A 56,564-nucleotide genomic window follows, 5' to 3' on the forward strand; every position below is an offset into this window, starting at 1 on the left:
GGACACTTGTCCCGAATTGACAGCCTGAAGGCCTTTCAGGCCCGCGCAACCGCCCCCGTCGCCGCCCGCAACGCCCCGACGAGATGGAGCGAGCCGGTCACCAGCAGCCAGCCGCCGCGCCGCGCGGCGAGGTCCGCGGCCCGGGTGAGGGCGGCGCCCGGGTCGGCCACCGCCTCGGCCTCCATCCCTTCCGCCGCGGCGAGCGCCCGGAGGGTGGCGGCCGGATGCCCGCGCCGCTCCGGCATCTCGGTCGCGACCACGCTCGCCCCGTGCCGGGCCAGCACCGCGAGGAAGCCGGCCGCGTCCTTGTCGCCGGCGAGAGCCACCAGGGCGAGGCAGGGACCGGCGAGATCGGGCGCCCGTCCGAGGTCGCGCAGCACCGCCGCGAGGTTGAACGGCACGTGCGCCCCGTCGAGCACCACCGGCACGACGCCGGCCGCGGTCGAGATGCGCCGGCGCTCGAGCCGCCCCGGCAGGCAGGCGCCCGCGCGGGCCTCGGCGTCGAGAAGGCCCGCCCGCAGGGGCGCTCCGTCGCGGCCGCGCGACCCGGTTCCGCCGAGATGGTCGAGGACGAGGCCGGCGAGCGCGGCGTTCTCCTCCTCGATCGAGGCGCCGGCGGGGACCACCGGCCGCAGCACCGGACAACCGAGGGCGGCGGCGCGGGCGGCCGCGACCGCCCCGGCCTCGTCGTCGGCGGGCAGCGTGGTGACGAGCACCGCGCCGGGCTTGAGGATGCCGACCTTCTCGGCGGCGATGGCCGCGCGGGTGCCCCCTAAGATCTCGGTATGCTCCAGCGCCACGTTGGTGACGACCGCGACCTCGCTCTCCACCGCGTTGGTCGAGTCGAGGCGCCCGCCGAGCCCGACCTCGATCACCGCCCAGTCGAGCCCGGCTTCGCCGAAGATCGCGAGCGCCGCGGCGGTGAGCACGTCGAACCAGGTCGCGTCCCGGCCCGCCGTGTCGTCGCGGCGCGCCGCCTCGTGGGCGTCGAGGGCGCGGGCGAGCGCGTGGGCGAGGCGCGCCTCCTCCACCGGCCGGCCCTGGAGGCAGACCCGTTCGGTGACCGATTCGACGTGGGGCGAGGCGTAGCGCCCGACCCGCAGGCCCGCCCGCATCAGCCCGGCCTCGATGAGCGCGCAGACCGAGCCCTTGCCCTTGGTGCCGCCGACATGGACCACCCGCAGGCGCGCATGCGGCGCGCCGAGCCGGGCCAGCAGGTCGCGCATCGGGTCGAGCCCGACCCGCATCCCGCCCCGGGGCCGCTTCTCCCAGTCGGTCAGGCGGTCGAGGCGGTCGAGGATCGCGGGCAGGGGCGTGTCGGTGGGCATCGGCGTCATGGGTCACCCGTCGGTCGGTGCGGGGAGGGTGCCCAGGCGAGCGGCGGCTGACGTCCCGCGCTCCCCGGTGGTTGGACCACCTTGAACCTCGCCAGTCACGCGGGACAGCCCCCCATAAGAGACGGGCCGGCGCCGGGCAACCGCCGCTGCGTCACCTTGTGCCGGCCCCGGCGGGCGGCTACTCACCGGGACCGACCCCTCGCCCGCCAGGATCGCCCGCTCCCTTGCCCGCCCGCCTCGACGCCATCGACTGGGCGATCCTCCGGGAGCTGCAGGCCGACGGCTCCATCACCAACGTGGAGCTGGCCCGGCGCGTCGGCCTGTCGGCGCCGCCCTGCCTGCGCCGGGTGCGCGCCCTGGAGGAGGCCGGCATCATCCGCGGCTACCGCGCCCTGCTGGAGCCGAAGGCGCTGGGCTACGAGGTGGTGTGCTTCGCCATGGTGCAGCTCGCCGCGCAAGGCCAGGCGGAACTCGCCGCCTTCGCGGCCGAGATGCGCGACTGGCCGATGGTGCGGGAATGCTGGACGCTCTCGGGCGAGACCGACTTCCTGCTCAAATGCGTCGCGCCGAATCTCGGCGCCTTCCAGCAGCTCGTCGGCCACCTCACCGGCCTGCCCAACGTGCGCACGGTGCGTACCGCGCTCGCCCTCGACCAGATCAAGGACGAGCCGATCGCCCCCCTCGACGGGACGGCGCCCGAGGCGTGACCGCAGCGTCCGCCGGAGACGACCGGGCCGCCGGCACTTTACTGTAAAGGTCTGGGTCTCGCGCCGGCCTGCCCCAAAAATGGCGGGCGGCGGACGGGCTCTTCCGCTATCGTTGCCCGGTCGACGAGAGTTCATGGGGCGCGCAGCTATCTGCAGCTGAAACTGCAAGTTGATATTTTGTCGCCAGATCGCTGACTCTGGGGTGTATCATCGCCGATATTGCCCCACTCGATTGCCGGAGGCTGCAGAATGACCATGCCGGATCGACACGACCCCGAGCCGCGTCCGCTCGCCGGAAGGCCGGAGGGCCGGCCGGATCCGGTGAGCCTGTTCGCCGTCCCGGTCGCCCGGGCGACAAGCCGGCCCGGCGATCCCGTCCCGGTCACGCAGACGCTCTACCGCACCCCGGACAAACGCTACGTGATCCGAACCTGCCTGCATCTCGGGGACGATCCGGCGCACGACGTCTGCGACGTGACGATCTACGCCCGCGAGGCCGACCTGCGCGAGGCGCTGTCGGCCGGCAGCGACGGACCCGATCAGGCGCTGCTCGCCGCTGCGGGGCTGGATCGGGGGTGAGCGGACGAAGTCGTGATCAAGCCACTTTGCTGGTTCGACGCGACTGAAACCCTCCGCGTCATCCCGGGGCCGCGCAGCGGAACCCGGGATCCATATCCGCCGACGCTATAGAACCCAGCGCGACACGTTCCGCTTCATCCTGGACCGTCGGCGGTTATGGATCCTGGGTTCTCGCCTTTCGGCGAGCCCCGGGATGACGTTGAGCCGTTGATTGGTTCGGACGACGACCAAGGAAGACCAGGCGGCGACCGCGAACGGTCGCCGCCCCGACCCGTCAATGATGCTGGTGCCCGCCCCCGGCCTCCGGCGCCGACGCGCCGATGGCACCGACCGCGAAGCGCACCGCCACGGTGCCGGCGCGGGCGAAGGTGAGGGTGCCCGCGATGGGCTCGCCCGCCTTCACCGGGCCGGTCAGGTCCATGAACATCAGGTGGTAGCCGCCGGGCTTGAGCACCACGGTCTCGCCGGGCTTGATGACGAGGCCGGCTTCCACCGGGGCCATCTTCGCCACGCCCTTGTCCATCGCCATCTGGTGCACCTCGCCCCGGCCCGCGAGGGGGATCGAGGCCGCGACCAGCCGGTCGGGCTCCTTGCCGGTATTGGTGACCTGCAGGTAGCCGCCCGCCACCTTGGCGCCGCCGGGCGTGGCGCGGATCCACGGCGCCTCGATGGTGAGGTCGCCGGCCTTGATCGACGACGGCGCGGCGGTTGCGGCAGGAGCCGCTGCCGCTGCCGCCGCCACGATGCGCACGCCCGGGGCCGGAGTCTTCAGGTCGCGGGCCGACTGGCCGGCGGCCGGCACCTCGCGCCAGTCGACGACCGTGCCGTCGCAATCCTGGCGCACCGGGAAGTAGACCGTGCCGCCGGGCGCGACCGCATCGGTGAGGCGGGCCTGGAACACGAACTCGTCGTAGAAGTCGTCGGGCAGGGACCCGCCCTTCCAGGTGATCGTCTTCACGCCCTCCGAGACGGTGCCGTGATAGGACGGATAGGCACGGGCATACGGCCCCTTCTCGGTGCTGAGTTCCCAGCCGGCCTTCGGCATGGGCTTCGCCGCGATCACCCCGTCGGGGATCGTGACGGTGAGGCCGGTGGTCGCCTTGCCGTCGCAGCCGTGGCCGATCTGGACCACGCCGCGATAGGTCTGGTTCGGGCTCGCCTGCGTCACGGCGAGGACCGCGTGGGCGAGGGCGGGCGCGGCAGCCAGGGAGAGGGCGGCGGCGAGGCCGGCGCGGAGCGAAAACGTCATGATGTCGGGTCCGGATGAAGCAGAGAGGGGAGGCGTGAGGTCGAGGGGACCGGCGCGACGAGCCGGATCGTCACGCCGCGGGCGGACCGCGGGCGGAGGCCGGCCGGGCCGGCGCCGCGCAGCCTGCGTCCGCCGCCGCGACCGCCCAGGACAGGACGACGGCCGCCCGGGGTGGCCAGGCCGTCGCCGTCGCCGGGGCCGGCGGGGCCGGGTAGGCCTGGCAGGCGACCGTGCAGCAGGCATGGGCATGGACGAGCGGCGCCTTGCCCGACGGAGCCTGATCCGCCGGGACCTGGTGCGACTGGCACAGGAGGCCGCCGCCCGCCGCGACCGGCGCCGGGGCGAGGCCGGCGAGGAAGGCCTGCAGCAGCAGCCCGTAGAGCGACAGCACGGCGGCGATCCCGCGCCAGCGCGCCCTCGTCCCGCCCTGTGCCTGCCCGCTTCCGCTCATCCGCCAGACATAGCCGAGGCGGCCCGGCTTCGCCACGTCCCCGACACCCCTACGGTGGCCCGCGCGGCGCGTTGCACAATTACCGCAGTCCACAGCCCAGCTCGCGGCTCCACAGCAGCGCCCGCCCGGTGCCACAATCTGGCCCGCTCCTCATAGTGTCTTAACCGCATCCCGGCACCGTCACGGGCCATAGAATGGGGCGCAACACGGCAGCCAGAAGGTCTGCCGCGGTCAGGCGTCCCGCGTCACAGGTTCGAGAGCAGATTTCCCATGCTGACACGCGTTTCCCTCACCGGTTCGCTCGGCCTGGCTCTCCTGGCCGCGGCCGCCCTTCCGGCCCTGGCGCAGGATCGGGGCGGGTCGCTGGCCCAGGCCGAGTGGGCGCAGAACTACGATTCCGCCGCGACGATGCGGGTGCAGCGCTCCAACACGCCGATCCTCTCGCCCCAGACCCTGGCGGCGACCGAGCAGATGGTCGAGCGCTACCGCGACATCGTGGCCCGCGGCGGCTGGCAGTCGGTGTCGGGCGCCGAGCGCCTGCGCGTGGGCTCGAAGAGCCCGGCGGTGACGTCCCTGCGCCAGCGCCTGATCGCCTCCGGCGACCTCGACCCGGCCGCCGGCTCCTCGCCGGTCTATGATTCCTACGTCGAGGCCGGCGTGCGCCGGTTCCAGGCCCGCCACGGCCTGAACCAGACCGGCTCGATGAACGTCACCACCGTGCAGGCGATGAACGTGCCGGCCGACGTGCGGCTGCGCCAGCTCGAGCTGAACGCGGTGCGCCTGCGCTCCTATTCGGGCAATCTCGGCGAGCGCTACGTCATCGTCAACATCCCGGCGGCCCTCGTCGAGACGGTCGAGGGCGACCACGTCGCGACCCGCCACGCCGCCGGCGTCGGCAAGATCGACCGCCAGTCGCCGATCATGAACGCCAAGATCCAGGAGGTGAACTTCAACCCCTACTGGACGGTGCCGGCCTCGATCATCAAGAAGGACCTGATCCCGAAGATGCAGAAGGATCCGTCCTACCTGACGGACAACAAGATCCGCATCTTCAACGGCGACCGCGAGATCCCGCCGTCGCAGGTCAACTGGAATTCCGACGAGGCGACCCGCTACCGCTTCCGCCAGGATCCGGGCGTCGACCTGAACTCGATGGGCTTCGTGCGGATTAACATCCCGAACCCGCACGGCGTGTACATGCACGACACGCCGGCCAAGGGCATCTTCGGCGACGATTTCCGCTTCGTCTCGTCGGGCTGCGTCCGCGTGCAGAACGTGCGCGACTACGTGTCCTGGATCCTCCAGGGCACCCCGAACGCCAACCCGGACACGATCGAGGCGATCATCCAGGGCGGCCAGCGGGTCGATGCCCGGCCGCTGGCGCCGATCCCGGTCTACTGGACCTACATCACCGCCTGGTCGACCCCGGACGGCCTCGTGCAGTTCCGCGACGACATCTACAAGCGCGACGGCGCCGGCGCGCCGACCGCCTCGATGGCCGCCGCCGCCGCCGGCCCGCGCAACTTCAACCCCGACGCCGACGACGACCAGACCAACTGATCGCCGCGTCGCGACCTGATCTGACGACGGCCCGGGCGCGAGCCCGGGCCGTTTTCGCGTGAGTGGACCCCGTCATGACCCCCGATCCCGACACCCGCCTCGACGCGCTGGAGGCCCGCATCGCCCACCAGGACGCGACGATCGAGGACCTCAACCGCATCGTCACCGAGCAGTGGAGCGCCATCGACGCCCTGACGCGGCACGTCGCGGCGCTACGCGAGCGGGTGCGCGAGATGGCCGAGCGGCCGGCCGAGGCCGGCGACGAGCCGCCTCCGCCGCATTACTGAAGCACGACCGCCCCGGGCCTCGCGGTCCGGGGCGGACCGGAGATCAGAACGTGCCGAACTTGAAGTTCAGGCCGGCGCGAACCAGGCTGCCCTCGGTGCGGAAGCGGGAGAGGTAGCCGACGCCCGGGCCGCCGGTCGAGGCGACCAGCAGGTTGCGGCTGCCGAGGTCGTAGCGCAGGTACTCGACCTTCACCGTCACGGCGTTCGACTTGAAGACGTTCAGGAACGAGTCGGTCGGCATGGCGTACTCGACGCCGCCGCCATAGGCGTAGCCGGTCTCGATCCGCGAGCGGTTGCCGAAATACGTCTGCGGTACACCGGTGCGGAAGGCGACCGTCTGGGTCACGTCGCCGTAGGCGAAGCCGCCGGTGCCATAGACCAGGAACCGGTCGAAGGCGTAGCCGATCCGGCCCCGCACCGTGCCGAGGAAGCTGAGATCGGCCCGGTAGGTGTTGGTCAGCTGGTTCGGGTTGAACGCCGGCAGGAAGATCGACTCGGTGCGGCGGCGGTTCAGGTCGGTATAGGCCGCGTCGGCTTCGAGGCCGACGACGATGCCGGAGCCGGGCGTGAACTGGTAATTGTAGCCGACCTGGCCGCCGGCGGTGAAACCGTCCTGCGCCAGCGGCACGCTCGCGCGGCGCAGCCCGTTCGTGACGTTGGCCTGGAGCGCCCCGATGCCGACGGTGCTCACCCGGTCGGCCTCGGTGTAGGCGTAGCCGGCGTTGATGCCGAAATAGGCCCCGGTCCAGGTGAAGACCGGCACCGGCGTGAAGACCGGCGGCGGCGCGGCGCGCCGGGGAAGGTCGGCGGCGGACGCGGCGCCGACGGACAGGGCGACGGTGGCGCCCGCGGTGAGCAACGACTTGAGCATGAAACGCGGTTTCCCCTCTCGTGCGATCAAAACGCGGACGATCTGTGCGGCCACGTCTTTGCGCTGCCAAGGACCGCCGGGACACGGTGCCGTGTTTCCGCCGTGCTCATGGCTCGTATCGCTTCTGTTTCTCGCGCCGCGTGTCCTGCCCGACACGGATTTTCGCACGAGCAAGACTGGTGATAAAATTTACGTGAGTTTGGATTAAAGCGCAGATCTTGTTGGAAGTGCCTATCCTCGGTTAGGAGACGCCGGCGCTGATCTGTGCGACTGATCCCGCGACGCCCATCGGCCGACTCGGTCCGGCATGTCCCGAGCCGGATCGGTGTAGGGAGGCGTCCGGCCGGCCGTGAATTTTCATCAAGGGCGCCTTTAATATTTTTGAGTTTTCATCCGGGCGTTTCAAATTCACATTGGATGCGGATCGGCCCCGACGGACCGGTCACTGGCATTGATCGACCCGATGCGAGGTCCGAGGCCTGGACGCGGACGCGACGGAAGGTCCGGGTCCAGGCGCCGGACTCCTGCTTGGACTCTCGCGCCGCCCGCGTGTAGAAGCCGGCCGATCCCGATCATCGACTTCCGCACCGGCGCTCCGGCCGGGCGGCTCCCGACGAACCCCGAGGCCATCATGAGCGTGGGCACCGCCGCCACTTCCCGGTCCAACTCGTTCTTCTCCGCGTCGCTGGAAGATGCCGATCCGGAACTCGCCGGCGCCGTCGCCAAGGAACTCGGTCGCCAGCAGCACGAGATCGAGCTGATCGCCTCGGAGAACATCGTCTCGCGCGCCGTGCTCGAGGCGCAAGGGTCGGTGCTGACCAACAAGTACGCCGAGGGCTATCCGGGCCGACGCTATTACGGCGGCTGCGAGTTCGTCGACATCGCCGAGAACCTCGCCATCGAGCGCGCCAAGCGCTTGTTCGGGTGCGACTTCGCCAACGTGCAGCCGAATTCCGGCTCCCAGGCGAACCAGGCCGTGTTCATGGCCACCATGCAGCCGGGCGACACCTTCCTCGGGCTCGACCTCGCGGCGGGCGGCCACCTCACCCACGGCGCGCCGCCGAACGTCTCGGGCAAGTGGTTCAAGCCGGTCTCCTACACCGTGCGCCGCGAGGACCAGCGCATCGACATGGAGCAGGTCGAGCGCCTGGCCCAGGAGCACAAGCCGAAGGTGATCATCGCGGGCGGCTCGGGCTATCCGCGCCACTGGGACTTCGCCAAGTTCCGCGAGATCGCCGACAGCGTCGGCGCGGTGTTCTTCGTCGACATGGCCCACTTCGCTGGCCTGGTCGCGGGCGGCGCGCACCCGTCGCCGTTCCCGCACGCCCACGTCGTCACCACCACCACCCACAAGACCCTGCGCGGCCCGCGCGGCGGCATGATCCTGACCAACGACGAGTCCCTGGCGAAGAAGCTCAACTCGGCGATCTTCCCCGGCCTCCAGGGCGGTCCCTTGATGCACGTCATCGCCGGCAAGGCGGTGGCCTTCGGCGAGGCGCTGCGGCCGGAGTTCAAGACTTACGCCCGGCAGGTGGTCGAGAACGCCCGCGCGCTCGCCGACACCATCATCTCGGGCGGCTACGACATCACGTCCGGCGGCACCGACAACCACCTGATGCTGGTGGACCTGCGCGCCAAGGAGCTGACCGGCAAGGCGGCGGAAGCCGCGCTCAGCCGCGCCGGCATCACCTGCAACAAGAACGGCGTGCCGTTCGATCCCCAGAAGCCGACCATCACCTCCGGCATCCGGCTCGGCACCCCGGCCGCGACCTCCCGCGGCTTCGGCGTCGCCGAGTTCAAGAAGGTCGGCGAGCTGATCGTGCAGGTGCTCGACGGCCTGCACCGCGCCGGCGAGGCGGGGGATGCGGGCGCCGAGGAGGCTGCCAAGCGCGAGGTGCATGCCCTCACCGACCGGTTCCCGATCTACGGCTGATCCGGCGCTCTCCCGGCTTTCCTATCCGCCGGGAGCACTCTAGAACACGCCCCTTCCGGGGCCGGTCCCGCACGGGGCCGGCCCTTTTTCGTATACAGAGGAACGGGCGGCCGATGCGGTGCCCCTATTGCGGCGGCCTCGACACGCAGGTGAAGGATTCCCGGCCGAGCGACGACAGCTCGGCGATCCGCCGCCGGCGCACGTGCTCGGATTGCGGCGGCCGCTTCACCACCTTCGAGCGGGTGCAGCTGCGCGAGCTCGTCGTCGTCAAGCGCTCGGGCCGCAAGGTGCCGTTCGACCGCGACAAGCTCCAGCGCTCGGTCGAGACCGCGCTCCGCAAGCGCCCGGTCGAGTCGGAGCGGATCGAGCGGCTGGTCAGCGGCATCACCCGCCGGCTCGAGAGCACCGGCGAGGCCGAGGTGACCAGCGAGGCGATCGGCGAGGCGGTGATGGAGGGGCTGAAGGGCCTCGACGACGTCGCCTACGTGCGCTTCGCCTCGGTCTACAAGAACTTTCGCGAGGCCCGCGACTTCGAGGAGCTTCTCGGCCACCTCGCCGCCGGCGCGGCCCAGGCGACGGCCGACGAGGCCGCCCCGCCGGAGGAGGCGCCGCCGGCCCGACGGCCGCGGAGCCGCGCGTCGTGAGCGCCCGGGATATCACCCGGGACGAGGTCGACCGGCGCTACATGCGCCTCGCCCTGGCGCTCGGCCGGCGCCATCTCGGCCAGGCCTGGCCCAACCCGTCCGTCGGCGCGGTGCTGGTCGGCGGTCCGCCGGGTGCCGAGCGCATCCTGGCCCAGGGCGTGACGCAACCCGGCGGCCGGCCGCATGCCGAGCGGGTGGCCCTGGCGGCGGCCGGCGAGGCCGCCCGCGGCGCGACCCTCTACGTGACCCTCGAACCCTGCTCGCATCACGGCCGCACCAGCCCTTGCGCCGACGCCACCATCGCGTCCGGCGTCGCCCGGGTGGTGAGCGCGATGGACGATCCCGATCCGCGGGTCGCCGGGCGCGGCCATGCGCGGCTGGACGCGGCCGGCATCGCCGTCTCGGTCGGGCTCATGGGCGCTGAGGCCGCGCGCGACCAGCGCGGGCACGTGAGCCGGATCACCCTCGGGCGGCCCGCCGTCTTCCTCAAGCTCGCCCGCACCGCCGACGGCTATGCGGCGGGCGGGGAGGGGCGGCTGATGATCAGCGGGCCCCGGGCCAATGCCGAGATCCACCTGCAGCGGGCGCATTGCGACGCGATCATGGTCGGCGTCGGCACGGTGCTGGCGGACGATCCCCAGCTCACCGTGCGCCTGCCCGGGATGGCGGCGCGCTCGCCGCTGCGGGTCGTCCTCGACCCCTGCCTGCGCACGCCGCCCACTGCCGGCCTGGTGCGCACCAGCGTCACCGTCCCGACGCTGATCCTCGCCGGGCCGCACGGCTCCGAGGTGGCGGCGGAGGCCTTGAGCGCCGCCGGCGCCGAGGTGCAGAGGGTGCCGGTCACGGCGGACGGGCGCATCGACTTGGCCGCCGCCCTGCGCTTCCTCGGCGCCCGCGGCCTGACCCGGGTCTGCTCGGAAGGCGGGCCGACGCTGGCCGACGCGCTCGCCCGCGAGGACCTCGTCGACGAGTGCCTGCTCGTCACCGGCGACTGCGTCCTCGGCCAGCCCGGCCTGCCGGCGGTCGGCCCGCACCTCGCCGCGCGCCTCGCCTCCCCGGAGTTCAGGATCGCCGAGGACATCCGGATCGGCACCGATCTCTTCACCTGCCACGTACGGAGTCCGTAGATGTTCACCGGCCTCGTCTCGGATGTCGGCCGCGTCGCCGCGGTCTCCGGCGATTCCAAGCTCAAGCGCATCGCCATTGACTGCGCCTACGATCCCGCCGGCATCCTGATCGGCGCCTCGATCGCCTGCGCGGGCCCCTGCCTCACCGCCGTGACGGTGACGCCGCGCGCGGGCGGCTGCACCTTCGAGGTCGATGCCGCCGCCGAGACCCTGGCCCGCACCACCGTCGGGGCGTGGGTCCCCGGCACCCGGGTCAACCTGGAGCGCTCGCTGAAGATCGGCGACGAACTCGGCGGCCACCTCGTCACCGGCCATGTCGACGGACTGGCCGAGATCGTCGCCCGCGAGCCGGTCACCGGCCAAGCCGGCGACGTCTGGGCGCCGAGCGAGCGCTTCGTGCTGCGGGCGCCGTCCGCCCTGTCGCGGTTCATCGCCGAGAAGGGCTCGGTCTGCCTCGACGGCACCTCGCTTACCGTCAACGGCGTTACGGGCGACACCTTCACGGTGCTGCTGATCCCCCACACCCTCGCCGTCACCACCTGGGGCGAGCGCCGGGTCGGGGACAGGCTCAACCTCGAAGTCGACCTGATCGCCCGCTACGCGGCCCGGTTGACGGAGGCGCGGGCGGCGGTCGAGGTGGGCTGACCACGGGGGTGATCGCGCGGCGGACTCGTGACAGGATGTGGTCTGCCGATGCGGTCAGCTTTCGGTTGCTCGACGACGCCTGTGCCGATCCAGTCGGCACGGTCGAAGTCGTCACGCCGATCGGAACGCTGCTCGTGACGGCGGAACCGAGGATCGTGGGACGGACGTTCTTTGCCGAGCGCGTCCACATGCATGGGGTGGGCTTCGGGGCGAACGAGATCGGGCCGGCTGCCTTGCGTCTGCTGGCAGAGATGTTCCTGCGGGAGATGGACTGCGATGAACTCATCGTTGAAGGAGCGGTTCGCACGACTGGGGCCAATCCAGGCCATCGACCGCGTCCCCTCCGGTTCACCCGGCGCCTTCGTTCTGCAGCCTCATCCGGATCTGACGACGGTTAAGACGGTCTCGGCGGCGCTCTCGCTGTGTCGGCGCGGCGCGTCGATGTTGCAGGCCAAGCGCGCGCTGGAGGCGATGCTGCAGGACGGCCGAGCCGTCATTCCTCTCTCCAGGATCGAAGATCCAGCCAGTCTCGCCCAGGAATTGGCCGGCAGCGGCGTAATCGCGGCACTCGACCCCCAGCCTCCGGTAGATGTGCGAAGCTTGCGGAGCCGGCTCGGCCTGTCTCTCGACGATTTCGTTCTCCGCTACGGCCTCGATCGCGACGCCGTCGCTGATTGGGAGGCCGGCCGAGCGACGCCCGACACCGCGGCCCGCAGCTATCTGCGGGTGATCCAGAAGCTGCCCGAGGAAGCACGTCGGGCTCTGGCCGAGGCGGGCTGACCGCGAGACGCCGTTGTTTACGCCCCTGAGCCCGTACGGGAGAGCCGCGCGGCGAAGAACTCGGCCAGGGCCTCGACCTTCGCCGGCCGCGCCTCTGCACTCGGCGTGACGAAGGAGAGCGCGCCGCCCGGCAGGTGCCAGCCCGGCAGCAACGCCTCCAGGCGCCCGTCGGCGAGATACTCGGCGGCGATGAAGTCCGGGAGTTCGGCCACGCCGAGCCCGTCGAGCAGCACCGGCAGCAGGGCGTCGGCATTCGTCACCCGCAGGGGACCGGCGGGGACGACGCTCGCCTGCTCGCCCTCCGGCCCGGTGAAGTGCCAGATGCCGCGCCGGGCGCGGTAGGCGTAGCCGAGGCAGTGATCCGGCCTCAAGCTCTTCGGATGCTCCGGCCGGCCGTGGCGCGCCAGATAGGCGGGCGCCGCCACGACGAGGGCCGAGACGGGCCGGATCCGCCGCGCCACGAGGCTCGAATCCGGCAGGGCCGCGATCCGCAAGCCCGCATCGAACCCCTCGCCGACGAGGTCGACCGTCGCGTCCGAGAGATGCAGGTCGACGACGAGCTCCGGGTAGAGGCGCAGCAGCTCCGGCAGCAGGGGCGCGACCCAGCGCAGGCCGAACGACATCGGCACCGCGAGCCGCACCGTGCCGCGCGGCCGGCGCGACAGGTCGCGCGCCGCATCCTCCGCCTCTTGCGCCTCGCGGAAGGACCGGGCGGCGCCCGCGACCACCTGCTCGCCCAAAGCGGTCAGCGCCAGCCGGCGCGAGCTGCGGTTGACGAGCCGCCCGCCCAGGCGCGCCTCCAGCCGGCCCACCGCCCGGGACACGGTGGCGACCGACACGCCCGCTTCCCGGGCGGCGCCCGCGAAGGAGCGCTCCTCCGCGACCTTGGCGAAGAGGGCGAGACCCTCGAAATCCGGCAGCTTCGACATCGACAGATCTGCAACGATGGTTTGCGCGTGTTGCCGTATCGCAAGCGCTAACGTCGGTCCATGGTCCCGCCCACGCACCCGAACGGGAGACACGGACCATGACAGGCAAGCTCACCGACAAGGTCGCCGTGGTGACCGGCGGCACCAGCGGCATCGGTCTGGCGACCGCCCGGCTCTTCGCGCAGGAGGGCGCCCGGGTCTTCGTCGCCGGCCGGCGCCGGGCGGAGCTCGACGCGGCCGTGGCGGCGATCGGCCCCGCGGCCACCGGCGTGCAGGCCGACACCTCGAAGCTCGCCGACCTCGACCGGCTCGTTGCGCAGGTGCGGGCGGAGGCCGGCCGCATCGACGTGCTGTTCGCCAATGCCGGCGGCGGCTCGATGCTGCCGCTCGGCGAGATCACGGAGGCGCAGTTCGACGACACGTTCGGCCGCAACGTGAAGGGCGTGCTGTTCACGGTGCAGACGGCGCTGCCGCTGCTCGCGCCCGGCGCCTCGGTGATCCTCACCGGCTCGACGGCGGGCACGGAGGGGACGCCGGCCTTCAGCGTCTACGCCGCCTCGAAGGCGGCGGTGCGGGCGCTCGCCCGCAACTGGATCCTCGACCTGAAGGGCCGCGGCATCCGGGTGAACACGCTGAGCCCCGGCGCGACCCGCACGCCCGGCCTCGTCGACCTCGCCGGGCCGGACGCGGCCCGGCAGCAGGGCCTGCTGGATCACCTCGCCGCGCAGATCCCCATGGGCCGGGTCGGCGAGCCGGACGAAATCGCCCGGGCGGCGTTGTTCCTGGCCTCGGACGATGCGAGCTTCGTCAACGGGATCGAGCTGTTCGTGGATGGCGGGCAGGCGCAGGTGTGATCGCCCGCGGCACGGACAGGGGCGGGGCTGTCCAGTTCGCCGGGCGGCCTTGAGACGTCACTTATGCCGTCGCCGCATCGAGGGTGCGCGCCACCCAGGTCTCCAAGCTGATCCCGGCACGCTGCGCCGCACTGGCCGCCGCCTTGTGAGTTTTGGGATCGACGCGCACCACGAGATGCCCGGAGAACGGCTCCTCCGGTTCTTCCCCCCGGGCGCGGCAGAATTCGATGTAGTCGTCGACGCTCTCGGCGAGCGCTTGTTTCAATTCGTCGACGGATCTTCCCTGAAAGGTGATTACGTCGCGCAGATTGACGACTTCGCCATGAAAGAGCCCAGCCCCGTCGTCGTACTCGACGATCGCTTGATAGGGGCCATGGTGCATGATGGTCATGGTTCGATACCCGCTTCGAGCAGGAAGCGCCGAACCGATTTCACGGCACCGCGATCCGTTTCCTTCTGCGGATGGGGCCGATGAAACACGGCGCGGACGCCCGACAGGACGACTCGCACCCGCGATCCCCGACCTTCCTGCACCTCCCCGCCGCAGGCGACGAAGAGGGCCTCGATATCGACCCAATCGATGTTGGCCCGAACCGGGTCGGCGAACACGGTTTGCAGCGTCGTGCGATGCTTCCCGCTGAGGTTCATATCGTACCCGGCCTTCCGTTTACCAACAAGGATCCGCTCGCAAACAGCCACAGGCGCTCAGGCCGAATGCGGCAGGCACCCGGGCCTCGGTTGCACCGAGCGCCGGTCCACGAAGAGGGTGCGCCGCTTCGAAGCGCCGGGGTCCGACAGCTTCCGCGTCAGGGAGATGATGGCGACCTTCCAGTCATGGATGCCCGGCAATGGGGCATCCATGACGCCGACGAGCACGGTCACGCCTCGGCACCGGAACTCATCGACCGCCGCGAGCACCCGGCCATAGAATTCTCGTCGATGGACCGGCTCTCCGCTGCCGATAATCTCTGAGACCATCACCATGGAAGCGAGATCCAGCCACTCGATCAGTCCTTCAACCTGTCCATCGTAGTCCGACCCGAGCTCGGGGCGGTGGATCAGATAGGCTGGCGTGGCGGCGATCATGCGGACCTGCCGATGGGTTTGGAACTTGCGCACTGCGACCGGCTCCAAGTGGCCCCACTCCTCGACGAGCTCTTTGGCCGCTTGCTCTCGAGAGATCGGCACTCGGGATTTCGTGAAGGCGCCGGGCTCATAGCCGAGCGCCCGCGCGATCCTGTCGAGGCACTCAGCGCCGACCTGCTCAGCGCGCTCCGCTCGCTCGACCGTCGAGAGCGATACTTGCGCGAAGTCGGCCAGAGTCTCCTTCTTCCATTGCCGAAGCCCTCGACCCATCCGGATCATCATCGCCACAAGTTCAAGGGGCGGCACTGCGGCAACATTCGGTGCTCGCGGCGGCATCGCCGCCAACCGCTTGATGATCTCATCGGTCTTCATGACATCCTCCGTCCGACGTCGGGAAGATGGCCTGGGTGATCCGCTCAAAAGAGTCCGAAAAACCCTTCAGGGCGATCGTGCACGAGGCAGAGCAGTGGCTCCGGACACGACGGTCCTCAACGGCCGCCGGGCCGCCATCGGATGATAGCGGCCCGGGACTGGTTCAGGTTGTCCAATGCGGGGCTTCGGGATTGCCGAGCGGAGCACTGGATCGGCGATCCTCAGCTATGCGCCAAGATCGCCAGCAGCAGCAGCGCGATGATGTTGGTGATCTTGATCGCCGGGTTCACCGCCGGGCCGGCGGTGTCCTTGTAGGGGTCGCCGACGGTGTCGCCGGTCACCGCGGCCTTGTGGGCGTCGGAGCCCTTGCCGCCGTGGTGGCCGTCCTCGATGTACTTCTTGGCGTTGTCCCAGGCGCCGCCGCCCGACGTCATCGAGACCGCGACGTAGAGGCCGGTGAGGATCACGCCCAGCAGCATCGCGCCCACCGCCGCGAAGGCCTGGCCCTTGCCGGCGATGGCCTGGATCACGAAGAACAGCACCACCGGCGACAGCACCGGCAGCAGCGAGGGTACCACCATCTCCTTGATCGCCGCCCGGGTCAGCATGTCGACGGCGCGGCCGTAATCGGGCCGCTCTGTCCCCTGCATGATGCCGGGCTTCTCGCGGAACTGGCGGCGGACCTCCTCGACCACCGCGCCGGCGGCGCGGCCCACCGCCGTCATGGCGATGCCGCCGAACAGGTACGGGATCAGGCCGCCGAGCAAGAGGCCGACGACGACGTAGGGGTTCTGCAGCGAGAAATCGACCGTGACCCCCTGGAAGAACCGGTACTGCGTCGGCGAGGCGTTCTTGATGAAGTAGTTCAGGTCCGAGGTGTAGGCGGCGAAGAGCACCAGGGCGCCGAGACCCGCCGAGCCGATGGCGTAGCCCTTGGTGACCGCCTTGGTGGTGTTGCCGACGGCGTCGAGCGCGTCGGTGGACTTGCGCACTTCCTTCGGCAGGCCCGCCATCTCGGCGATGCCGCCGGCATTGTCGGTGACCGGCCCGAAGGCGTCGAGGGCGACGACGACGCCGGCGAGCGCCAGCATGGCGGTGACCGCGATGGCGATGCCGAACAGCCCGGCGAGGGAGTAGGTGACGATGATGCCGGCGACGATGACGATCGCCGGGAGCGCGGTCGATTCGAGCGAGATCGCCAGGCCCTGGATCACGTTGGTGCCGTGGCCGGTGACCGAGGAATGGGCGATCGACTTGACCGGCCGGTAGGAGGTGCCGGTGTAGTACTCGGTGATGACGACGATCAGCGCCGTGATGACGAGGCCGGCCACCGCGCACAGGAACAGGCTGAGCGAGGTGAAGCTGTCGCCGCCGGTGGTGGTGAAGCGGGTCGAGAAGCCGCCGAACATGACGAGGTTGAGGCCCGCGATCGCCACGATCGAGAGCGCGCCGGCGCCGATCAGCCCCTTGTAGAGCGCCCCCATGATCGACTGGTTGGAGCCGAGCCGCACGAAGAACGTGCCGATGATCGAGGTGACGATGCAGGCCGCCCCGATCGCCATCGGGTAGAGCAGCATCGTCTCGAGCACGTTGCGCCCGCCGACGTCGACTTGGCCCGCAAAGAAGATCGCCGCCAGCACCATCGTGGCGACGAGGGTGACCGCGTAGGTCTCGAACAGGTCGGCCGCCATGCCGGCGCAGTCGCCGACATTGTCGCCGACATTGTCCGCGATGGTGGCGGGGTTGCGCGGATCGTCCTCGGGGATGCCGGCCTCGACCTTGCCGACGAGGTCGCCGCCGACATCGGCGCCCTTGGTGAAGATGCCGCCGCCGAGGCGGGCGAAGATCGAGATCAGGGAGGCGCCGAAGCCGAGGGCCACGAGGGCGTCGATCACCTCGCGGCTCGACGGGTTCAGGCCGGCGAAGCGGGTGAGGTAGGTGTAGTAGAGCGCCACGCCCAGCAGCGCCAGGCCGGCCACCAGCATGCCGGTGACGGCGCCGGACTTGAACGCCACCGAGAGGCCGGCGCCGAGCGACTGCGCCGCGGCCTGGGCGGTGCGCACGTTGGCCCGGACCGAGACGTTCATGCCGATGAAGCCGGCGACGCCCGACAGGACCGCGCCGATCAGGAAGCCGATCGCGACCTTGAGGCCGAGGAGCCAGGCGAGGAGCCCGAACAGCACCACGCCGACGACCCCGATCGTCGCGTATTGGCGGCGCAGGTAAGCCTGGGCGCCCTCGGCGATCGCGCCGGCGATCTCCTGCATGCGCTGCGTGCCGGCATCGCGCCGCATGACGTCGTTGATGGTGACGATGCCGTAGGCAATGGCGCAGAGGCCGCCCACGATGATGAGCAGGAGTGCGGTCATTCTACCGTCCTTGATTGTCGGGCATTCCCGCGACGTCGGACGGCCGAGATGGCGAGCGGCCGTGTCCGCGCGAAGCGGGGCTCCCTCCCTGTTGAGCGGGCCCGCGCACCGGCGCGGATCCGCACCCCCAGTCGTGCCAAACTTCCCACCCGAGCGCAAACGCTCCCAAGCTTCATCCGCGTGAGACTTTCGGCGCCGGCCTTTGCGTCTTCGGATCGTGTCCGGAGCACTGCGCGATCACAGGCAGTCCAGGACACGACGGTGGGCGAAAGGCTGGGCGTGCGAGCCGGGATTCGTCGCGAGGCTCGCCCGTCGCAGGTTGCCGGGGAGGGGAGGGATCCGGCGCGAGGCGCCGCGCGACGTCTCTTGGCGCCGCTCAGGCCACCCGCCGCGAGGCCGGGATGCCGGTGCGGCCATGCGCGGCCTCGAACAGCGCGTTGAGCTCGCCGCCGGCGGCGCGGGCGATGCGGGTCGAGGCGGCCCCCTCGCTCTTGTCCGCCACGAGCGTCCGGAGCGCGTCCGCGGTGCGCTTCTCGACGGCGTAGAACAGGCTCTCGGCCGCCTTGGCATTGGCGCTCAGGAGTACCGCGGCGAGGTCGCGATAGGCTTCCCGGAGGAGATGATGCGCCAGGCGCTCGGCCGCCTGCTCCTCCGTCCGCGCGTCTCCGCCCATGGCTCGGGTACCTCCTGTCGGGAATGCCCGAGGGTGCGTCCGCGGGATTGCGCGAGGCTTGCATGACGTTGCGGCAGGCTGCGCCCGGCATCGTGCAAGTCGAAACGATGTGTTTCGATCGTTTCCGTTTTCAAGCGGCCGGCCCGGCCGCAGGATGCAGACCTGCGGACGCGCCGGCATCGCTACGGCGCCCTGGTTCGAGGAGGATGACGATGAGCTGGCACAGTGCCGACGACCCGGTCCCGGGCGACCGTTTCAGCTGCGACGCAATCCAGACCCTGATCGTGCCGCGCTCGCGCGACCTCGGCTCGTTCGCGGTGCGCCGCGCGCTGCCCTCGACCCAGTGCCGGATGGTCGGGCCCTTCATCTTCTTCGACCAGATGGGCCCGTCGGAATTTCTGCTCGGCCAGGGCATGGACGTTCGGCCCCATCCGCATATCGGGCTGTCCACCGTCACCTACCTGTTCGACGGCGAGATCATGCACCGCGACAGCCTCGGCACCGAATTGCCGATCCGTCCGGGCGAGCTGAACTGGATGACGGCGGGGCGCGGCATCACCCATTCGGAGCGCACCGGCAGCGCCCTGCGGCAGACCGGCTCGCGGCTGTTCGGCCTCCAGAGCTGGGTCGCCCTGTCGGCGCGGGACGAGGAGACCGCCCCGGCCTTCGAGCATTACGACGCCGCCGCGCTGCCGATCGTCTCAGGTGAGGGCAAGACCATCCGGCTGATCGCCGGCGAGGCCTATGGCGCGCGCTCGGCCGTGCGGACCTCGACCCCGATGGTCTACGCCGACGTGACGCTCCAGGCTGGCGCCGTCCTGCCCCTCGATCCCGATTACGACGAGCGGGCGATCTACACGGTGTCGGGCGCGATCGAGATCGCCGGCGACGGCTTCGGTCCCGGCCAGCTCCTGGTCTTCCGCCCCGGCGACCGGATCAGCGTGCGGGCGACGGAGGATTCGCGCTTCATGGTGCTGGGCGGCGAGCCGATGGACGGGCCGCGGCACCTGTGGTGGAACTTCGTCTCCTCTCGGCCCGAGCGGATCGCCCAGGCCAAGGAGGATTGGCGCCAGGGCCGGTTCGACACGGTGCCGAACGACGCCGAGTTCATCCCCCTGCCCGAGGACCCGCCGCCGGTACGCTATCCGTGAGAGCGCGGCGTCGGGGGCCGGAATCGCCGGACCCCGATGCCCGGAAACCAGGCGGAGACCGCTCGCCGAGCCGTCCCGCGCCATCCGACTCGACATGACGATGCCGTGCCATAGGCGTCGAGTCCTAGACGATGAGCGATCGGAGCGGGGCGGCCACCGCGCGGCGGCGAAGATCAATGCCTGGCCGCACCAGCACATCGTTGGCGACGGCGCCAAATCATCGCGCGCCAACTATCCGCGATCTGACGCGACGCCCCAGAAATCGAGAGAGGTGGGGCCTGCAAGGCATAACGAATTTACTCAAATCGATGCGCGACTGAACGCAGAGCGGCGGCCGGTGGAAGTTCAGGTGACAATGGTCGGTTAGCGAAATCATAACGTGTCGCATGGATACTGGGACGATGATCGATGCCGCGGGGCAGGAGCCCGGCGAGGAGCCCAGCCGATGGCCGAGCCACCCATCCCGAGGTGCGCGGGATCTGCGCGCCCGACCCGCCACCGGTTCCGGCGGCGGGGACGGGTGGCGGCGTGCCTGACGGCCCTGGCCGCGGCGGTGGTCCTGGTCCTGGGCCTGCCCGGGGCCCGGGCCGGCGAGCCGGTGCGCCTGACGGTGGTCGGCGGGCTCGCCGGCGTGAGCCAGTACCGGCAGCTCGAACAGCCGTTCTGGCAGACCGAGATCGGCGAGCGCACGGGCGGCCGCCTCACGGTGAGCATCCGCCCGTTCAACGAGAGCGGCCTGCGCGGCGAGGACATGCTCCAGCTGATGCGGCTCGGCGTCGTGCCGTTCGGCACGGCGCTCCTCGCCGTGGCGGCCGGCGACGAGCCCGAGCTCAACGCCGTCGACCTGCCGGCGCTCAACCCCGACATGACGGCCCTGCGGCAGAATGTCGGGCATTACCGCGAGCACCTGCGCGAGGTGCTGCGCGAGCGCTACGGCATCGAGCTCCTCGGCATCTACGCCTATCCGGCGCAGGTCCTGTTCTGCACCCGCAAGTTCGAGGGTCTCGCCGACCTGGCGGGCCGGCGCATCCGGACCTCGTCGGTGGGCCAGTCCGAGCTGATGGCCGCCCTCGGCGCGATGCCGGTCATCATCCCGTTCGCCGAGACGGTGGCGGCGCTCCGCGACGGCGTCGCCGATTGCGCGATCACCGGGACGCTGAGCGGCTACGAGATCGGCCTCTCCGGCGTCGCGACCCACGTCCACGCCATGGCGATCAGCTGGGGCATGTCGTTCTTCGGCGCCAACATCGCGGCGTGGCGGGCGCTCCCGGCGGACCTGCGCGACGAGGTGCGCCGGGGCGTGGCCGACCTGGAGCAGCGCATCTGGAAGCAGGCGGAGGACGACACCGCCCGCGGCCTGGCCTGCGCCACCCAGACGGCCTGCCCGGGGGCACCCCGCAAGGCGATGACGCTCGTGCCGCTCTCCCCGCGCGACGCCGAGCGCCGCCAGCGCCTCCTCACCGAAACGGTGCTGCCGCGCTGGATCGAGCGCTGCGGCGAGGCCTGCGTCGGGATCTGGAACGAGACGCTGAAGCCCGCGCTCGGGGTCACGGCGAAGGCGGAGTAGGGCTGTGGTTCGGACGGCGGTTGGCGACTGATGATGTGGCGCAGAATCAAGCTGGCGATCGCCGCCGGAACGACCCTCATCCTGCTGCTGCTGGCGGCCGGCACGGCGCTGCTGCTGCACAATGCCGACCGGACCGCCCGGCAGGCGGCGCGGGCCGGCCTCGAGCGCTCGGCCCAGGCGGTCGAGGCGGCGTTCAACCGTCAGGTGCTGCAGGTCGACGGGGCGCTCGCCAGCCTGCCCGCCCTGTTCGCCGGCTCGGGGTCCGGCGCCGCGATCACGCCGGCCGCCGCGACCCAGCTCCTGCGCGGCCTGAACTTCCAGACCCTGGCCTTCCGCGACCTCTACCTCGTGCGGGCCGACGGGACGGTCTGGGCGGCGACCCGGCAGCGGGGGGCCGGCCGGCCGCTCCCGTTCGGCATGGCCGAGTTCAACCAGACCCGGACGACCGGTTCGAGCGCGATCTTCGGGCCGGTGCGCAACCCGGTCACCGGCGACTGGTCGCTCTATGTCGGGCGCCTCACCCAGCTGCCGCAGGCCGGGGAGATCCTCGCCGTCGCGGAGGTGCCGCTGCCGGTCCTCACAAGGGGGCTCGCCGAGACCGGTCTCCAGCCGGGCGTCCGCGTCGCGCTGCAGCGCCGGGGCGGCCAGCTGATCGCCAGCCTGCCGCACGACGAGGTGAATATGGGCCGGGTGCAGGCCCTGAGCCTCGACGGCCAGCGGGCCGACGGGCGCACCTTCGACCTGCCCGGGACCGGCGAAGCCGGCCCGTCCTTCGCGGTCGTCCGGCCGACCCTGTACGGCACCATCTTCGTCGGGCTCACCGTCCCGCAGGACGTTGCCCTGGCGGACGGGCGCCGCGACCGCCTGCGGCTGCTCGCGACGACGGGCGCCGGGGCGGTCCTGATCACCGCCTTCGCGGTGGCGCTCCTCGTTGCCCTGCGCGGGCGCGAGCGCCTCGACGCCGAGCGCACCCGCGCCAACATGGTCCTGACGAACGCGATCGAGGCGATGTCGGACGGCTTCGTCATGTGGGACGAGAACGACCGCCTCGTGACCTGGAACCAGCGCTACTGCGACCTCTACGCCGCGAGCGCGCCCTTCATCGTCAAGGGCGCGCGCTTCGAGGACGTCATCCGCCAGGGCGCCGAGGTCGGGCAGTACCCGCAGGCGGAGGGGCGCATCGACGAGTTCGTGCGCGAGACGGTCGCCTGGCATCGCGCCTGCAGCGGCACGGTCGAGCGCCAGCTGCCCGGCGGGCAGTGGCTGCTGATCACCGAGCGCCGCACGGCCGACGGCTGCACCGTCGGCATCCGCACCGACATCACGGCGATGCGCGAGACCCTCGCGGACCTCGCCGCCGCCAACCAGCGCGCCAACGAGGCCGCCGAGGAGGCGATGCGGCAGAACGCGATCCTGAGCGAGCGCGAGAGCCGGATCCGCTTCCTCGCCCATCACGATCCCCTGACCCGGCTGCCGAACCGGGTCCTGTTCCGCAGCGAGCTCGAGGCGGCCCTGCGGCCGGCCCCGGGGCAGGACGGCGTCGCGGTCCTGTACCTCGACCTCGACCGCTTCAAGGACGTCAACGACACGCTGGGGCACCCGGCCGGCGACGAGCTGCTGCGCCTGGTGGCGGAGCGCCTGCGGGCCTGCACCGGCCACAGCCGGATCGTGGCCCGGCTCGGCGGCGACGAGTTCGCGCTGATCTGCGCCTCGCCCGACCTGCCGGCCGAGGCGGAGGCGCTGAGCCGGCACCTCATCGCGGAGATGCGCCGGCCCTTCGACGTGTTCGGCCACGCGGTCGTCACCGGCGCGAGCGTCGGCATCGCGGTCGCGGCCGCGGGCGACCTCGACGGCGACACGCTGCTCAAGCACGCCGATCTCGCGCTCTACCAGGCGAAGGCCGCCGGCCGCGGCACCGCCTGCCTCTTCGCGGAGGATATGGGGGCGCGGCTGCGCGAGCGTCTCGAGATCGAGGCCGACCTGCGGGTCGCGCTCGCGAACCACCAGCTCGAACTGGCCTACCAGCCGATCTACGACATCGCGGCGGATGCCCTGTGCGGCTACGAGGCGCTGCTGCGCTGGCACCATCCGGAGCGCGGGGCGGTGAGCCCGGCCGTGTTCGTGCCGATCGCCGAGGAGACCGGGCTGATCGTCGAGATCGGCGCCTGGGTCCTGCGCCGGGCCTGCGCCGATTTCGCCGTGCTGCCCCGGGGCCTGAGAATCGCCGTCAACCTCTCGCCGCTGCAGCTCGCCAGCGCCACCATCGTCGCCGACGTCACCGGCATCCTCGCCGAGACCGGCCTCGACCCGAACCGCCTGGAACTGGAGATCACCGAGACGGCCCTGTTCACCAAGGGATACGAGAACAGGAAATCGCTCGAGGGGCTGCGGGCCCTCGGGGTGCGGATCGTGCTCGACGATTTCGGCACCGGCTACTCGTCGCTGAGCCACCTGCACCATTTCCCGCTCGACAAGATCAAGATCGACCGCTCCTTCGTCCAGGACATGCCCGAGCGGGCCGACAGCGCGGCGATCGTCAAGGCGCTGGCCGGCCTCGCGACCGAGCTCGGCATGTGCACCACGGCGGAGGGCGTCGAGACCGCCCGCCAGCTCGCCCTCGTGCGCGAGGCCGGCTGCACGCAGGTCCAGGGCTACCTGCTCGGGCGGCCCCAGCCGATCCTGCGGGTGCTGGAGGCGGTGGCGGCGGCGTTCGACAAGCCTGGAGGCTCGGTCCGCGGTCAGGCGGGTGTCCGGGCTGCGGGCTGAAACCCCGCTGTTCCGGGGCTCGTTCGATGGTAGACCACGGAGTTGCCACCCTGCATGTCATTCCGGGGCCGCGCAGCGGAGCCCGGAGTGCCGCAGGCACGCCCAGACGCTCAGGCGGGATAGAATAGAGCGGCACGCATCCCGCCTTTTTCTTCATCCATCCGCGGTTCTGGATTCCGGGCTCCGCTGCGCGGCCCCGGAATGACGCAGAGGATGAAATGTCCGGAGAGACCGATCAAACGGTCTCTCACGCACCGCTCGCCTGGGGCAGGGCGCGCGGGCCGGCGGCCCGGCGCGGCTCGGCCGCGAGGGCGAGGAGGCCCGCGAGGGCGAGCGCGCCGGCGGCGAGGAAGCTCGGCAGCACGAAGCTGCCCGTGAGATCGGCCAGCGCCCCGGCGATCGTCGGCGCGATGATCGAGCCGAGGCCGAACGAGGCGGTCATCACCGCGACGACCTGGCGCCGGCGGGCCCCGGCCAGGGACCGGGCGGCCATGATCCCGAGCGCCGTGATCGGCACGAAGGTCCCGCCGAGGAGCGCCGCCGCCACGACCGCGCCGCCGACGCCGGTCGCCACGACGCTGCCGACGACGCCGACGGCCTCGGCGGCCAGCGCCAGGCCCAGCGTCGGCACGACGCCGATCCGGCGGCTCAGCCAGGTCCACGACGCCACCGAGGGAACCGCCGAGACGCCGACGACGAGCCAGATGACCGATTCGAAGGGCCGCAGGTCGGGCATGCCCCGGACGATCGTCACCAGGAAGGTCGCGGTGGTGACGTAGCCGAGGCCGAAGAGGAAGTAGGAGGCGAGGAGCGCGACGAGCGGCCGGTCGAGGGTAAAGCCGCCCCGCTCCGCGGCCGGGGCGGCGGCGCTGGTCTCCGGCGGCACGAGCGCGCCGACCACCGGCGTGGCGAGGAGCGCGGTCAGCCCGACCGCCAGCCAGGCGCCGCGCCAGTCGGCGCCGAGCGCCCCGGCCGCGTTCACGAGGAGCGCCGAGAGGACGATGCCGGCCCCGATCCCGGCGAAATGCAGCGAGGACAGCCCGGACCGCCCCATCGCGGCGAGCCGGTCGAGGATCACCGTCGAGGCGAAGACGAGCACGAAGGCGCTCGCCACGCCGCCGACGAACCGGAGCGCCAGGAAGGTCGGAACGTCGCCCGCGGCCGCCATCAGGATCGTGCTCACGGCGCTCGCGGCGAGCGATGCGACGAACCAGCGCCGCGGCGAGCCGCGCAAGGCCGGCAGCGCCGCCCCGAGCGCGCCGACGAGGTAGCCGAGCAGGTTCGCCGAGGCCAGGAGGCCCCCTTGCGCCTTGGTCAGCGCGAGGTCGGCGGCCATCGCCGGCAGGATCGGCGTGTAGGAGAAGCGGCCGATCCCCATCGCGACCGCGAGGGCGATGAGCCCGCCCACGGCGAGGCGGAGGGGGTGGATCGTCTGAGCCGGCATGCGGGAGCCTCGTCTCGAAGGAGAACCGCGTTGCTGCGGATCCGATCGTCGCGACCGGGCCCCGGTGCCGGGGCGCGGCATCGCGACCGGGCCCCGATACCGGGGCGCGGCATGGCGACCGGGGCCCGGTATCGGGGCCCGGTCGCCGCGATCACGCCCGGAACAGGTCGTTCACGCAGGCCTTGGCGCGGGTCTTGGCGTCGACGCGCTTGACGATCACGGCGCAGTGCAGGAGCGGACCCGGCGAGCCGTCGGCCAGCGGCTGGCCCGGCAGCGAGCCCGGCACCACCACGGAGTAGGGCGGCACCGCGCCGCGGAATACCTCGCCGGTCGCCCGGTCGATGATCTTGGTCGAAGCGGACAGGATGGTGCCGGCGCCGATGACCGAGCCCTCGCCGACGATCATCCCCTCGACGACGCTGCACTGCGCGCCGACGAAGCAATCGTCCTCGATGACGACCGGGCGCACCTGGCGCGGCTCGATCACCCCGCCGAGGACGACGCCGGCCGAGATGTGGACGTTGCGGCCGACCTGGGCGCAGGAGCCGACGGTGGCCCACGAGTCGATCATCGTGCCCTCGTCGACGCGCGCGCCCCAGCTGACGAAGCTCGGCAGCAGCACGACCTTGCGGGCGACGTGCGCGCTGTAGCGCACGAAGCAGCCCGGCAGGGCCCGGAAGGCGGCGGCCCGGAACTGCGCCTCGCCCCAGCCGGCGAATTTCGAGTGCTCCTTGTCCCACCAGCACGCCGCCCCGGGGCCGCCCTCGACCAGCGAGTAGTCGCCGATATGGGAGGCGACCATCAGGGCGTTGATCAGCCACTCGTTGACGCGCCAGGTGCCGTCGACCTTCTCGGCGACGCGCAGGGTGCCGTCGTCGAGCCGGGCCATCGCCTCGGTCACCGCCGCGCGGACCGGCCCTTCCATGCCGATATACAACTGCTCGGGATGCGCCCATGCATCGTTGATGATCTGCGCGAGATCGACGGCGTCCTGGTTGTTGACGAGATGCATGGTCATGGCGGCGGCCCCTGGATCGTTACTAAATTCCTAACATCGGTGTTCGCATTCGTCATGACAGCGACGGGGGCGGAGGCGGCAAATTCTGCCGATTTCGATCCGTTCTTTAAAGGTTGGTTAACGATGCGGGCGGGGAGGGGCGTCGGGGTCCCGCGAGGTCGGACCGTCCGGAGACATGTCAATGCAAGGTCTGCCGGCCGTGCGGCCGTGCTTCTCGGCTCGGGATGCGGCGCGGCGACCGGCACGGAGCGCGAGGCGGAAGCTGGGGTCTGGTCCCGGATCGATCGCTGCCGCCATGGGCACGAAACGGGACATCGCGAGCCGGAGTCTCGGCTGCCAAGGGACTAACGGCAGGACTGTCCGGGGATAGGAACAGGCGCGCGCCTCTCCGTCTCCTCGGCCAGCCCTGCGGCTGCCCGACCGGTATTCTTGCCAGTTGGACGTCAGGGCTTCGGCCTCGCGCCGCGTGCCCGGCGCCCTTACGCCGCCGGCCGGCGCAGGGCCGTCAGCGCCTCGGCCCAGCGATGCAGCTCGTTCAGCAGGGCCGTCGCGGAGGTCTGGTGCACCTCGAGCTGCGAGAACGCCCCGTCCTTCACGTGCTGGGCGACCATCTGGACCGCGACCGCCTCGACGATCGGGACCATCTTGAGCGTCGTCAGGGTCTGCTTGGCGAGCTGGACGGCGCGCAGGCCGCCCGAGACGCCGCCATAGCTGACGAAGGCGGCCGGCTTGTAGTTCCACTCCTTGTAGACGTAGTTCAGGGCGTTCAGCAGCGACGGCGGCGGGCCGTAATTGTATTCCGGCATGACGAAGACGAACGCGTCCGCCGCCGCGACGCTCGCGCTCCAGCGCCGGGTGTGATCGTGCGCGTATTGCTGGAGCACGGGGTGCTTCGGCTCGTCGTAGATCGGCAGGGCGAACTCGGCCAGATCGACGAGGCGGGCGTCGAACCGGCCGTTCTGCCGCGCGACCTCGTCGAACCACCGGGCGACGGGCAGGCCGACCCGGCCCGGGCGCGTGCTGCAGACGACGGTATGGAGAACCAGGGACATCGTTGCGGTTCCTCGGGAGCGTGTGCGATCGGCGCCGCCGGCGCCAGGCATCCTAGTCCTGCGCCAGCGCGCCTAGTCCTGCGCCAGCGCGACTTGGCGCATCCGGAACGCCGTGATCTCGACCCGGGCCCAGATCCCCGCCGCCTTGAACGGGTCGGCGGCGTGGAAGGCATCCACCGCGGCCCGGTCGGGCGCCTCGACGATGAACAGGCTGCCGATCATGGTCTCGCCGTCCTCGGCGAGGAGCGGACCCGACACCACGATCCGCACCGGGAGCGGCCCGCCGAGATAGGCCTTGTGCGCCTCGTAATGGGCGAGCCGCCGGTCGAGCGCGCCGTCATGGTCGAGGGCGTGGAGGGCGTAGTGGGGCATCCTGTGTCTCCCGGTCACGCGGGCTCGCCGAGGCCGGCGCGGCGCTCGGCGGCGAGGAGGGCGGCGAAGAAGTCGAGGTCGCGCAGGTCGGTGCCGGTCTGCTCGGCGTAGAGGTCGCGCACCAGCGCCGCCACCGGCATCGCGACGCCGGACGCCTCGCCGGCCGCCACCGCGAGGCTCATGTCCTTGAGCATCTGGGCGATCGAGAAGGCGGGGGCGAAGTCGCGCCGCCGCAGGGGATCGAGCTTGTAGGCGACGAGCGGCGAGGCGGCGACGGAGGAGCCGAGCACCGCCAGGACCGTCTCCCAGGCGACCCCGCCCTTGCGGGCGAGGGTCAGCGCCTCGGCGGCGATCTGCGCCGTCGAGCCGACGAAGTGGTTGATCGCGAGCTTGAGGTAGCGCGCCTCCTCGCCCGCGCCGACCGCCAGGATGGTGCGGGCGAAGGTCGAGAGCAGCGGGCTGACCCGCTCCAGGGCCGCCTCCGGCCCGGAGCAGAACAGGGTCAGGGCGGCGGCCTCCGCGGTCGCGGTCGAGCCCGAGACGGGCGCCGCGAGGGTGAGGACGCCCCGCGCCTCGGCCGCCTCCCGCAAAGCCGCGCTCGTCTCCGGCGACACGGTGCTGGTCTCGACGAGCACGGCGTCCCGCGCCATCCGGGACAGGAGCCCCTCGGTGCCGAGGGTGACGGCGCGAAGGCTCGCGTCGTCGGGCAGGCTCGTGATCACGACGCCGCAGGCCGCGATCCGGTCGAGGGGGGCGGCCTCCGCCCCCGGCACGGCGGCGAGCCGGCCGGGATCGCGGTCGAGGGCGAGGAGGGGCTGCCCCGCCGCCACGAGGTGGCGCGCCAAGTGACGTGCCATGGGCGCGCCGAGTTTGCCGAGGCCGATCCAGCCGGTCTGCATCTGCTGCTCTCCCGTTCAGGCCGTCAGGGCCTTGCCCTTGGTCTCGGGCAGGAGGAACGCCGCGACCGCCATGGTGGCGTAGGCGGCGGCCGCGAACAGCCCGATCGCTTGGCCGAGCGGCATCGAGGTCGACATCACTCCGACCAGCGTCGGGAACACCGCCCCGATCGCCCGGCCGAAATTGTAGGCGAAGCCCTGGCCGACGCCGCGCACCCGGGTCGGGAACTGCTCGGTGAAGAACGCCCCCATGGCGCTGAACACGCCGGACGCGAAGAAGCCGAGGGGGAAGCCGAGCACCAGCATCGCGGCGTCGCCGAAGGGCACCATCGTGTAGGTCGTCACCACCACGCCCGCCCCGATCGCGAAGACCAGGAAGGTGGCGCGCCGGCCGATCCGGTCGGCGAGGTAGGCGCCCGCGAGGTAGCCGAAGAACGAGCCGACGATCAGCACCGCGAGGTAGCCGCCGGAATTCATCACCGAGAGGCCGCGCTCGGTGCGCAGGAAGGTCGGCAGCCAGGTCGTCACCGCGAAGTAGCCGCCCTGCGCCCCCGTGCTCATCAGCGCGCCGAGGAAGGTGATGCGCAGGAGCGGCGGCTGGAAGATCTCGAAGAAGGAGGGCTTGTCGCCGGTCTCGGCGATCCGCGCCTGCGACTCCCGGTAGACGTCCGGCTCCTCGATGTAGCGGCGCAGGAAGAACACCAGGATCGCGGGCGCGATGCCGACGAAGAACAGGGCGCGCCACGCCGTCTCGGGCGGCAGGAGCGAGAAGAACAGGGTGTAGAGGAGCGCTGCCGCGCCCCAGCCGATGGCCCAGCCCGACTGCATGGTGCCGAGGGCCTTGCCGCGATGCTCCGGCCGGATGGTCTCGCCGAGCAGGACCGCGCCCGCCGCCCACTCGCCGCCGAAGCCGAGGCCCATCAGCGCGCGGGCGACGAAGAGCTGCTCGAAGCTCTGCGCGAGGCCCGACAGGAAGGTGAAGCCGGCAAACCACAGGATCGCGATCTGCAGCGTGCGCACCCGCCCCCAGCGGTCGGCGAGGAAGCCCGCGAGCCAGCCGCCGATGGCCGAGGTGAGCAGCGCCGCGGTGCCGAGCGCCCCGGCCTCGGCCCGGGTCACGCCCCAGGTCGCGATCAGCGTCGGGATCACGAAGCTGTAGAGCTGGACGTCCATCGCGTCGAGCGCCCAGCCGCCGACGCAGGCGCCGAGCGTCCGCTTCTCCTTCGGCCCGAGCTCCGAGATCCAGCTTCCCCGGCCCTCGGCCGGGACGGCGCCGACGGCGCCGGTCGTTGCCTCGCTCATGGTGGTGTCCTCCCTGGTGGATGGTGGCGACGGCCCCGTTCGCCGGGGTCTTCGTCCGGGTCTCGGCCCCGTAAGGTCGAAGCGGTCAGGCGGCCTTCAGGCCAAAATCGTAGGACAGGTGCCGGAAGGGCCGCTCCATCGCCCGCCCGTCCGGCGCCGGCCCCGCCGGATGCTCGGCGAAGTCCGCGATCAGCGAGGTCTTGACCCCGAACACCGCGTCCGATTCGAGCCACGGGCTGTCGGAGGCGAAGACGTGGGTGATCAGCGTCTCGTGGCCGGGCGCCGCGATCATGAAGTGCACGTGCGCCGGGCGGTTCGGGTGGCGGCTGGTGGCGTTCAGCATCTCGCCGACCGGCCCGTCGGCGGGGATCGGGTACCAGGCCGGCATGACGGTCCAGAAGTGGAAGCGGCCTTGCGCGTCGGTGCGGAACCGCGCCCGGCCGGCGAGCCCGCCCAGCGCATCGAGCTGCTGCACGTCGTAAGACCCGTCGTCGTCGGCGTGCCAGACGTCGACGGTCGCGCCGGCGAGCGGCCGTCCGTCCGCGGAGGCGACCGAGCCGGTGACGAGGAGCGGCGTGCCCTCGAGCGGGCCGGCGATGTCGGCGCCGTTCGGCCGCTCGGGCGCCTCCTCGACGTAGAAGGGGCCGAGCACCGTGGTCTCGGTCGCGCCCTCGGGCATCCGGTGGTTGATGGCGTCGACCAGCATCGAGACGCCGAGCGTGTCGGAGAGCAGGATGAATTCCTGCCGGTGCTGGTCGCAGGTCTGCCCGGTGCGGGTCAGGAAGGCGATGCCGGCCTGCCACTCCTCGAAGGTCAGGTCGACGTCGCGCACGAAGTCGTGCAGGTGGCGCACGAGGCTCGTCAGGACCGCCTTCAGGCGCGGATCCGGCGTCTCGGCGAAGCGGTCGACCACGGCCTGCGTGATGGTGTGCTCGTTGAAGTCGCGCATCGGCGCCTCTCCCGTCCTGGGCGTTTCCCGCTCGGGCGCTGTCCCGCGCCCGCCCATAGATCTTACACGTCGGAATTCGGACGCCGCCCGTGGAAGGCATCGTCGAGCAGCCGCCGGATCGCCCCGCGCTCCAGCGCCCGCGGGTTCCAGTACGGGTTCGCCACGGCCGCCTCGGCCGCGCGGTCGAGCCCCGCCTCCGGCATGCCGATCGCCGCAAGCGAGGTCGGCGCGCCGAGCGAGGCGGCGAGGTCGTAGAGACCTTGGGCGGCGTCCGCCGCGCCGAGCGCGCGGGCGACCCGGGCCATGGCCTCGGGCGCGGCCGGGGCGTTGTAGGCCGCGGCGTGGGGCAGCACGACCGTGTGGGTCTCGGCGTGCGGCAGATCGAACGCGCCGCCGAGCACGTGGCAGAGCTTGTGGTGCAACGCCATGCCGACCGTGCCGAGGCAGGCCCCGGCGAGCCACGCGCCGTAGAGCGCGTCCGCCCGCGCCGCCCGGTCCTGCGGTGCCGTCGCGATGATCGGGAGCGCCCGGGCGAGGGCCCGGATCGCCTCCTCGGCCATCAGCGAGACGATCGGGTTGCGGTCCTGCGCGTAGAGCGCCTCGACCGCGTGCGCGACGGCGTTGAGGCCCGAAGTCGCCGAGAGGCCCGCGGGCAGGCCGAGGGTGAGGTCGACGTCGTAGACCACCACCTCCGGCAGGATTCTTTCCGATTTCTGCGTCGTCTTGGCCCGCTGGCCCGGCTCCGCCCCGTCGCGGGTCTCGCCGAGGATCGGCGTCATCTCCGAGCCGGCATAGGTCGTCGGCACCACGATCTGGTCGAGGTCGGTGCGCAGCGCGATCGCCTTGCCGAGCCCCGTCGTCGAGCCGCCCCCGACGGCGATCACGCAATCGGCGTCCAGCGCCCGCACCCGCGCCACCGCCGCCTCGGTCACGGCGACCGGCGTGTGCATCACCGCCTCGGCGATCACCCCGACGGCGCGCTCGCCGAGGAGGCCGGCGAGCGCCGTGGCCTGGCCCCGCTGGCCGGGCGTCGCGAGCACCACCGCGCGGGAGCGGCCGAGGGCCTCCATCTCGCGCGGCACGTCTGCCAGGGTGCCGTGGCCGAACACCACCCGGGTCGGCAGGCCGGGGAAGCGGAACGCGTCCATCGTCAGGCCCCCACCGCGTAGTCGACCTGGTGCCGGCCGATCCGCAGGCCATCCAGCTCCGCCCGCACCCGGCCGTGCTCGGGATGGTCGCGATAGGCGTCGAGGGCCGCCTGGCTGTCGAACTCGGTGTAGAGGACGACGTCGCAGGCGTAGTCGATCCGGCTCTCGTCGAGGCCGACCTCCAGGTGGAGGAGTCCTGGGATCCGGCCGCGCAGGCCCTCGAAGGCGGCGCGCACCCGCTCGGCATTGCCCGCCTTCTCGGCCGGCGAGGTCCCGGCCATCCGCCACATCACGATGTGCTTGATCATCCGGCTCGATCCCGATCCGCGCCCGATCCGCGGCAGCCCCGTTTCCCGATTGTTAAGTTTTCCGCTGTCGAGGCATAAGATGGTCTGCGCGTGAATCAGTTTTGCAGGATCCGGAAAAATGGACCGCCTCGGCCAGCTCGACCTGTTCGTGGCCGTCGCCGAGACCGGCAGCATCAGCGGGGCGGCGCAGGCCCGCGGGCTGTCGATCGCCGCGGCGAGCCGCACGCTCGCGGCCCTGGAGGAGCGCCTGGGCGTGCTGCTGGTGCGGCGCAGCACCCGCACCCTCTCGCTGACCGACGAGGGCGGCAAGCTCCTGGTGCGCGCCCGCAGCATCCTGGCGGAGGTGGCCGACAGCGAGGCCGAGCTGACCGGGGCGGCGCTCGATCCGAGCGGCCTCATCCGGGTCAGCGCCTCGCTCTCCTTCGCGCTGCTGCACATCGCGCCGCGGCTGCCGGCCTATCACGCCCTCTACCCGAACGTGCGCGTCCACGTCGAAGTCTCGAACCGCTACGTCGACCTGATCGATGCCGGGATCGACGTCGCGATCCGCACCCGCGAGTTCGAGCCCGACCGCGCCATCACGATCCGGCGCCTCGCCGAGACCCGCCGCATCCTCACGGCCGCCCCGTCCTACCTCGCCAAGGCCGGCACGCCGCTCCATCCGCGAGACCTCGCGGGCCACGCCCTGCTGCTCTACGTCTACGCCAACAACCCCAACGAGCTCGGCTTCACCCGCGGGGGCGAGACGGTGCGGGTGCCGGCCCACGGCCTGCTCGAATCGAACGACGGCCAGATCCTGCGCGCCGCGGCCCTGAACGGCCACGGCATCCTGGTCCAGCCGACCTACATCGTGCACGACGACGTCATGGCCGGGCGCCTCGTGCCGGTGCTCGACGATTGGGACCTGCCGCGGCTGCGGATCAACTTCGCCTACCCGACCCGCAAGCACCTCTCGGCCAAGGTCCGGTCCTTCATCGCCTTCGTGGCCGCCGAGTTCGAGGCCAACGACTTCTCCGGGCGTTGGACTGGGCCGACGTGGCCGCCTCAGCCGAAGGTGAAGGCGTAGACCCGGACGCCGGGACGGTGGAAGCGGATCGCGAAGCTGCGCTCGCGCACCGGGCCGGACTGGCGGACGAGCTGGTACAGCCGCGTCGTCGAGACGGTGCCGGCGCCGTCCGGTCCGGCATCGACGCCGTGATCCGCCCCGGGCGGCGCGCCGTCGAGGGTCACCTCGAAGCCGACGGGCCGCCCGTCCGGTCCGGGCCCGGCGACGAGGTGGAGGTCGCGGGCCCGGAAGCGGTAGGTCACGCTCCCGTCCGGCGCGGCGAGGCGGGTATATTCGGGTTCGACGGCCCAGGTGCCGAACAGCGACCACGCGTTCAGCCCCGGCCGGCCGGCGGTGTAGGTCCGCGGACCGGACGAGATTCCTTCCGGCGAGGCGAAGTTCTCGGTCTTGTCCGAGCCGAGATAGGTCTCGGCGGATCCGAGATGGGCGAGATCCGGCGCGGCCTCGATGCCGGCGGCGCGCGGCCGCGTCACGGGCTCGTCGGCGGCCCGCCGGCCCGCGGCCTCGGCCAGGAGGTCCCGGATGGCGGCCTCGGACCGGTCGTAGCCGCCCTCGCCGTATTGATGGTGGCGGATGCGGCCGTCCGCGTCGACCACGTACAGGGCCGGCCAGTAGGCGTTGCGCAGGCCGCGCCAGATCCGGAACCCGTTGTCGACCGCCACCGGATAGGGCAGCGCGAAGCGCCGGATCGCCGCGGCGACGGTGCCGACGTCGTGCTCGAAGGCGAATTCCGGCGCGTGGACGCCGATCACCGCGAGACCCTGCGCCCGGTACCGTTCGGCCCAGTCGCGCAGATAGGGGAGGGTGCGGATGCAGTTGATGCAGGACGAGGTCCAGACATGGACCAGCACCACCCGGCCCCGCAGGCCCTCGACCGTTTGCGGCGCGCCGTTGAGCCAGTCCGTGGCGTCCGACAGGCTCGGCAGTCGGCCCTCGACCGGCCACGCGCGGCGCGTGGGGCCCTCGGCCGGATCGGCCCGGGCGGGCTCGATCCGCAACGCCGCCAGGAGCGCGTCCTCCGCGGCGACCGTGCCCGCTCCGGGATAGCGCGCCAGCCACTCCGCATCGACCCCGAGGGCGATGGCGCCGAGCCCCGCCAGCAGGGCGGCCCCGGCGATCCGGCGCAGCCCCTCGCCGAGCCCGAGATGCGGCCGGAACCGGGCGGCGAGCGCAGTGCCGAGCCGCGCCGCGACGGCGAGCGTCGTGGCGGCGCCCGACGCGTAGGCGGCGAGCAGCGCCGTCGTCTGCCAGCCCGGCCCGTTCAGGGCCGCGCCGGTGAGGACGAGGCCGAGGATCGGCCCGGCGCAGGGCGTCCACAGGAGGCCCGTGGCGGCGCCGAGGCCGATCGAGCCCAAAGCGCCGTCCGGGACGGCTGCGCGCCGCGACAGGACCTCGCCGAGGCGCACGAGCGGCCGGTGCAGCCACGCCGCGGCGCGCCGCGACAGGAGCGAGATTGCGAAGAGCGCGAGCAGGCCGAAGGCCAGGACACGGCCGGCGGTACCGAACCGCGCCACGGCAGCGCCCCCGACGGCGGCGAGCCCCGCCGCCGCGACGAAGGCCGCGCCGAGGCCGACGAGGAACGGCAGCGTGCCGGCGCGGAACGGCCGGCCTCCCTGCGCGAGGACGAAGGGCAGCACCGGGACGATGCAGGGGCTGAGGATGGTCAGCACGCCCGCGAGATAGGCGGCGAGGGCGAGGGTCACGGGCGGCTCCGGCTTGGTTCGGAGCCTTCTCACCAGCCCCGCATGTCCCGCTCGTGTGCGGCGCACCGCATCCTTGTATCGGTCTGTAGCGGCTGCGGGGCCGCCGCCTCGGGGCGAGGCCCGGTCCGCTACAGGGTGTTACCGGAACCGGCTCGCCGGAGGGGCGCGACCCGGCTATTCCGGGGGAGGGCGTGGGAGGGGGCGGTGGAGCACATCGATCACGTGCTGGTCGTCGACGACGACCGCGACATCCGCGAGATGGTCTCGGGCTATCTCCGGAAGAACGGCCTGCGGGTGAGCCTCGCCGCCGACGGCCGGCAGATGCGCGCCTTCCTCGACGCAGACCGGGTCGACCTCGTCGTGCTCGACATCATGATGCCGGGCGACGACGGCCTCGTCCTGTGCCGGGAGCTGCGGGTGGGCCGGCACCGGACGACGCCGGTCCTGATGCTGACGGCGCGCAGCGACGAGACCGACCGGATCGTCGGCCTGGAGATGGGCGCGGACGACTACCTGGTGAAGCCGTTCTCGGCCCGCGAGCTGCTCGCCCGGATCAAGGCCGTCCTGCGCCGCACCCGGATGCTGCCGCCCAACCTCCAGGTGACCGAGGCCGGCCGGCTCGTCGCCTTCGGCGATTGGCGGCTCGACACCACCGCCCGCCACCTGATCGACGCGGCCGGGACGGTGGTGCCCTTGAGCGGCGCCGAGTACCGGCTGCTGCGCGTCCTGCTCGACCATCCCCAGCGCGTGCTCTCCCGCGACCAGCTCCTCAACCTGACCCAGGGCCGCGAGGCCGAGCTGTTCGACCGTTCGATCGACCTCCTCGTCAGCCGCCTGCGCCAGCGCCTGCGCGACGACGCCCGCGAGCCGGCCTACATCAAGACCGTGCGCAGCGAGGGCTACGTCCTGGCGATGCCGGTCGTCATCGCGCAGGCGCGTGACGAATGGCCGGGCGTCATCGCGCAGGGGCGCGAGGGATGAGGGCGTGCCTGCCCGGCAGCCTGCGCAGCCGGCTGTTCCTGATCCTGCTCACCGGGCTCCTGTGCGGGCAGGGGCTCGCCTTCGCGATCATGCTGCTGGAGCGGGACCAGTCGGCGCGGGCGGTGATGCTGACGACGCTCCAGCGCGACGTCGCCGTCGCGGTCGCCCTGCTCGACCGGCTTCCTCCACCTGAGCGGGCCGGGTGGCTGCCGCTCCTCGACCGGCCGACCTACCGCTACGCGCTCGGCCCCGGCGCGCCGGGCGACGCCGCCCTGACCGAGCGGGCGCGGATGATCGCGGACGAGATCCGCGCCGCCCTGGAGCCGCGCTTCTCCGTGCGCTTCGACGCGGTGCCGGGGCCGGTCGAGCAGCTGCAGGGGCACGTCGTGCTCGCCGACGGCGCGGCCCTGACCCTCGACGTTCAGCCGGCGCGGCGCGCGGTCGCGTCGTGGCTGCCGGTCGCGCTGGCGGTGCAGCTCCTCGTTCTGGCGGCCTGCGTCTGGCTCGCCGTCCGGCTGGCGGTGCGCCCGCTGACCCGGTTCGCCGAGGCCGCCGACCGGCTCGAGCCCGGCCGGCCGGCGATCCGCTTCGCGGAAGGCGGGCCGGACGAGGTCGCCCGCGCGGGAAAGGCCTTCAACGCGCTCCAGGCCCGCATCGGCCGCCACCTCGACGAGCGCGTGCGCATCCTGGCGGCGATCTCCCACGACCTCCAGACGCCGATCACCCGGATGCGTCTGCGGGTCGAGACCGGTGCCGAGGGACCCGACCAGGAACGGCTGCTCCGCGACCTCGCCGTGATCGAGGTGCTGGTGCGCGAGGGCATCGCCTATGCCCGCAGCGTGCACGGCGACGTCGAGCCCTCGGCCCGGCTGGACCTGCGCGCCTTCGTCGAGAGCCTCGTCTTCGACTACCAGGATGGCGGGCGGGACGTGACCGTCACCGCACTCGCCGACGTCACGGTGACCACCCGTCCGCAGGCCCTGCGGCGCATCCTCGCCAACCTGATCGACAACGCGTTGCGCTACGCCGGCGCGGCGGAGATCGCGGTTGCGGCGCGCGAGGGTGGAATCGCCATCGCGGTGCTCGATCGCGGTCCCGGCATTCCGGCGGACCAGCTCGCGGCGGTGCTCCTGCCCTTCGTGCGGCTGGAGGAATCGCGCAACCGCGACACCGGCGGCACCGGCCTCGGCCTCGCCATCGCCGAGCAGCTCGCCGCCGCGATCGGCGGCCGGCTCGTCTTGCGCAACCGCGACGGCGGCGGGCTCGACGCCACGGTCACCCTCGGCTGAGGCGGTGCCGGGGGCCCACCGCACCCGAGAGGCACGATCCACGCACCGTACATGCGCTTACAAAATCGACCTTCGCGCACACATCCGGCACAACAACCGGCGGCTTAGTGCCGGCATCGACGCGGCAACGACCGTCGCCCGGGATTCGTCGGGAGGACGACCGGTTCGTTCGCGTCCTGATCGGGGTCGTCACATGGATCACGCAGTCGAACCGGCCCGCCGCCGGCTCCTCGGACAACTCGGCGCGGCGCTCGCCGCCGGTACGGTCGCCGGGATCTTGCCGGCCGCGGCGCAGGGCGTCGCCTCCCCGGACTCCGCCGCGTCGTTCGGTCCGCTGAAGCGGGTCCGGGCCGGCGATCTCGACGTCGCCTATGCCGAGGCGGGCCCGGCGGAGGGCCGGCCGGTCCTGCTCCTGCACGGCTGGCCCTACGACATCCACTCCTACGCCGAGGTCGCGCCGGTGCTGGCGCGGGCGGGCTACCGGGTGCTGATCCCCTATCTCAGGGGCTACGGCGCGACCCGCTTCCTCTCGGAGGCGACGCCGCGCAACGGCCAGCAGGCGGCGCTCGCCCACGACGCGGTCGCCTTCCTCGACGCGCTCGGCATCGAGCGGACGCTCGTGGCGGGCTACGATTGGGGCGCGCGCACCGCCTGCATCCTCGCGGCCCTGTGGCCGGCGCGGTGCCGGGCCCTGGTCTCGGTGAGCGGCTACCTCATCGGCAGCCAGCAGGCGAACGCGATGCCGCTGCCGCCGAAGGCCGAGCTGCAATGGTGGTACCAGTTCTACTTCGCCACCGAGCGGGGGCGCGAGGGCTACGACCGCTACACCCGCGACTTCGCCCGCCTGATCTGGGAGCTCGCCTCGCCGCGATGGCGGTTCGACGACGCCACCTTCGCCCGCTCGGCCCCGGCCTTCGACAATCCCGACCACGTCGCGGTCTCGATCCACAATTACCGCTGGCGCCTCGGCCTGGCGCAGGGCGAGGCGCGGTTCGACGAGACCGAGCGCAAGCTCGCCGCCTTCCCGACCATCGCGGTCCCGACGATCACCCTGGAGGGCGACGCGAACGGCGCGCCCCATCCCGATCCCGCCGCCTACGCCAGGAAATTCACCGGGCGCTACGCGCACCGCACGCTCACCGGCGGCATCGGGCACAACCTGCCCCAGGAGGCGCCGCAGGCCTTCGCGCAGGCCGTGGTGGACGTCGATGGCGTCTGACCGGCCCTCCCGTCTCGTGGCGATGCCGCTCCTGGCCGCTCTGCTCCTGGCCGCCGCCTGCCTCGGCCTGGGCGCGGCGGCCGACGATGCGGCGAAGCCGGCCTCGCCGATCTACGGCGTCACCGTCCCGGACGGTTTTCGCGATTGGCGCCTGATCGCCCCGGCGCTCGAGGACGCCCCGCTCGACGAATTGCGGGCCGTCGTCGGCAACGACCTCGCGGCGAAGGCATTTCGCGATGGCACGCTGCCGTTCCCGGACGGCGCCGTCCTGGTGAAGCTCGCCTGGCATCGCACGCGCTCGCCCGACTTCGACACGGCGACGGTGCCGGGCGCCGCCACGACCGTGCAGGTCATGGTCAAGGACGAGCTGCGCTACCCCGCGACCGGAGGCTGGGGCTTCGGCCGCTTCATCGACGGCAAGCCGGTCGATGCAGGCCAGCACGAGACCTGCTTCGCCTGCCACGAAGCGCGGGTGAAGGAGCGCGACTTCGTCTTCACCCGCTATGCGCGGTGAGGTGTGACGGCGAGCGATCAAGACTTGTCGGAGCCTGTTTGATTGTCTCAGCAGTCATAACACCCTGCATGTCATTCCGGGGCCGCGGAGCGGAGCCCGGAATCCATAAACGCCGACGGTTCAGGACGAGACGGAACGCGATACGCTTCCGTCTCCGACGTCAGCGGTTATGGATCCCGGGTTCTCGACTTCGTCGAGCCCCGGGATCCCGTCTCGGCGCCGTTGCGTCGGACCGCACGGCTCCCGCGAGCACCCGGGCGACGTGAACGGCCTCGCGGCCGAGCCCGTCGCGGATCTGGTGGCGGCAGCTCGTCCCGTTGGCGACGACGAGGTCGGCGGGGCCGGCGGCGCGGAGCGCCGGGAACAGCGCGAGCTCGGCCATGGCGCGGGACACGTCCTGCGTGTCGGCCCGGTAGCCGAAGGCGCCGGCCATGCCGCAGCAGCCCGAGTCGATCACCCGCAGATCGAGTCCCGGCACGGCGCGCAAGACCGCCTCGACCGCGCCCATCGCCCCGAAGGCCTTCTGGTGGCAATGGCCGTGCAGGTGCGCGACCCGCCCGCCCTGATCCGCGAGGGGCAGGGCGACGCGGGCCTCCGCCAGGTCGGTGGCCAGGACCTCCTCGAACAGCAGGGCCGCCCCGGCGAGCGCCCGGGTGTCCCCGTCCGGCAGGAGCGCCGCGAACTCGTCGCGGAAGGTCAGGAGGCAGGCCGGTTCGAGCCCGACGATCCGGGCGCCTTCCCGCACGAAGGGCAGGAGCGCGTTACGGGTGCGGCGGGCCTCGGCCCGGGCGCGGTCGGTGTCGCCGGTCGCCAGGTAGGTGCGCCCGCAGCAGAGGGGCCGCGCGCCACCACACCCGACCCGGTGGAGCCGGTAGCCGGCCGCGCGCAGCACGCCTTCCGCCGCCTCCAGCGTCTCGCGCTCGAAGGCGCGGTTGAAGGTGTCGCCGAACAGGACGAGGTCGAGGCCGTCGCCCGCGACGTCGGCGGTGCGCGCGATCCGGCCCGTCTCGCGCCAGGGCCGGCGCCAGCGCGGCAAGGGGCGCGCGGCGGAGAGGCCGAGCACCCGCTCCGACAGGCGCGCGAGCGCCGGCACCCGGTCGCGCAGGTTGAGGAGGGGGGCGAGCGCGGCCGCCGCGCCCGCATAGGCCGGCAGGTGGGCGAGCACCCGCTCACCGAGCGAGCGCCCGTGCCGGGCATGGTAGTGGTGCAGCACCTCGATCTTCATCCGCGCCATGTCGACGCCGGTCGGGCATTCGCGGCGGCAGGCCTTGCAGGAGACGCAGAGATCGAGCGCGCGCTTGGTCTCCGGCGCGGTGAGCGCGTCCGGCCCGAGCTGGCCCGAGAGGGCGAGGCGCAGGGTGTTGGCGCGGCCCCGCGTCAGGTGCTCCTCGTCCCGGGTGACCCGGTAGGACGGGCACATCGCCCCGCCGGCGAGCTTCCGGCAGGTGCCGTTATTGTTGCACATCTCGACCGCCCCGCCGAGCCCGCCCCAGTCCGACCAGTCGAGGGCGGGAGGCGGCGCCGCGACCCGGTACGTCTCGGAGAAGCGCATGAGGCTGCGGTCGTCCATCCGCAGTGGCCGGACGATCTTGCCGGGATTGAGCCGGTTGTCCGGATCGAAGGCGTCCTTCACCGCCTCGAAGGCGCGGGCGAGGCGGGGGCCGAACAGCGGCTCGACGAATTCCGAGCGCGAGATGCCGTCGCCGTGCTCGCCCGAATACGAGCCCTTGAAGCGGCGCACCAGCTCCGACGTCTCCTCGGCGATCGCCCGCATCGTGGCGACGTCGCCGGCGCGCTTCAGGTCGAGGATCGGGCGCACGTGCAGGCAGCCGACGGAGGCGTGGGCGTACCAGGTGCCGGTGGTGCCGTGGCGGGCAAAGCACGCCGTGACCGCGTCGGTGTAGTCGGCGAGGTGCTCGAGCGGGACCGCGCAATCCTCGATGAACGACACCGGCTTCGCGTCGCCGCGCATCGACATCATGATGTTGAGGCAGGCCTCGCGCATCTCCCAGACCGTCCGCTGGCGGGCCGGCTCGCGCACCTCCACCACGGCATCGGGAAAGCCGTGATCGGCCATGCAGGCATCGAGGCGGCGCAAGCTCGCCGCCAGGGCCGCGGAATCCTCGCCCGCGAACTCGACGAGGAGCAGGCAGTCGGGACGGCCGCGCGTGATGTCGGCGAGTGTCGCGCGGAAGAGCGGGATGTCGGCGCCGAGGACCAGCACGTTGTTGTCGACGAGCTCGACCGCCGCGGGCCCGAGCGCCACGAGGGCTGGCACGGTCTCCATCGCCGCGCGGAAGGAGGGAAAGTGGCACACCCCCATCGCCCGGTGGGCGGGCAGCCGCGCGAGCTTCAAGGTCACGGCGGTGGTCGCCGCGAGCGTCCCCTCCGAGCCGACGAGGAGGTGGGCGAGGTTCGGGCGGTCCCCGAGCAGCGCGTCGAGGTTGTAGCCCCCGACCCGGCGCTGCACCCGCGGGAACATCCGGACGATCTCGTCGCGCTCAGATTCCGCCAGCGCCAGCATGCGGCGCGACAGGTCCTCGATTCCCGACACCGCCTGCTGGATGAGCCGGAACGGGGTCCCGTCGGCCATAAGCCCGTCGAGGCCGAGCACGTTGTCGACCATCTTGCCGTAGAGCAGCGAGCGGGCGCCGCAGGCATTGTTGCCGGCCATGCCGCCGATCGTGCAGCGGCTCGCCGTCGAGGGCTCGACCGGGAAGAACCAGCCGTCGGCCTTGAGCCGCGCGTTCAGGCGCTCCAGCACCATGCCGGGCTCGACCGTCACCGTGCCGGCCTCCGCATCGTAGGCGAGCACCCGGTCGAGGTGGCGGGCGCAATCGACCACGATCCCGTCGCCGATCGGCTGCCCGTTCTGCGAGGTGCCGCCGCCGCGCAGGATCACCGGCACGCCCTGGCTCGCGGCGACCGCGAGCACGGCCGCGACGTCGTCGGTGCTTCGCGGCAGGACCACGGCGCGGGGAACGATCTGGTAGATCGAGGCGTCCGCGGCGTAGCGGCCGCGGTCGAAGCGGCCGGTCAGCACCTCGCCCGAGACGGCGCCGCGCAGGGCCCGTTCCAGGGATCCCCCCGGGGTGGTGCTTCCACTGGCGGCGCCGACAGGGTCCAGGGTCCCGTGCATCGCGGCCTCCCGTCATGCGCCGGCGAATGCCGGCGACGCCTCCGTGCCGGTTCGCGGACGGCCTACATTGCCCGCTTCGGCGCGGCTTGCAGGAAGTCCTGGAGCTGCTGCTTGTAGAACTTGGCGAAGCCCGTGGTGCCGTGGCCGCTGGTCTCGGTGCTGGCCGGGATCAGGTACAGGCGCCCGTTCTTCAGGCGCTTCATCTCGCGCTCCATGATCCCCGTCTCGGGCGGGTTGCGCTCGTCGTCGCTTGAATTGATGGCGAGCACCGGCGCGTCGATCTTCTCGAGGCCCGGGGAGGGATTGTAGCCGCGCGACGAATCCCACTGGTAGATGTAGTCGTTGGCGTCGGCGTTGAACGGCGCCGCCAGGCGGGCGTCGACGAGCTTGTCGGCGAGCTCCCCGGTCGGCCCCTGCTTCTGCAGGGCCAGCGTGCCGCCGCTGGTGGCGAGCGCGAAGAACACGTTGGCGACCCGCAGGGCGGGCGGCTGGGTCGTGTACTCGCCGTTCGCGTAGGTCGGGTCGCGCCGGATCGTCTCGGTCAGGAGCCGGCGCAGCATCCAGTTGCGGCTGCCCATCTCGCTCGGCTGCGAGGCCATCGGCACCAGGGCGTCCATGAACCCGGGATGCTTCACGCCGAGGATCCAGGCATGCATGCCGCCCATCGAGTTGCCGATGATCAGCCGGACGTGCTTGAGGCCGAGATGCTCCGTGATCAGCCGGTACTGCGCCTCGGCCATGTCGTCGTAGTTGTAGCGCGGGAACCTCGCCTTCATCCCGTCGGACGGCTTGGAGGATCGGCCGTGGCCGATCGCGTCCGGCAGGATGATGTAGTGCCTGGCCGCGTCGAGCGGCTGGCCGGGACCGAACAGTTCACCGGCGAATCCGGGCGTCAGCATGCTGGCCGCCGAACCGGTGGTGCCGTGCAGGACGACCACCGGCTCGCCCTTCGGATCGCCGACCGTGGTGTAGTGCAGCCGCAGCTCCGGCAGCACGTCGCCGGTGTGGAACTTGAAGTCCTTGATCGTCCAGTCGCCCTCCCGCGGCGCCGGATAATCCGCGGCGAGCGCCGCGAGCGCGACCAAGGACAGGGCCGCGGCCGCGCTCGCGGTCCGCAGCACATTCAAGAGTCTCATCCGGCGTCCTCCGCAGCATTGATTTTATCGTTGGTGTCGGGGCGAGTATTGCGCCCCGGGCGCCAAGGGGCAACTGGCGCGGCCCCCGATCCCGCCCTGGTCGTCACGCCGAATCCAGCGCCGCCCGCCCGGCGCGCTTGGCGGCGTAGAGCGCCATGTCGGCCTCGTGCGCGCAGACCTCGACGCTCGTCCGCGGCCGGTGCTGGGCGACGCCGCAGGACATCGCGAGCGGCAGCACGGTGCCGTCGTCGAGCGTCAGGGGCTCGCGGCGAAGAGCCTCCTGCAGGCGCGCGGCGATCGCCTCCGCCCGGTCGAGGGCGAGGCCGGGGAGAAGGATCAGGAACTCGTCGCCGCCGACCCGGCCGATCGCGTCGTGCTCGCGCAGGCCGGCGCGCAGGACCGCGACCAGGTGGACCAGCGCCCGGTCCCCGGCGCCGTGGCCGTGCCGGTCGTTGACCTGCTTGAACAGGTCGAGGTCGAGGGCGATCAGGCTCACGGGCGCGCGGGCCGGGTCCTGCATCGCCGCCGCGGCCGCCTCGCGGAACGCCGCGCGGTTGAGCGCCCCCGTCAGCGGGTCCGTGGCGGCGAGCCGCGCGAGCACCGCCTCGCGCTCACGCAGGGCCTCGGCGCTCCGCGACAGCGAGGCGAAGCGCGCCCCCCGCACGGCCAGCGCCGCCGCGACGGGCAGGCCGGTCAGCAGCAGGATCGCCAGGAACACCTGGAACAGGACGGCCTGCTCCCGCGGGTCCGGCGCGATCGCGGCGACCGGGCCCCGGCCGTTCATGGTCGCGACGGCGCCGATCCCCGCGACGATCAGCACCGACAGGGTCGTGCCGAGGCGCCCGAGCCGGAATGTCACCAGCATCACCGGGCCGTACAGCACGAACAGCATCGGCCGCACGGCGACGAAGAACACCCCGTAGGCGACCGCCGCGGTCAGCGCCTGCAATCCGGCCGCCTCCGCGCGCTGCCGCCAGTCCTTGGCGGCGAAGCAGCGGCGATACTCGCCGCGCAGGAGCGCGGAGAAGACCGGCGTGAGGATCAGGAGGCCGAGGCCGTCGGCGAGGAGCCAGGTGATGAACGCACCCCGAAAATCCTGCCCGAACAGCAGCCAGGCGATGGCGCCGCCCCCGGCCCCGCTGAGCGCCGGGGCGACGCCGCCGCAGACCAGGATGAACCGCCCGACGTCAGCGGGCGTGCCCAGGAGCCCGTCCTCCGCCAGGGCGGGCCGGAGCAGGCGGGCGGCGACGCCGATCTCGACGAGGTTGCACAGGGCGTAGACCGCATGGCCGAGGCTCGGGCCCCGCATCGCCGTGTTGGCGGCGAGGTTGGCCAGGAACCCGGCGACGAACACTCCCGTCCCCGCCCCGATGCCCGTCCCTTGGCGACGGCCGAGCAGGGCGGCGAGGAGCACGGCGTTGGCCGGCCACACGGCCGCGATGTCGCGGCCGTCGCTCGTCAGGTGGATCGTGCCGGCCGCGAGCACGAAGGAGAGGAGGCCGACGAGGTACGCTTCCAGTCTGGCTGTCACGGAAGGTCTCATGAAGAACGACGTCGCGTTGCGGACTTATCGTTCCTCACATGAGGCGGCGGGTCCGTTGATGACAAGTTAATCGTGCGAATGACTAGTCAAAATGCAGACGAGCGTATGTCTTTCGTGTAGGTTATCTTGCGTTATGTGGATTGTATGCGCAACTCGAGATTGCGGGAGAGAGCCTATACGAGTGAACGAGGCGGCTCGCCGAGGTGTCGAAGGGGTTTGGCCAACCCCGAGCCTCCGCGCCTGAGATCGGCTATGCCTGTCCCGCCGGACGCCCCGCAGCGATCCCCGAATCATCCCGTCCCGAGAGTGGCGAACCATGAACGACGATCCGCGCAGCCACGGCCTCTGGGAGCGCTCTGCCCCCCCGGCCCCGCCGACGACGCCCCTCGCGGAGCGGAAGGCGGTCGACGTGGCGATCGTCGGCGCCGGCTTCACCGGCCTGTCCGCCGCGCTCCACCTCGCGCAGGGCGGCGCCCGCGTCGCCGTCCTCGAAGGGGTCGAGATCGGGTTCGGCGGCTCGGGCCGGAATGTCGGCCTCGTCAATGCCGGGATGTGGGTCATGCCCGACGACCTGCCGGGCGAGCTCGGGCCGCTCTACGGCGCGCGCCTCCTCGACCTCCTCGGCGGAGCGCCGGCGGACGTCTTCGCGCTCGTCGAGCGGCACGGGATCGCCTGCGAGCCCGAGCGGCAGGGCACTTTGCACTGCGCCGTCGGCCCGGCGGGCCTCGCCGAGGTCAAGGAGCGCGCCCGCCAGTGGCAGGCGCGGGGCGCGCCCGTCCGGCTCCTCGACGCGGAGGAGATCGCCCGGATGGTCGGCACCCGGGCCTATGCGGGCGCGCTCCTCGACGCCCGGGCCGGCACGATCCAGCCGCTCGCCTATGCCCGCGGCCTCGCGGGTGCCGCGATCGCGGCCGGGGCCCGGATCCATACGGCAAGCCCGGTCGTCACCGCGACCGACGACGGCACGTGCTGGCGGCTCGACACGCCGCAGGGGAGCGTCGCGGCCGCCAACGTCATCGTGGCGACCAACGCCTATACCAGCGCGGTCTGGCCCGAGATCCGGGCGGAACTCGTCCACCTGCCGTACTTCAACATGGCGACCGCGCCCTTGAGCGACAACCTGCGCCGCTCGATCCTGCCCGAGCGCCAGGGCGTCTGGGACACGAAGGGCGTGCTCAGCTCGTTCCGGTTCGACCGCCAGGGCCGGCTCGTCTTCGGCAGCGTCGGGGCCCTGCGCGGTCCGGGCCTGGCGATCCACCGCGGCTGGGGCCGGCGGGCGCTCGCCCGGCTGTTTCCGCAACTCGCGGGCGTGCCGTTCGAGACCGAGTGGTACGGCCAGATCGGCATGACCGCCAACAACCTGCCGCGCTTCCACCGCCTGGGGCGCAACGTGATCGCGTTCAGCGGCTATAACGGCCGCGGCATCGCGCCCGGCACGGTCTTCGGCCGCTGCCTCGCCCGTCTCGTGCAGGGCGAGATCGGCGAGGACGACCTGCCGCTTCCCGTGACCGATCCGGTGGCGGCGCCGCGGCGGCGGCTGAAGGAGGCCGCCTACGAGGTGGGCGCCCAGCTCGCGCACCTGACTGAGGCGCGGTTCTGAGACGCCGTTCGGCGTGCGGGATCGGCCCCCGCGCGGCGCACCGCGCGGGGGCCGCCGGTCAGGCCGTGTGGTGCGTCTCGGCCAGCGCGTAGACCGGCGTGTCCAGCCCCTCCATCCGGGCCTTCAGCTGGAGCGCGAGGTAGAGCGAGTAGTGGCGCGACTGGTGCAGGTTGCCGCCGTGGAACCACAACGCCTCCTGCCGGGTCGGCTTCCACATGTTGCGCAGCTCGCCCTCCCACGGTCCCGGATCCTTGGTGGTGTCCGAGCCGAGGCCCCAGCACTTGCCGACCTTATCGGCGACCTCCTGGCTGATGAGCCGCGCCGCCCAGCCGTTCATCGAGCCGTAGCCGGTGGCGTAGACGATCACGTCGGCGGGCAGCCGCGTGCCGTCCTCCAGCACGACCGCATCCTCGGTGATTTCTTTCACCTTGCCGTGCGCCAGCTTGATCTTGCCGTCGGCGATCAGGTCGGAGGCGCCGACGTCGATGTAGTAGCCCGAGCCGCGCCGCAGGTACTTCATGAACAGGCCCGATTCGTCGTCGCCGAAATCGAGCTTGAACCCGGCCTTCTCGAGACGTCCGTAGAAGTCGGCGTCGCGCTTCTTGGCCTCCTCGTATACCGGCACGTGGAACTCGTGCATGATGCGGTAGGGCACCGAGGCGAAGATCATGTCCGCCTTGTCGGTGGTGATGCCCTTGGCGAGCGCCTCCTCCGAGTAGAGGCCGCCGAGCGCCAGCTCCATCAGCGTGTCCGACTTGACGATATGGGTCGAGGAGCGCTGTACCATCGTGACGTCGGCGCCGTTCTCGTAGAAGTCGGCGCAGATGTCGTGGGCCGAGTTGTTCGAGCCGATCACCACCGCGCGCTTGCCGCGATAGGCCTCGCCGCCGGGGTGCCGGCTCGAATGGTGGCTCTCGCCCCGGAAGCGCTCCATGCCGGGATAGGTCGGCAGGTTCGGCACGCCCGACATGCCGGTGGCGAGCACGAGCTGCTTGGGCCGCAGCGTCAGCCGCTCGCCGTCGCGGGTGAGCTCGACCTCCCACTCGCCTGCGGCCTCGTCGTAGCGCGCGGAGTGGACTTCCGTCTTCGACCAGTAGTTCAGCTCCATGACCTTCGTGTACATCTCCAGCCAGTCGCCGACCTTGTCCTTGGCGGCGAAGCGGGCCAGTGATCGGGGAAGGGCAGGTAGGGCAGGTGGTCGTACCAGACCGGGTCGTGCAGGTGCAGCGACTTGTACCGGCTGCGCCACTGGTCGCCCGGCCGGTCGTGCTTGTCGACGATCAGGGCCGGTACGCCGAGGCGCTTCAGCCGCGCCCCGAGGGCGATGCCGCCCTGGCCGCCGCCGACCACCAGCGCGTAGGGCTGGCGGGTGCGGCCGAGCTCGGCCTCCTCGTCGCGCCGCCGCTCCGACCACGAGCGCCGCCCGGGTTCGACCCCATGATGCACGCCGCGCTCGCGCCGCTGACCCCCCGGCTCCTCGTGGCCTTTGAGTTCCCGCGCCGCGGTGAGCAGCGTCCAGGCCTCCTCGCCCTTCAGGCGCAGGTAGCCGCGCCCGCGCAAGGTGGCGGTCTCGAAGGCGATCCAGGCCTCGGTGACGCCGTCCGCCTCGCTCGCCGCCTCCTCCAGGGTGAAGCTCCCGGGCGAGACGGCGCCGAGCTGCGCCTCCAGCATGTCGCAGATGGCCCCGCTTCCCTCCATCGTGGTGATGTTCCAGGTGAAGGCGACGAGGTCGCGCCAGAAGCAGGTCTCGGCGAACAAAGCCGCGGCTCCCGCGGCGTCGCGCGCCCTGAGGGCGGCCTCGAACCGGTCGAGCCAGGCGATCACCCGCGCATCCGCGGGCGACAGGCGCTCGACGTCCCGAACCATGGCGTCCATGGGGTTTCCTCCTTGTGTTATGCGGGGAGGGTGGCGCAAGCGGTGTGCCAGGAGGCGAGGGGACGGGACGTCGTTCCAGCCAGCGGGCGAGGTTCGTCCGCGCGGAGCCCAGCAGACCGCCGCGACGCATCGCCGATCCAGATCGACGGATGTTCTATTTCAATCCCGGTCCCCTTTCCGGGCCCGGTACGGGCCTGCACGACTGAAACGAAGTGGAAGGAGATCCGGGATCCAGCGCAAAAAGTCGCGAAGCGTCTGCTTGCCTGCAACAGTGCAACATTCAGAGCCGCTTCGCGGCACATCTCTCCTGGATCCCGGATCTCCTTCCGCTGACGCTTCAGTCGTCCGGGAAAGGGGGGGTATGGTTGTCGGGTCTCGGTTCTGGTCGAGACCGCGGGTGTCGGCATCGTCGCAAGAGGCGGGGCGGCCGGCGGCTTGAAATAATCCGACAGCCGTGATCCGCCGCCCCACCTGTCGCGCCACACCTGTGGCGCGGAACCGGCCCCGCCACAGGTGGCGCATCCCCCTCATCCCCCGCGGTTCGGCGAGACGAGACCCAGCCGGCGCATGCGCCGGTGCACGGTGGAGCGGTCGAGCCCGAGGTCGCGAGCGACCGCCGAGACGTTCCAGGCGCGCCGGCGCAGGGCCGTCTCCAACGCGTCGTCACCGGTCGGGGCCGTCGCGGACGGGGAGGCCCCGGCATCGCCGGTCAGCACCGTGGGCGGCAGGTCGGACACGCCGATCTCCGGCCCCTCGGCGAGTGCGCAGGCATAGTCGAGCGCGCTGACGAGTTCCCGCACGTTGCCGGGCCAGGCATGGCGCGCGAGTGCCGCCGTGGCCTCGTCCGAGAGGCGCGGGGAGCCGGGCCGTCCCGCCAGCAGTCGCGCCGTGAGCGCCGGCAGGTCGGCGCGCTCGCGTAGGGGCGGCAGGACGAAGCGGGAGCCGGCGAGACGGTACAGCAGGTCCTCGCGAAAGCGGCCCTCCCGCACCAGGGCGGCGAGGTCGCGATGCGTCGCGGCGATCACCCGGATGTCCACTGCCTGCGGCCTCGCGGCGCCGACCGGCGTCACCTCGCGCTCGGCGAGCACCCGCAGGAGGCGGGTCTGGGCGGAGAGCGGCATGTCGCCGATCTCGTCGAGGAACAGGGTGCCGCCGTCGGCCTGCTGCACCAGCCCGGTCCGGCCCTTGGCCGCCGCCCCGGTGAAGGCGCCCGGCTCGTGGCCGAACAGCTCGGATTCGATCAGGGTCTCGGGCAACGCCGCGCAATTGACCGCGACGAAGGATTTCGCGGCGCGGGAGGACGCCCGGTGCAGGGATTGGGCGAAGAACTCCTTGCCGGTGCCGGTCTCGCCGCCGACGAGCAGGCTCAAACCCGCCTCGAACAGCCGCGCGGCCTGCCGGGCCATCGGACCGAGCGTCGCATCATCTGCGAGGACGGGATCCGCGAGGACGGGGGGCCGGGCCGGCCGCGGGGCGCGGGTGGGCGCCCGGGCCGGGACTTCGGCGGGCTCCAGCGCCAGGGCGTAGAAACGCTCGCCGCCGCGCAGGCGCAGCACCCGCCGCTCGACCGGCACCGCCCGGGTGAAACGCGGCAGGTCGTCGACCGAGGCCTCGAACAGGGCGTCGAGGCGCAGGCCCAGGCCGGCGTGGCGGAGATCGGACGGCCCGCGCGGGCGGTGCAGCGCGCGGTCGATCAGCGCCCGTGCCCGGCTGTTGAAGCCGAGGATGCGCCCGCCCGCATCGACCGCGAGCGCCAGCTCGGGCTCGATGTCGGCGAATTCGGGCGAGCGCGACAGGTGGAGAATCCACTCGCGCCGGAAGCCGTTATGCAGGCTCGCGGTCTCGATGCGGTGGGCGAAGGAGGTGACGAGCTGGAGCGCGAGGTGCTGGCTCGCCTTCGGCGCCGGCGCCTGCAGCGCCGAGATGTCGAGGACGGCCGCCAGCGTCCCGTCGGCGGCGTAGACCGGGGCCGCCGTGCAGGTCAGCCCGATATGGTCGCCGGCGAAATGGTCGTCGAGATGGACCGACAAAGCCTCGCCGGTGGCGATGCAGGTGCCGACGGCGCAGGTGCCGGCGAGATGCTCGTTCCAGTCCGAGCCGCGATAGAGGCCGGCGCGGCGCAGGTCCTCGTCGCGATTCGCATCGCCGATGAAGTCGACGGCGACGCCCCGGGCGTCGGCCAGGATCAGCACGTAGCCGAGGCCCGAGACCTGCCGGTACAGGGCCTCGACGCCGAAGCGCGCCACCCGGATCAGGTCGTCGAGGGCGTCGCGGTGCTCGCGCAGGCGGGCCTGGCTGTGGATGTAGGCGCGCCGGGGCGCGGCGGGATCGAGGCGGTACTCCGCCATGCAGCGCCGCCACGACTGGTCGATCAGCGGATCGCGCGCGCCGCCGCCGTCGCTCGCGGCCCGCACGAGCTCGTCGATATGCGCCATCACGGCAGAGCGCATCGCGTCCTCCCCGATCTTTTGTCCCATTCTGCGCGCGATCGGCGGGCGGGAAAAGACCGGGGACTGCAGGCCTTTGGGCTCAGGCCGGACCGGTGCCCGTCGCGTCCGGCGGCACCGGCCGCGGGCGGCGGTTCTCGTCGATCGCCACGAAGGTGAACAGCGCCTGCGTGACCTTGATGGTCTCCTCGCTCTCCCGGGCGCGGCGCCAGGCCTCGATCTGGATGCGGATCGACGAGCGGCCGACCGAGACGATGTGGGCGTAGAGGCTGACCTCGTCGCCGACCACCACCGGCTGCAGGAAGGTCATGCCCTCGACCGCGATGGTGGCGCAGCGCCCCCGGGCACGGCGCGCCGCGACGTTGCCGGCGGCGAGGTCCATCTGCGCCATCAGCCAGCCGCCGAAGATGTCGCCGGCCGGGTTGGTGTCGGCGGGCATCGCGATGGTGCGGATCACCGGGGGGCCCCAGCCGGCATCGGGGGCACAAGGGGCGGACGGGGAGTCGGTCATCGGCGGCTCGGTCGCGGGAAGGGGATGGGAGGGTGGGTCTGATTGGGCGTCAGGGCGCGGGTGCGAGCGAGGCAGGATCGAGGCCATGGGCCTGTGCCAGCCGGTGCAGGTCGGCGCGGGTGTCCTCGGGCAGGAGCAGGCCGTCGCGCCGGTTCTCGGCGTCGGCCCGGGCCTCGATCTCACCCGGATAGAACACCGCCTCGGCGCCAGCCGCGAGCGGCACCGCCTTCATCTCGGCGATGAAGCGCTCCATGCGGGATTCGAACTCGGCCAGCGGCTGGAGCCGGGCAATGTCGATGGCGAGCGCCAGGTGGCCGGCGCCGCTGCGGCGCTCGGCCTGATAGGGGCCGGCGACGCCTGCCCCGAAGCCGCTGCCGGTGAGGACGCCCGAGAGCACGTCCATCACCGCCGAGATCGCATAGCCCTTGTGCCCGGCCATCGGGGCGATCAGCCCGTCGATGGCGGCTTGCGGGTCGGTGGTCGGCCGGCCCTCCGCGTCCATGGCCCAGCCGAGGGGGATCGCCGCGCCGCGCTGGCGGGCGAGGTAGACCTTGCCGCGCGCCACCGCCGTGTTGGCGATGTCGAGGACGAGCGGCGCGTGCCGGCCCGCCGGGGCGGCCCAGGACCACGGGTTGTTGCCGAGCGCCTTCACCCGTCCGCCCCAGGGGGCCATGGCGGGGCTGGCATTGGTGGATAAAAAGCCGATGAATCCGGCCCGCGCCGCCCGCAGGGTGAAGTACATCGCGGTGCCGAAATGATTCGAGTGGCGCACCGCCACGGCGCCGATCCCGTGGGCGCGCGCTCTGGCGATCGCCTCGTCCATGGCGCGTGCGGCCACGACCTGGCCCATCGCCTCGCGCCCGTCGATCACCGCGAGCCCGCCGGCATCGACGACGAGTTCCGGGATCGCACGCGGGTCGCAGACGCCGGACGCCAAGCGGGCGGCGTACCAGGACAGGCGCATCACGCCGTGGGACTGGTGGCCCCAGAGATCGGCCTGGACGAGGCTGTCGGCGCAGAGATGCGCGTGGTCGGGGTTTAGGCCGGAGGCGGTGTAGATTGCGGTGGCGAAGGAGACCAGGGCGTCGGCGGAGATACGCGGGTCGGTCATGCGGCGTCTCCCGGACAGCGTTTCGGGTGGGCGACGGGGGTGGGATCGACGTGCAATCGCATCTGGTCCGTGCCGAATGGTGCCAGTCCGCGGGACGCACGGCTATTCGTGAAAATTCCTTTTGAAATCAAGCGCGGGATCCCCTCTCCCGAGTGGGAGAGGGGTAGGGGTGAGGGTGGCTCGGTTTCCGAATAGATCGCTCAGCGTACAGCTGCCCAGCTCGACGCTCAGCGGCTCATCCTGAGACCGAGCCACCCTCACCCCCGGCCCCTCTCCCACACGGGAGAGGGGGGACCTGCGCCTCTTCTTGTTGTCGCGAAGTTCGGCAACGGAGCTCACCGCACCGTGACCGCGGCGGCACGCCCTCGGGAACCACCCTCCAGCCCCGCCGTCAGGCGATCCACCGCATCGCCACCAGCACCGCCGTGACGGTGACGGCGCCGCCGATGCGGGTCGCGATCTGGGCGAAGGGCATCAGCTGCATGCGGTTGGCGGCGGTGAGGATGGCGACGTCGCCGGTGCCGCCCTGGCCCGAGTGGCAGGCATTCACGATCGCGGCCTCGATCGGGTACATGCCGAGCCGCCGCCCGACGAAGGCGCCGGTGACCATCAGGGTGAACACCGTCGCCACGATGGTGATCAGGTTCGGCACCGTGAAGGCCGACATCAGCTTGTCCCAGGGGGTGAGCGAGACGCCGATGGCGAAGAGCAGCGGGTAGGTCATGCCGGTCTGCACGAACTTGTAGACCACGAAGCCACCGGCCTGGAGGTGGGGCGAGACCGCGCTGGTGAGCTTGGCCAGCACCGCCAGGAACAGCATCGCGACCGGGGCCGGCAGGCCGACGACGTGGTGCAGCATCACGCCGAGGAGGTAGAGCGTCACGGCCGTCAGGCCCGCCGCCGCGATGGTCGAGACGTCCATGGCGCCGCCGCCCTTCTCGGCGGTCACCGCCTCGTCCTTGGGATCCATGTCGTCGTGCTCGCCCGGCTGAAGGCGGCCCTCGCCGGTCAGGTGCGGGTACGTCTTGCCGACGTAGTTCAGGATGCCCGAGAACACGATCGCGGTGAGGCTGCCGAGCATGACCGGGGGCAGCACCTGGGCGAACAGGTCGCCCTGCGAGGCGCCGAGGATCGCCGCGTAGCCGATCGAGAGCGGGATCGCGCCCTCGCCGACGCCGCCCGCCATGATCGGCACGACGATGAAGAAGAAGGTGTGATAGGCGCCCAGGCCCAGAGCCGTCCCGACCAGGGTGCCGACGATACCCGCCGCGATCGACCCGATGCCGAGCGGCACGAAGATCTTCAGGAAGCCCTTGATCAGCACGCCCCGGTCCATGCCGAGGATGCTGCCGACGATGATCGCCGCGATGTAGAGGTAGAGGAAGTTCGTGAATTTGGTGAAGTCGATGATCGACTTCTCGATCTGCGGCGGGATCAGCTTGTAGTAGGCCAGCGCCGAGGGGATGAAGGTGGCGAAGATGGCGCCGGCGCCGATGTTGCGCAGGATCGGCAGCCGCTTGCCGATCTCGGCGCAGGTGAAGCCGCCGAGCACCAGGACGGCGATCATCGTCGGCGAGTCCGGCTTGATCTCGCGCTCGAGCGTCAGGATCGTCAGCAGCACGACCAGGATCAGGTAGACCGGGATCGGGATGATGCCGATCTTGATGTCCATCAGCCGCCACCAGCCCTGCGGCCAGAATTTTTTGGTCGCCGGCGCGTCGGTCACGACCGTCTCGCCGGGCTTGGCGAGGTTCACGGTTCCAGATGCCATCGATGTCCTCCCGAACGCTGTTCTTCCGAGCGATCTGCTTCGAGTGATATTCTTGAGGCCGATCCGGCCGTTTTTCCAGAAAATTCCGTTCCTGCCGTAGGAAAACGATCAGGTTCGAGAAGATAAAAGACTGTTCACATTGCGCGGTCCTTAAGTCAAGCGGGCTCTCACAGGATGAGGCCCGCCTGACTTGGGACGTTGAGGGACGGATGCGCCGTCAGGCCACGAACTGGCAGCGCGAGGCGGCCGTCCGGGTGTCCATGTTGCGGCCGCGGTTCATGTGGTCGTCGACCTCCGCCGCGCAGCCGAGCATCCGGGCGAAGAGGAAGATCGTGAACGCCGCCGTTTCCAGTGCCGAGCCCGAGAGGGTGCCGGAGCGGTAGGGCTGCCACAGCATCTTCAAGAGCAGGGCCGCGATCACCGCGTCGATGTTGACGCAATAGACGTTGCGCGACACCCCGGCGTCGAACAGGGCCTGCACCAGCACCCGGTAATAGGCGTGGAAGGCGTTGTAATCGCCGCGCTCGGTCAGCAGGTCGTGGATCCAGACCTCGCGCGGATCGTGGTTCACCGCCTTGTCCTTGAAGACCGGGTGGTTGACGCCCGGGATCTTCTGGATGTCGAGGCTGCCGGCGTTCTTCCGGTCGGACTTGTAGCGGGCGTACTCCGCCACGGTCCGCTCGGCGATGGCCTTCAGGTCGACGCCGTGATCCGGGTCGGCCGGGTCGGCGAGGTTCGCGCCGCGGAACTGCTCGATCAGGAAGGCGATGCCCTCGTAGCCGTTGCCGCCATGGGTGTAGCCGGCATGGGTGAGGAACCCGATCATCGCCTTGTTGAGCTGCACCCGCTCCGGGCTCTCCGGCCCGTCGGCCGAGACCGCGCCCTTGCACCCTTGCGCCGAGATCGTGCCCGGGCCGTTCGAGAGCAGGAGCCCGATCAGCGTCTCGAACACGAAGACGTCGTCGGCGGACCCGGCGCGGCCGAGGAGCGCGAGGCAGCCGATCTCGCCGAGGCTGAGGTGCCCGAGGAGGTCGGCCTGCGCCACGCCGCAGAACCCGTCCGCCGTGTGGAGGTCCGCCGGCACCGCGGCGCCGAGCAGCGTGCCGAAGAGCTGGAGCCACCAGGGCAGGCTCTCGGCGGTGAGGCGCGAGATGCGCTTGCGCATCAGCGGGCCCCAGGTCAGCGTCGTGGCGATGGCCGCGAGCACCGCCTCGCGGGTCGGGTGACCGTCGAGGCCGCGCAGGTAGCGCACGAAGACCGAGCGCGCGCCGCGGGCGTCCAGGCCGGCGAGGAGCGCCTCCGCCTGCGGATCCGGCTTAGCGCCGACGAGGAGCCCGGCGAGTTCCGCATCCGCCGCGACCTTGGCGAGATCGAAGCCCTCGTCGAGGGCGTTGGGCAATCCGGCTTCCGCGAAGCGATCGGTCAGCAGGCGGCAGATCCGCCGGGCGGCCTCGGCGCGGCGCGGGCCGACGAGGCTGGCGGCCGCCGCCAGCACCACGTTCGGGGAATTGCCGGCCTCGCGCGAGGCCTCCGCCGCCGCGAGTTCGGGGCGCCCATGCAGGTTGACGCCGGCGGCGATCGCAGCGTTGACGAGGGCGCGGTCGTTCCCGCTCGCCTGCTCGCGGAGCAGGGCGAGGACGACGTTCGATTCCATCGGCAGGCGCGCCGCCTCCAGCATTGAGACGCCGTTGAGGCTCGTGACCTGCGTCTTCGGGTCCATCTGCGAGGCGCCGGACGCATCCTTCATCGCTTGGCGCGGCAGCACCACGCCGACCTGGCGGTTGAGCCGGGCGATCTGCTCGCCGTAGGGCGCCATCGCCTCGACGGGCGGAAGATCGAGCTCGGGCGGCAGGGTCAGGCCGGCATTCGAGCCGAACCACGGCTTGAGGGCGAGGTTGCTCTCGGGCGCGAAGTCGGGCCGCGCGCCGTTCTCGCGCATCACCGCGGTCAGCGCCGCCGGGATGTGGGCGATGTTGGTGACCACCGCACCCTTGGCCGAGACGACCGGGTTCTCGGGCGTGAACACGCCGTCGACCCCGAACTTGTCCATGAACCACCGCTCCTTGGCGGCGGCGTCGTCGTCGCCCCCCGCCATGGCGCCGGCGTGTCCCACCGCCCGGGTCAGCCGGCTCTTCCAGCGGCCGACGACGCAGGCGACGACGGGCTTGGTGAAGTGCGCGTCCTGCTCGTAGTAGCCGCCGGGCTCGACGTAGAGCACCGCCGCCTTGCTGCG

General features: G+C 71.8%; 47 protein-coding genes, 1 pseudogene and 1 riboswitch (1 of these 49 cut by a window edge). Of the genes and pseudogenes, 19 read left to right on the forward strand and 29 right to left on the reverse strand.

Annotated elements, in window-relative coordinates; all coding sequences use genetic code 11:
• Positions 1-35 precede the first annotated feature (35 nt).
• Positions 36-1,337 carry a bifunctional folylpolyglutamate synthase/dihydrofolate synthase gene (locus BM430_RS07215; RefSeq protein ID WP_244539362.1) on the reverse strand — a complete coding sequence of 434 codons (1,302 nt, stop codon included), beginning with the start codon at positions 1,335-1,337 and terminating at the stop codon, positions 36-38.
• Positions 1,338-1,360: 23 nt separating this feature from the next.
• A riboswitch (ZMP/ZTP riboswitch) is annotated at positions 1,361-1,446 on the reverse strand.
• Positions 1,447-1,561: 115 nt separating this feature from the next.
• Here BM430_RS07215 and BM430_RS07220 point away from each other — a divergent pair.
• Both BM430_RS07220 and BM430_RS07225 read left to right on the forward strand, forming a co-directional pair.
• Positions 1,562-2,044, forward strand: coding sequence for an Lrp/AsnC family transcriptional regulator (locus BM430_RS07220; RefSeq protein WP_093566566.1), 483 nt, complete (start codon positions 1,562-1,564; stop codon positions 2,042-2,044).
• A gap of 249 nt (positions 2,045-2,293) precedes the next feature.
• Positions 2,294-2,623, forward strand: a complete 330-nt coding sequence (locus BM430_RS07225; RefSeq protein WP_093566567.1) for a hypothetical protein — start codon at positions 2,294-2,296, stop codon at positions 2,621-2,623.
• A gap of 274 nt (positions 2,624-2,897) precedes the next feature.
• Here the strand turns inward: BM430_RS07225 and BM430_RS07230 are convergent, their stop codons facing one another.
• Both BM430_RS07230 and BM430_RS07235 read right to left on the reverse strand, forming a co-directional pair.
• The gene (locus tag BM430_RS07230; protein WP_093566568.1) at positions 2,898-3,872 is read right to left on the reverse strand and encodes a DUF1775 domain-containing protein; all 975 of its coding nucleotides are present in this window, start codon (positions 3,870-3,872) and stop codon (positions 2,898-2,900) included.
• A 70-nt stretch (positions 3,873-3,942) separates the two neighbouring features.
• Positions 3,943-4,359 carry a hypothetical protein gene (locus tag BM430_RS07235; RefSeq protein WP_143131974.1) on the reverse strand — a complete coding sequence of 139 codons (417 nt, stop codon included), beginning with the start codon at positions 4,357-4,359 and terminating at the stop codon, positions 3,943-3,945.
• A 234-nt stretch (positions 4,360-4,593) separates the two neighbouring features.
• Here BM430_RS07235 and BM430_RS07240 point away from each other — a divergent pair, with 234 nt between their 5' ends.
• Positions 4,594-5,883, forward strand: a complete 1,290-nt coding sequence (locus BM430_RS07240; protein WP_093566570.1) for a L,D-transpeptidase family protein — start codon at positions 4,594-4,596, stop codon at positions 5,881-5,883.
• A 74-nt stretch (positions 5,884-5,957) separates the two neighbouring features.
• Complete coding sequence (locus BM430_RS07245) at positions 5,958-6,170, forward strand: SlyX family protein (protein ID WP_093566571.1); 213 nt, start codon at positions 5,958-5,960, stop codon at positions 6,168-6,170.
• 43 nt (positions 6,171-6,213) lie between these two features.
• Here BM430_RS07245 and BM430_RS07250 read toward each other — a convergent pair whose 3' ends face one another.
• Positions 6,214-7,041 carry an outer membrane protein gene (locus tag BM430_RS07250; protein ID WP_093566572.1) on the reverse strand — a complete coding sequence of 276 codons (828 nt, stop codon included), beginning with the start codon at positions 7,039-7,041 and terminating at the stop codon, positions 6,214-6,216.
• 631 nt (positions 7,042-7,672) lie between these two features.
• Between BM430_RS07250 and glyA the strand changes: the two genes are divergently transcribed.
• From glyA to BM430_RS07275, 5 genes are all read left to right on the forward strand, one after another.
• Entirely contained in the window at positions 7,673-8,974 is a 1,302-nt protein-coding gene (gene glyA, locus BM430_RS07255) for a serine hydroxymethyltransferase (protein ID WP_093566573.1), read from the forward strand.
• Positions 8,975-9,087: 113 nt separating this feature from the next.
• Positions 9,088-9,618 carry a transcriptional regulator NrdR gene (gene nrdR / locus BM430_RS07260; RefSeq protein ID WP_093566574.1) on the forward strand — a complete coding sequence of 177 codons (531 nt, stop codon included), beginning with the start codon at positions 9,088-9,090 and terminating at the stop codon, positions 9,616-9,618.
• A gap of 41 nt (positions 9,619-9,659) precedes the next feature.
• Positions 9,660-10,745: a bifunctional diaminohydroxyphosphoribosylaminopyrimidine deaminase/5-amino-6-(5-phosphoribosylamino)uracil reductase RibD gene (gene ribD, locus BM430_RS07265; RefSeq protein WP_093566669.1), complete on the forward strand. Its 1,086-nt coding sequence runs from the start codon at positions 9,660-9,662 to the stop codon at positions 10,743-10,745.
• Positions 10,746-11,390, forward strand: a complete 645-nt coding sequence (locus BM430_RS07270; protein ID WP_093566575.1) for a riboflavin synthase — start codon at positions 10,746-10,748, stop codon at positions 11,388-11,390.
• Positions 11,391-11,666: 276 nt separating this feature from the next.
• Positions 11,667-12,170, forward strand: a complete 504-nt coding sequence (locus BM430_RS07275; protein WP_093566576.1) for a helix-turn-helix domain-containing protein — start codon at positions 11,667-11,669, stop codon at positions 12,168-12,170.
• Between the two features lie 17 nt (positions 12,171-12,187).
• On the opposite strand, the gene BM430_RS07280 is transcribed toward BM430_RS07275, so the two are convergent.
• Positions 12,188-13,099, reverse strand: a complete 912-nt coding sequence (locus BM430_RS07280; RefSeq protein WP_093566577.1) for a LysR family transcriptional regulator — start codon at positions 13,097-13,099, stop codon at positions 12,188-12,190.
• Between the two features lie 98 nt (positions 13,100-13,197).
• Here BM430_RS07280 and BM430_RS07285 point away from each other — a divergent pair, with 98 nt between their 5' ends.
• Positions 13,198-13,953 carry an SDR family NAD(P)-dependent oxidoreductase gene (locus BM430_RS07285; RefSeq protein ID WP_093566578.1) on the forward strand — a complete coding sequence of 252 codons (756 nt, stop codon included), beginning with the start codon at positions 13,198-13,200 and terminating at the stop codon, positions 13,951-13,953.
• A 61-nt stretch (positions 13,954-14,014) separates the two neighbouring features.
• On the opposite strand, the gene BM430_RS07290 is transcribed toward BM430_RS07285, so the two are convergent.
• The 5 genes from BM430_RS07290 to BM430_RS07310 form a co-directional block, all read right to left on the reverse strand.
• Positions 14,015-14,344 (reverse strand): type II toxin-antitoxin system HicB family antitoxin, encoded by a 330-nt coding sequence (locus tag BM430_RS07290; protein ID WP_177302965.1) that lies wholly within the window; start codon positions 14,342-14,344, stop codon positions 14,015-14,017.
• On the reverse strand, positions 14,341-14,601 hold the full coding sequence (locus BM430_RS07295) for a type II toxin-antitoxin system HicA family toxin (protein ID WP_093566579.1): 261 nt from the start codon (positions 14,599-14,601) through the stop codon (positions 14,341-14,343). Before BM430_RS07295 ends, BM430_RS07290 begins: the two co-directional genes overlap by 4 nt.
• A gap of 57 nt (positions 14,602-14,658) precedes the next feature.
• A complete protein-coding gene (locus tag BM430_RS07300; protein ID WP_093566580.1) occupies positions 14,659-15,411 on the reverse strand; it encodes a hypothetical protein in 753 nt (250 codons plus the stop codon).
• A 221-nt stretch (positions 15,412-15,632) separates the two neighbouring features.
• A complete protein-coding gene (locus BM430_RS07305) occupies positions 15,633-17,780 on the reverse strand; it encodes a sodium-translocating pyrophosphatase (RefSeq protein ID WP_093566581.1) in 2,148 nt (715 codons plus the stop codon).
• 376 nt (positions 17,781-18,156) lie between these two features.
• Positions 18,157-18,453, reverse strand: a complete 297-nt coding sequence (locus BM430_RS07310; protein WP_093566582.1) for a hypothetical protein — start codon at positions 18,451-18,453, stop codon at positions 18,157-18,159.
• 212 nt (positions 18,454-18,665) lie between these two features.
• Between BM430_RS07310 and BM430_RS07315 the strand changes: the two genes are divergently transcribed.
• From BM430_RS07315 to BM430_RS07325, 3 genes are all read left to right on the forward strand, one after another.
• On the forward strand, positions 18,666-19,604 hold the full coding sequence (locus BM430_RS07315; RefSeq protein ID WP_093566583.1) for a pirin family protein: 939 nt from the start codon (positions 18,666-18,668) through the stop codon (positions 19,602-19,604).
• 445 nt (positions 19,605-20,049) lie between these two features.
• Entirely contained in the window at positions 20,050-21,171 is a 1,122-nt protein-coding gene (locus tag BM430_RS07320) for a TRAP transporter substrate-binding protein (RefSeq protein WP_093566584.1), read from the forward strand.
• 30 nt (positions 21,172-21,201) lie between these two features.
• A complete protein-coding gene (locus tag BM430_RS07325) occupies positions 21,202-23,937 on the forward strand; it encodes a bifunctional diguanylate cyclase/phosphodiesterase (protein ID WP_093566585.1) in 2,736 nt (911 codons plus the stop codon).
• Positions 23,938-24,184: 247 nt separating this feature from the next.
• On the opposite strand, the gene BM430_RS07330 is transcribed toward BM430_RS07325, so the two are convergent.
• The 9 genes from BM430_RS07330 to BM430_RS07370 form a co-directional block, all read right to left on the reverse strand.
• Positions 24,185-25,381 (reverse strand): YbfB/YjiJ family MFS transporter, encoded by a 1,197-nt coding sequence (locus BM430_RS07330; RefSeq protein ID WP_093566586.1) that lies wholly within the window; start codon positions 25,379-25,381, stop codon positions 24,185-24,187.
• A gap of 151 nt (positions 25,382-25,532) precedes the next feature.
• Positions 25,533-26,399, reverse strand: coding sequence for a 2,3,4,5-tetrahydropyridine-2,6-dicarboxylate N-succinyltransferase (locus BM430_RS07335; protein ID WP_244539363.1), 867 nt, complete (start codon positions 26,397-26,399; stop codon positions 25,533-25,535).
• Between the two features lie 479 nt (positions 26,400-26,878).
• Positions 26,879-27,451, reverse strand: coding sequence for an NADPH-dependent FMN reductase (locus tag BM430_RS07340; RefSeq protein WP_093566587.1), 573 nt, complete (start codon positions 27,449-27,451; stop codon positions 26,879-26,881).
• A gap of 72 nt (positions 27,452-27,523) precedes the next feature.
• The gene (locus tag BM430_RS07345) at positions 27,524-27,823 is read right to left on the reverse strand and encodes a YciI family protein (protein WP_093566588.1); all 300 of its coding nucleotides are present in this window, start codon (positions 27,821-27,823) and stop codon (positions 27,524-27,526) included.
• A 14-nt stretch (positions 27,824-27,837) separates the two neighbouring features.
• The gene (locus tag BM430_RS07350; RefSeq protein WP_093566589.1) at positions 27,838-28,722 is read right to left on the reverse strand and encodes an NAD(P)-dependent oxidoreductase; all 885 of its coding nucleotides are present in this window, start codon (positions 28,720-28,722) and stop codon (positions 27,838-27,840) included.
• A 15-nt stretch (positions 28,723-28,737) separates the two neighbouring features.
• Positions 28,738-30,021 carry an MFS transporter gene (locus tag BM430_RS07355; protein ID WP_093566590.1) on the reverse strand — a complete coding sequence of 428 codons (1,284 nt, stop codon included), beginning with the start codon at positions 30,019-30,021 and terminating at the stop codon, positions 28,738-28,740.
• Positions 30,022-30,106: 85 nt separating this feature from the next.
• On the reverse strand, positions 30,107-30,970 hold the full coding sequence (locus tag BM430_RS07360) for an intradiol ring-cleavage dioxygenase (RefSeq protein ID WP_093566591.1): 864 nt from the start codon (positions 30,968-30,970) through the stop codon (positions 30,107-30,109).
• 62 nt (positions 30,971-31,032) lie between these two features.
• Positions 31,033-32,118, reverse strand: a complete 1,086-nt coding sequence (locus BM430_RS07365; RefSeq protein ID WP_093566592.1) for a maleylacetate reductase — start codon at positions 32,116-32,118, stop codon at positions 31,033-31,035.
• A gap of 2 nt (positions 32,119-32,120) precedes the next feature.
• Entirely contained in the window at positions 32,121-32,426 is a 306-nt protein-coding gene (locus BM430_RS07370) for a Dabb family protein (protein WP_093566593.1), read from the reverse strand.
• Positions 32,427-32,544: 118 nt separating this feature from the next.
• Between BM430_RS07370 and BM430_RS07375 the strand changes: the two genes are divergently transcribed.
• Complete coding sequence (locus BM430_RS07375) at positions 32,545-33,492, forward strand: LysR family transcriptional regulator (protein ID WP_093566594.1); 948 nt, start codon at positions 32,545-32,547, stop codon at positions 33,490-33,492.
• On the opposite strand, the gene BM430_RS07380 is transcribed toward BM430_RS07375, so the two are convergent.
• A complete protein-coding gene (locus tag BM430_RS07380; protein ID WP_093566595.1) occupies positions 33,471-35,195 on the reverse strand; it encodes a redoxin family protein in 1,725 nt (574 codons plus the stop codon). The two genes, BM430_RS07375 and BM430_RS07380, sit on opposite strands and share 22 nt — an antisense overlap.
• Before the next feature lie 204 nt (positions 35,196-35,399).
• Here BM430_RS07380 and BM430_RS07385 point away from each other — a divergent pair, with 204 nt between their 5' ends.
• The 4 genes from BM430_RS07385 to BM430_RS07400 all read left to right on the forward strand — a co-directional run bounded on the left by BM430_RS07385 (position 35,400) and on the right by BM430_RS07400 (position 39,198).
• Positions 35,400-36,176 carry a response regulator gene (locus BM430_RS07385; RefSeq protein ID WP_093566596.1) on the forward strand — a complete coding sequence of 259 codons (777 nt, stop codon included), beginning with the start codon at positions 35,400-35,402 and terminating at the stop codon, positions 36,174-36,176.
• Positions 36,173-37,465 (forward strand): sensor histidine kinase, encoded by a 1,293-nt coding sequence (locus BM430_RS07390; RefSeq protein WP_244539364.1) that lies wholly within the window; start codon positions 36,173-36,175, stop codon positions 37,463-37,465. The genes BM430_RS07385 and BM430_RS07390 overlap by 4 nt, the downstream gene beginning before the upstream one ends.
• Positions 37,466-37,658: 193 nt before the next feature.
• The gene (locus tag BM430_RS07395) at positions 37,659-38,684 is read left to right on the forward strand and encodes an alpha/beta fold hydrolase (protein WP_093566598.1); all 1,026 of its coding nucleotides are present in this window, start codon (positions 37,659-37,661) and stop codon (positions 38,682-38,684) included.
• A gap of 22 nt (positions 38,685-38,706) precedes the next feature.
• Entirely contained in the window at positions 38,707-39,198 is a 492-nt protein-coding gene (locus BM430_RS07400; protein WP_093566599.1) for a cytochrome P460 family protein, read from the forward strand.
• Positions 39,199-39,358: 160 nt separating this feature from the next.
• On the opposite strand, the gene BM430_RS07405 is transcribed toward BM430_RS07400, so the two are convergent.
• The 3 genes from BM430_RS07405 to BM430_RS07415 all read right to left on the reverse strand — a co-directional run bounded on the left by BM430_RS07405 (position 39,359) and on the right by BM430_RS07415 (position 45,004).
• Positions 39,359-42,337: an FAD-binding and (Fe-S)-binding domain-containing protein gene (locus BM430_RS07405; protein WP_093566600.1), complete on the reverse strand. Its 2,979-nt coding sequence runs from the start codon at positions 42,335-42,337 to the stop codon at positions 39,359-39,361.
• A 62-nt stretch (positions 42,338-42,399) separates the two neighbouring features.
• A complete protein-coding gene (locus BM430_RS07410; RefSeq protein WP_093566601.1) occupies positions 42,400-43,473 on the reverse strand; it encodes an alpha/beta fold hydrolase in 1,074 nt (357 codons plus the stop codon).
• A gap of 103 nt (positions 43,474-43,576) precedes the next feature.
• Positions 43,577-45,004, reverse strand: coding sequence for a GGDEF domain-containing protein (locus tag BM430_RS07415; protein ID WP_177302966.1), 1,428 nt, complete (start codon positions 45,002-45,004; stop codon positions 43,577-43,579).
• A 328-nt stretch (positions 45,005-45,332) separates the two neighbouring features.
• Between BM430_RS07415 and BM430_RS07420 the strand changes: the two genes are divergently transcribed.
• Entirely contained in the window at positions 45,333-46,616 is a 1,284-nt protein-coding gene (locus tag BM430_RS07420; RefSeq protein ID WP_093566603.1) for an NAD(P)/FAD-dependent oxidoreductase, read from the forward strand.
• Positions 46,617-46,674: 58 nt separating this feature from the next.
• On the opposite strand, the pseudogene BM430_RS07425 reads toward BM430_RS07420, so the two are convergent.
• The 6 genes and pseudogenes from BM430_RS07425 to BM430_RS07450 all read right to left on the reverse strand — a co-directional run.
• Positions 46,675-48,482 (reverse strand): annotated as a pseudogene (locus BM430_RS07425) (NAD(P)/FAD-dependent oxidoreductase).
• Positions 48,483-49,018: 536 nt separating this feature from the next.
• Positions 49,019-50,941, reverse strand: a complete 1,923-nt coding sequence (locus BM430_RS07430; RefSeq protein ID WP_093566672.1) for a sigma-54-dependent Fis family transcriptional regulator — start codon at positions 50,939-50,941, stop codon at positions 49,019-49,021.
• A gap of 79 nt (positions 50,942-51,020) precedes the next feature.
• Positions 51,021-51,449: an acyl-CoA thioesterase gene (locus BM430_RS07435; protein WP_093566604.1), complete on the reverse strand. Its 429-nt coding sequence runs from the start codon at positions 51,447-51,449 to the stop codon at positions 51,021-51,023.
• A 49-nt stretch (positions 51,450-51,498) separates the two neighbouring features.
• Positions 51,499-52,560, reverse strand: coding sequence for an Ldh family oxidoreductase (locus BM430_RS07440; protein WP_093566605.1), 1,062 nt, complete (start codon positions 52,558-52,560; stop codon positions 51,499-51,501).
• Positions 52,561-52,951: 391 nt separating this feature from the next.
• Positions 52,952-54,331: a 2-hydroxycarboxylate transporter family protein gene (locus tag BM430_RS07445; RefSeq protein ID WP_093566606.1), complete on the reverse strand. Its 1,380-nt coding sequence runs from the start codon at positions 54,329-54,331 to the stop codon at positions 52,952-52,954.
• 217 nt (positions 54,332-54,548) lie between these two features.
• Positions 54,549-56,564, reverse strand: partial view of a CoA-binding protein gene (locus BM430_RS07450; RefSeq protein ID WP_093566607.1) — the 3' portion only. The gene runs 690 nt beyond the window's last position; only the last 2,016 of its 2,706 coding nucleotides appear in the window; the start codon falls outside the window, past its right edge — the gene reads right to left on this strand; the stop codon is at positions 54,549-54,551.

This window comes from Methylobacterium sp. 174MFSha1.1, assembly GCF_900116815.1.
Taxonomy (GTDB): Bacteria; Pseudomonadota; Alphaproteobacteria; order Rhizobiales; family Beijerinckiaceae; genus Methylobacterium.

What these genes read in the sequence shown, in the direction of transcription:
- BM430_RS07215 (WP_244539362.1), bottom strand. Translation starts at nt 1,337, where the DNA reads ATGACGCCGATGCCCACCGACACGCCCCTGCCCGCGATCCTCGACCGC.
- BM430_RS07225 (WP_093566567.1), top strand. Translation starts at nt 2,294, where the DNA reads ATGACCATGCCGGATCGACACGACCCCGAGCCGCGTCCGCTCGCCGGA.
- BM430_RS07230 (WP_093566568.1), bottom strand. Translation starts at nt 3,872, where the DNA reads ATGACGTTTTCGCTCCGCGCCGGCCTCGCCGCCGCCCTCTCCCTGGCT.
- BM430_RS07240 (WP_093566570.1), top strand. Translation starts at nt 4,594, where the DNA reads ATGCTGACACGCGTTTCCCTCACCGGTTCGCTCGGCCTGGCTCTCCTG.
- BM430_RS07245 (WP_093566571.1), top strand. Translation starts at nt 5,958, where the DNA reads ATGACCCCCGATCCCGACACCCGCCTCGACGCGCTGGAGGCCCGCATC.
- BM430_RS07250 (WP_093566572.1), bottom strand. Translation starts at nt 7,041, where the DNA reads ATGCTCAAGTCGTTGCTCACCGCGGGCGCCACCGTCGCCCTGTCCGTC.
- glyA (WP_093566573.1), top strand. Translation starts at nt 7,673, where the DNA reads ATGAGCGTGGGCACCGCCGCCACTTCCCGGTCCAACTCGTTCTTCTCC.
- nrdR (WP_093566574.1), top strand. Translation starts at nt 9,088, where the DNA reads ATGCGGTGCCCCTATTGCGGCGGCCTCGACACGCAGGTGAAGGATTCC.
- ribD (WP_093566669.1), top strand. Translation starts at nt 9,660, where the DNA reads ATGCGCCTCGCCCTGGCGCTCGGCCGGCGCCATCTCGGCCAGGCCTGG.
- BM430_RS07270 (WP_093566575.1), top strand. Translation starts at nt 10,746, where the DNA reads ATGTTCACCGGCCTCGTCTCGGATGTCGGCCGCGTCGCCGCGGTCTCC.
- BM430_RS07275 (WP_093566576.1), top strand. Translation starts at nt 11,667, where the DNA reads ATGAACTCATCGTTGAAGGAGCGGTTCGCACGACTGGGGCCAATCCAG.
- BM430_RS07280 (WP_093566577.1), bottom strand. Translation starts at nt 13,099, where the DNA reads ATGTCGAAGCTGCCGGATTTCGAGGGTCTCGCCCTCTTCGCCAAGGTC.
- BM430_RS07285 (WP_093566578.1), top strand. Translation starts at nt 13,198, where the DNA reads ATGACAGGCAAGCTCACCGACAAGGTCGCCGTGGTGACCGGCGGCACC.
- BM430_RS07290 (WP_177302965.1), bottom strand. Translation starts at nt 14,344, where the DNA reads ATGACCATCATGCACCATGGCCCCTATCAAGCGATCGTCGAGTACGAC.
- BM430_RS07295 (WP_093566579.1), bottom strand. Translation starts at nt 14,601, where the DNA reads ATGAACCTCAGCGGGAAGCATCGCACGACGCTGCAAACCGTGTTCGCC.
- BM430_RS07300 (WP_093566580.1), bottom strand. Translation starts at nt 15,411, where the DNA reads ATGAAGACCGATGAGATCATCAAGCGGTTGGCGGCGATGCCGCCGCGA.
- BM430_RS07305 (WP_093566581.1), bottom strand. Translation starts at nt 17,780, where the DNA reads ATGACCGCACTCCTGCTCATCATCGTGGGCGGCCTCTGCGCCATTGCC.
- BM430_RS07310 (WP_093566582.1), bottom strand. Translation starts at nt 18,453, where the DNA reads ATGGGCGGAGACGCGCGGACGGAGGAGCAGGCGGCCGAGCGCCTGGCG.
- BM430_RS07315 (WP_093566583.1), top strand. Translation starts at nt 18,666, where the DNA reads ATGAGCTGGCACAGTGCCGACGACCCGGTCCCGGGCGACCGTTTCAGC.
- BM430_RS07320 (WP_093566584.1), top strand. Translation starts at nt 20,050, where the DNA reads ATGGCCGAGCCACCCATCCCGAGGTGCGCGGGATCTGCGCGCCCGACC.
- BM430_RS07325 (WP_093566585.1), top strand. Translation starts at nt 21,202, where the DNA reads ATGATGTGGCGCAGAATCAAGCTGGCGATCGCCGCCGGAACGACCCTC.
- BM430_RS07330 (WP_093566586.1), bottom strand. Translation starts at nt 25,381, where the DNA reads ATGCCGGCTCAGACGATCCACCCCCTCCGCCTCGCCGTGGGCGGGCTC.
- BM430_RS07335 (WP_244539363.1), bottom strand. Translation starts at nt 26,399, where the DNA reads ATGACCATGCATCTCGTCAACAACCAGGACGCCGTCGATCTCGCGCAG.
- BM430_RS07340 (WP_093566587.1), bottom strand. Translation starts at nt 27,451, where the DNA reads ATGTCCCTGGTTCTCCATACCGTCGTCTGCAGCACGCGCCCGGGCCGG.
- BM430_RS07345 (WP_093566588.1), bottom strand. Translation starts at nt 27,823, where the DNA reads ATGCCCCACTACGCCCTCCACGCCCTCGACCATGACGGCGCGCTCGAC.
- BM430_RS07350 (WP_093566589.1), bottom strand. Translation starts at nt 28,722, where the DNA reads ATGCAGACCGGCTGGATCGGCCTCGGCAAACTCGGCGCGCCCATGGCA.
- BM430_RS07355 (WP_093566590.1), bottom strand. Translation starts at nt 30,021, where the DNA reads ATGAGCGAGGCAACGACCGGCGCCGTCGGCGCCGTCCCGGCCGAGGGC.
- BM430_RS07360 (WP_093566591.1), bottom strand. Translation starts at nt 30,970, where the DNA reads ATGCGCGACTTCAACGAGCACACCATCACGCAGGCCGTGGTCGACCGC.
- BM430_RS07365 (WP_093566592.1), bottom strand. Translation starts at nt 32,118, where the DNA reads ATGGACGCGTTCCGCTTCCCCGGCCTGCCGACCCGGGTGGTGTTCGGC.
- BM430_RS07370 (WP_093566593.1), bottom strand. Translation starts at nt 32,426, where the DNA reads ATGATCAAGCACATCGTGATGTGGCGGATGGCCGGGACCTCGCCGGCC.
- BM430_RS07375 (WP_093566594.1), top strand. Translation starts at nt 32,545, where the DNA reads ATGGACCGCCTCGGCCAGCTCGACCTGTTCGTGGCCGTCGCCGAGACC.
- BM430_RS07390 (WP_244539364.1), top strand. Translation starts at nt 36,173, where the DNA reads ATGAGGGCGTGCCTGCCCGGCAGCCTGCGCAGCCGGCTGTTCCTGATC.
- BM430_RS07395 (WP_093566598.1), top strand. Translation starts at nt 37,659, where the DNA reads ATGGATCACGCAGTCGAACCGGCCCGCCGCCGGCTCCTCGGACAACTC.
- BM430_RS07400 (WP_093566599.1), top strand. Translation starts at nt 38,707, where the DNA reads ATGCCGCTCCTGGCCGCTCTGCTCCTGGCCGCCGCCTGCCTCGGCCTG.
- BM430_RS07405 (WP_093566600.1), bottom strand. Translation starts at nt 42,337, where the DNA reads ATGCACGGGACCCTGGACCCTGTCGGCGCCGCCAGTGGAAGCACCACC.
- BM430_RS07410 (WP_093566601.1), bottom strand. Translation starts at nt 43,473, where the DNA reads ATGAGACTCTTGAATGTGCTGCGGACCGCGAGCGCGGCCGCGGCCCTG.
- BM430_RS07420 (WP_093566603.1), top strand. Translation starts at nt 45,333, where the DNA reads ATGAACGACGATCCGCGCAGCCACGGCCTCTGGGAGCGCTCTGCCCCC.
- BM430_RS07430 (WP_093566672.1), bottom strand. Translation starts at nt 50,941, where the DNA reads ATGCGCTCTGCCGTGATGGCGCATATCGACGAGCTCGTGCGGGCCGCG.
- BM430_RS07435 (WP_093566604.1), bottom strand. Translation starts at nt 51,449, where the DNA reads ATGACCGACTCCCCGTCCGCCCCTTGTGCCCCCGATGCCGGCTGGGGC.
- BM430_RS07440 (WP_093566605.1), bottom strand. Translation starts at nt 52,560, where the DNA reads ATGACCGACCCGCGTATCTCCGCCGACGCCCTGGTCTCCTTCGCCACC.
- BM430_RS07445 (WP_093566606.1), bottom strand. Translation starts at nt 54,331, where the DNA reads ATGGCATCTGGAACCGTGAACCTCGCCAAGCCCGGCGAGACGGTCGTG.